This window comes from Brevibacterium moorei (genome assembly GCF_024580735.1).
Lineage (GTDB): Bacteria > Actinomycetota > Actinomycetes > Actinomycetales > Brevibacteriaceae > Brevibacterium > Brevibacterium moorei.
Window position 1 is genome coordinate 113,086 of record NZ_JANIJX010000006.1, and the last position, 42,779, is coordinate 155,864.

At 66.3% G+C, this 42,779-nt stretch carries 40 protein-coding genes and 1 pseudogene (1 of these 41 running past the window's edge); 25 read left to right on the forward strand and 16 right to left on the reverse strand.

The window, feature by feature from the left end; genetic code table 11:
• Both NQ034_RS06325 and NQ034_RS06330 read left to right on the forward strand, forming a co-directional pair.
• Positions 1–988 carry the final stretch of a DUF4011 domain-containing protein gene (locus NQ034_RS06325; RefSeq protein WP_257047725.1) on the forward strand. 4,067 nt of this gene lie to the left of the window's left edge, so only the last 988 of its 5,055 coding nucleotides appear in the window; its start codon lies off the left edge, out of view; it ends in the stop codon at positions 986–988.
• The gene (locus NQ034_RS06330; RefSeq protein WP_257047726.1) at positions 975–1,184 is read left to right on the forward strand and encodes a hypothetical protein; all 210 of its coding nucleotides are present in this window, start codon (positions 975–977) and stop codon (positions 1,182–1,184) included. The genes NQ034_RS06325 and NQ034_RS06330 overlap by 14 nt, the downstream gene beginning before the upstream one ends.
• 145 nt (positions 1,185–1,329) lie before the next feature.
• Here the strand turns inward: NQ034_RS06330 and mscL are convergent, their stop codons facing one another.
• The 4 genes from mscL to NQ034_RS06350 all read right to left on the reverse strand — a co-directional run bounded on the left by mscL (position 1,330) and on the right by NQ034_RS06350 (position 3,626).
• A complete protein-coding gene (gene mscL / locus NQ034_RS06335; RefSeq protein WP_257047727.1) occupies positions 1,330–1,746 on the reverse strand; it encodes a large-conductance mechanosensitive channel protein MscL in 417 nt (138 codons plus the stop codon).
• A gap of 212 nt (positions 1,747–1,958) precedes the next feature.
• On the reverse strand, positions 1,959–2,615 hold the full coding sequence (locus tag NQ034_RS06340; protein ID WP_257047728.1) for an SAF domain-containing protein: 657 nt from the start codon (positions 2,613–2,615) through the stop codon (positions 1,959–1,961).
• A 112-nt stretch (positions 2,616–2,727) separates the two neighbouring features.
• A complete protein-coding gene (locus NQ034_RS06345) occupies positions 2,728–2,940 on the reverse strand; it encodes an FmdB family zinc ribbon protein (RefSeq protein ID WP_257047729.1) in 213 nt (70 codons plus the stop codon).
• Positions 2,941–2,978: 38 nt separating this feature from the next.
• Positions 2,979–3,626: a 5-formyltetrahydrofolate cyclo-ligase gene (locus NQ034_RS06350; protein ID WP_257047731.1), complete on the reverse strand. Its 648-nt coding sequence runs from the start codon at positions 3,624–3,626 to the stop codon at positions 2,979–2,981.
• A gap of 11 nt (positions 3,627–3,637) precedes the next feature.
• On the opposite strand from NQ034_RS06350, the gene galU reads away from it, so the two are divergent.
• The 4 genes from galU (at position 3,638) to NQ034_RS06370 (ending at position 7,787) form a co-directional block, all read left to right on the forward strand.
• Positions 3,638–4,543 carry a UTP--glucose-1-phosphate uridylyltransferase GalU gene (gene galU / locus NQ034_RS06355; protein ID WP_257047733.1) on the forward strand — a complete coding sequence of 302 codons (906 nt, stop codon included), beginning with the start codon at positions 3,638–3,640 and terminating at the stop codon, positions 4,541–4,543.
• A gap of 39 nt (positions 4,544–4,582) precedes the next feature.
• Positions 4,583–5,218, forward strand: coding sequence for a molybdopterin-binding domain-containing protein (locus NQ034_RS06360; protein ID WP_257047735.1), 636 nt, complete (start codon positions 4,583–4,585; stop codon positions 5,216–5,218).
• Positions 5,218–5,817 carry a GNAT family N-acetyltransferase gene (locus tag NQ034_RS06365; protein ID WP_257047736.1) on the forward strand — a complete coding sequence of 200 codons (600 nt, stop codon included), beginning with the start codon at positions 5,218–5,220 and terminating at the stop codon, positions 5,815–5,817. The genes NQ034_RS06360 and NQ034_RS06365 overlap by 1 nt, the downstream gene beginning before the upstream one ends.
• A 206-nt stretch (positions 5,818–6,023) precedes the next feature.
• A complete protein-coding gene (locus NQ034_RS06370) occupies positions 6,024–7,787 on the forward strand; it encodes a hypothetical protein (RefSeq protein WP_257047737.1) in 1,764 nt (587 codons plus the stop codon).
• 246 nt (positions 7,788–8,033) lie between these two features.
• Here NQ034_RS06370 and NQ034_RS06375 read toward each other — a convergent pair whose 3' ends face one another.
• Positions 8,034–9,494 carry an NAD-dependent succinate-semialdehyde dehydrogenase gene (locus NQ034_RS06375; protein WP_257047738.1) on the reverse strand — a complete coding sequence of 487 codons (1,461 nt, stop codon included), beginning with the start codon at positions 9,492–9,494 and terminating at the stop codon, positions 8,034–8,036.
• Between the two features lie 287 nt (positions 9,495–9,781).
• Here NQ034_RS06375 and NQ034_RS06380 point away from each other — a divergent pair, with 287 nt between their 5' ends.
• Positions 9,782–11,086 carry a cation:dicarboxylate symporter family transporter gene (locus NQ034_RS06380; RefSeq protein ID WP_257047739.1) on the forward strand — a complete coding sequence of 435 codons (1,305 nt, stop codon included), beginning with the start codon at positions 9,782–9,784 and terminating at the stop codon, positions 11,084–11,086.
• Between the two features lie 271 nt (positions 11,087–11,357).
• Positions 11,358–12,362 (forward strand): hypothetical protein, encoded by a 1,005-nt coding sequence (locus tag NQ034_RS06385; protein WP_257047740.1) that lies wholly within the window; start codon positions 11,358–11,360, stop codon positions 12,360–12,362.
• 140 nt (positions 12,363–12,502) lie between these two features.
• On the opposite strand, the gene NQ034_RS06390 is transcribed toward NQ034_RS06385, so the two are convergent.
• The gene (locus tag NQ034_RS06390) at positions 12,503–12,883 is read right to left on the reverse strand and encodes a GNAT family N-acetyltransferase (protein ID WP_257047741.1); all 381 of its coding nucleotides are present in this window, start codon (positions 12,881–12,883) and stop codon (positions 12,503–12,505) included.
• 114 nt (positions 12,884–12,997) lie between these two features.
• On the opposite strand from NQ034_RS06390, the gene NQ034_RS06395 reads away from it, so the two are divergent.
• Positions 12,998–14,608 carry a GNAT family N-acetyltransferase gene (locus tag NQ034_RS06395; protein WP_257047742.1) on the forward strand — a complete coding sequence of 537 codons (1,611 nt, stop codon included), beginning with the start codon at positions 12,998–13,000 and terminating at the stop codon, positions 14,606–14,608.
• Positions 14,609–14,791: 183 nt separating this feature from the next.
• On the opposite strand, the gene NQ034_RS06400 is transcribed toward NQ034_RS06395, so the two are convergent.
• Positions 14,792–16,213 (reverse strand): SLC13 family permease, encoded by a 1,422-nt coding sequence (locus NQ034_RS06400; RefSeq protein ID WP_257047743.1) that lies wholly within the window; start codon positions 16,211–16,213, stop codon positions 14,792–14,794.
• 233 nt (positions 16,214–16,446) lie between these two features.
• Here NQ034_RS06400 and NQ034_RS06405 point away from each other — a divergent pair, with 233 nt between their 5' ends.
• Complete coding sequence (locus tag NQ034_RS06405) at positions 16,447–17,676, forward strand: trans-sulfuration enzyme family protein (protein ID WP_257047777.1); 1,230 nt, start codon at positions 16,447–16,449, stop codon at positions 17,674–17,676.
• 5 nt (positions 17,677–17,681) lie between these two features.
• Here NQ034_RS06405 and NQ034_RS06410 read toward each other — a convergent pair whose 3' ends face one another.
• The 3 genes from NQ034_RS06410 to NQ034_RS06420 form a co-directional block, all read right to left on the reverse strand.
• Complete coding sequence (locus NQ034_RS06410; RefSeq protein ID WP_257047744.1) at positions 17,682–19,328, reverse strand: AMP-binding protein; 1,647 nt, start codon at positions 19,326–19,328, stop codon at positions 17,682–17,684.
• Between the two features lie 187 nt (positions 19,329–19,515).
• Positions 19,516–20,691 carry an acyl-CoA dehydrogenase family protein gene (locus tag NQ034_RS06415; protein WP_257047745.1) on the reverse strand — a complete coding sequence of 392 codons (1,176 nt, stop codon included), beginning with the start codon at positions 20,689–20,691 and terminating at the stop codon, positions 19,516–19,518.
• Positions 20,692–20,701: 10 nt separating this feature from the next.
• Complete coding sequence (locus tag NQ034_RS06420; RefSeq protein WP_257047746.1) at positions 20,702–21,844, reverse strand: thiolase family protein; 1,143 nt, start codon at positions 21,842–21,844, stop codon at positions 20,702–20,704.
• 158 nt (positions 21,845–22,002) lie between these two features.
• On the opposite strand from NQ034_RS06420, the gene NQ034_RS06425 reads away from it, so the two are divergent.
• The 6 genes from NQ034_RS06425 (at position 22,003) to NQ034_RS06450 (ending at position 28,698) form a co-directional block, all read left to right on the forward strand.
• Positions 22,003–22,776 carry a 3-hydroxyacyl-CoA dehydrogenase gene (locus NQ034_RS06425; RefSeq protein ID WP_257047747.1) on the forward strand — a complete coding sequence of 258 codons (774 nt, stop codon included), beginning with the start codon at positions 22,003–22,005 and terminating at the stop codon, positions 22,774–22,776.
• Positions 22,777–22,836: 60 nt separating this feature from the next.
• Positions 22,837–23,457 (forward strand): TetR/AcrR family transcriptional regulator, encoded by a 621-nt coding sequence (locus NQ034_RS06430; protein ID WP_257047748.1) that lies wholly within the window; start codon positions 22,837–22,839, stop codon positions 23,455–23,457.
• 35 nt (positions 23,458–23,492) lie between these two features.
• Positions 23,493–25,118, forward strand: a complete 1,626-nt coding sequence (locus NQ034_RS06435; RefSeq protein ID WP_257047749.1) for an AMP-binding protein — start codon at positions 23,493–23,495, stop codon at positions 25,116–25,118.
• Positions 25,119–25,210: 92 nt separating this feature from the next.
• Entirely contained in the window at positions 25,211–26,176 is a 966-nt protein-coding gene (locus NQ034_RS06440; protein ID WP_257047750.1) for an NADPH:quinone oxidoreductase family protein, read from the forward strand.
• Between the two features lie 46 nt (positions 26,177–26,222).
• Positions 26,223–27,005: an enoyl-CoA hydratase-related protein gene (locus tag NQ034_RS06445; protein ID WP_257047751.1), complete on the forward strand. Its 783-nt coding sequence runs from the start codon at positions 26,223–26,225 to the stop codon at positions 27,003–27,005.
• Positions 27,006–27,066: 61 nt separating this feature from the next.
• Complete coding sequence (locus tag NQ034_RS06450) at positions 27,067–28,698, forward strand: long-chain-fatty-acid--CoA ligase (RefSeq protein ID WP_257047752.1); 1,632 nt, start codon at positions 27,067–27,069, stop codon at positions 28,696–28,698.
• Between the two features lie 102 nt (positions 28,699–28,800).
• On the opposite strand, the gene NQ034_RS06455 is transcribed toward NQ034_RS06450, so the two are convergent.
• Positions 28,801–29,778: a hypothetical protein gene (locus NQ034_RS06455; RefSeq protein WP_257047754.1), complete on the reverse strand. Its 978-nt coding sequence runs from the start codon at positions 29,776–29,778 to the stop codon at positions 28,801–28,803.
• A gap of 72 nt (positions 29,779–29,850) precedes the next feature.
• On the opposite strand from NQ034_RS06455, the gene NQ034_RS06460 reads away from it, so the two are divergent.
• Positions 29,851–30,423 carry a 3-hydroxyacyl-CoA dehydrogenase NAD-binding domain-containing protein gene (locus NQ034_RS06460; RefSeq protein ID WP_257047755.1) on the forward strand — a complete coding sequence of 191 codons (573 nt, stop codon included), beginning with the start codon at positions 29,851–29,853 and terminating at the stop codon, positions 30,421–30,423.
• Here the strand turns inward: NQ034_RS06460 and NQ034_RS06465 are convergent.
• Entirely contained in the window at positions 30,405–30,758 is a 354-nt protein-coding gene (locus tag NQ034_RS06465) for a nuclear transport factor 2 family protein (protein WP_257047756.1), read from the reverse strand. The genes NQ034_RS06460 and NQ034_RS06465 overlap by 19 nt on opposite strands.
• A gap of 226 nt (positions 30,759–30,984) precedes the next feature.
• Between NQ034_RS06465 and NQ034_RS06470 the strand changes: the two genes are divergently transcribed.
• The 5 genes from NQ034_RS06470 (at position 30,985) to NQ034_RS06490 (ending at position 35,200) form a co-directional block, all read left to right on the forward strand.
• Positions 30,985–32,361 carry an NAD-dependent succinate-semialdehyde dehydrogenase gene (locus tag NQ034_RS06470; RefSeq protein ID WP_257047761.1) on the forward strand — a complete coding sequence of 459 codons (1,377 nt, stop codon included), beginning with the start codon at positions 30,985–30,987 and terminating at the stop codon, positions 32,359–32,361.
• 153 nt (positions 32,362–32,514) lie between these two features.
• Complete coding sequence (locus NQ034_RS06475; RefSeq protein WP_257047762.1) at positions 32,515–33,144, forward strand: helix-turn-helix domain-containing protein; 630 nt, start codon at positions 32,515–32,517, stop codon at positions 33,142–33,144.
• Entirely contained in the window at positions 33,141–33,923 is a 783-nt protein-coding gene (locus NQ034_RS06480) for a LysE family translocator (protein ID WP_257047763.1), read from the forward strand. Before NQ034_RS06475 ends, NQ034_RS06480 begins: the two co-directional genes overlap by 4 nt.
• Before the next feature lie 59 nt (positions 33,924–33,982).
• Positions 33,983–34,687, forward strand: a complete 705-nt coding sequence (locus NQ034_RS06485) for an antibiotic biosynthesis monooxygenase (protein ID WP_257047764.1) — start codon at positions 33,983–33,985, stop codon at positions 34,685–34,687.
• 9 nt (positions 34,688–34,696) lie between these two features.
• Positions 34,697–35,200, forward strand: a complete 504-nt coding sequence (locus NQ034_RS06490; protein WP_257047765.1) for an NUDIX hydrolase — start codon at positions 34,697–34,699, stop codon at positions 35,198–35,200.
• 27 nt (positions 35,201–35,227) lie between these two features.
• Here NQ034_RS06490 and NQ034_RS06495 read toward each other — a convergent pair whose 3' ends face one another.
• On the reverse strand, positions 35,228–36,025 hold the full coding sequence (locus NQ034_RS06495; RefSeq protein WP_257047767.1) for a DUF981 family protein: 798 nt from the start codon (positions 36,023–36,025) through the stop codon (positions 35,228–35,230).
• Positions 36,026–36,176: 151 nt separating this feature from the next.
• On the opposite strand from NQ034_RS06495, the gene NQ034_RS06500 reads away from it, so the two are divergent.
• Positions 36,177–37,292, forward strand: a complete 1,116-nt coding sequence (locus NQ034_RS06500; protein WP_257047769.1) for an acyltransferase family protein — start codon at positions 36,177–36,179, stop codon at positions 37,290–37,292.
• 2 nt (positions 37,293–37,294) lie between these two features.
• Here the strand turns inward: NQ034_RS06500 and NQ034_RS06505 are convergent, their stop codons facing one another.
• The 3 genes from NQ034_RS06505 to NQ034_RS06515 all read right to left on the reverse strand — a co-directional run bounded on the left by NQ034_RS06505 (position 37,295) and on the right by NQ034_RS06515 (position 39,348).
• Positions 37,295–37,627 (reverse strand): type II toxin-antitoxin system death-on-curing family toxin, encoded by a 333-nt coding sequence (locus NQ034_RS06505; RefSeq protein ID WP_373567197.1) that lies wholly within the window; start codon positions 37,625–37,627, stop codon positions 37,295–37,297.
• Positions 37,628–37,637: 10 nt separating this feature from the next.
• Complete coding sequence (locus NQ034_RS06510; RefSeq protein ID WP_257047770.1) at positions 37,638–38,174, reverse strand: Panacea domain-containing protein; 537 nt, start codon at positions 38,172–38,174, stop codon at positions 37,638–37,640.
• Positions 38,175–38,337: 163 nt separating this feature from the next.
• A complete protein-coding gene (locus tag NQ034_RS06515; protein WP_257047779.1) occupies positions 38,338–39,348 on the reverse strand; it encodes an aldo/keto reductase family protein in 1,011 nt (336 codons plus the stop codon).
• Positions 39,349–39,788: 440 nt separating this feature from the next.
• Between NQ034_RS06515 and NQ034_RS06520 the strand changes: the two genes are divergently transcribed.
• Positions 39,789–41,516: a glycosyltransferase gene (locus NQ034_RS06520; protein ID WP_257047771.1), complete on the forward strand. Its 1,728-nt coding sequence runs from the start codon at positions 39,789–39,791 to the stop codon at positions 41,514–41,516.
• Between the two features lie 249 nt (positions 41,517–41,765).
• Positions 41,766–42,194 (forward strand): annotated as a pseudogene (locus NQ034_RS06525) (glycosyltransferase family 2 protein); the annotation flags it as partial.
• Positions 42,195–42,779: the final 585 nt, after the last annotated feature.

Genomic DNA, 42,779 nt, shown 5'->3' on the forward strand with positions numbered 1-42,779 from the left:
ACCGACCAGGCTCAAGGGCGGTGCCGCCCTGTTGCCGGACTTCCTGCGCGGTGTGTCCATGGGCTCGCGCCTGGAGGCCAGGGCCAGGGCCGCCGCGGCCGGAGTGGGCGACGACCCGCTGGTGGCCGATATCGCCTGGCGGCTGCGCAAACGGGGCCTGGCCCCGGTGGAGCGCTTCGCCGGGATCGACCTGGCCCTGCCACTGGGCAATGCGCAACAGCCCGCCCCCGCGGAGACCGGAATGGTCATGGCGATCGAATCGGACGGCCCCCGCTACGCTCTGACCGGCAGTATCAGGGAACGCGAGAGGCTGCGCGCCGAGGCTCTGGAGGCCCGGGGCTGGACCTATCGCCGCCTGTGGTCGGCGGCGGCCTTCGTCGATCCGCAGGAACAGGCCAATGGGCTGCTGCGCCTTTGGCAGCAGCAGGTCGAGGAGCTTTCGCCCCAGTCGGTGCTCGACGCCGCGCGTGCGGCGGCGGTCGTGGTCTCACGGCAGGGTTCACGGCCCAAGGTTTCACCGGGGCTGCCCGTGCACGCGTATTCGGTGGCGGCACTCGACGCGATGGTCGACTGGATCCAGTCCGATGGCGTGTACCGGACGGATGCCGAACTCATCGAACAGCTGCGCCAGGCCCTGGCCCTCAAGCCCCGCGCGGTGGAACTCAGCGATTCCCTGACCGAGGCCGTGGGCCGCTACCGCCGCCGGGTCTCCGACCGGAGGGAAGAGGGCTTCGCCCCGGTCGCCGCCCCGCGGCCGGACGCCGGGACCGATGAGTCGGAGGGATCCGTGGCCCGGACCCCCGCCGGGGACTCGGACCGGCAGCCGGGTCGCCCGGCGGACAACCCGGATCCAAAGGACGAGGGGGCCGCAGCGCCGAGCCAGGCGGCCGTGATGCCCAGCTACGACACCTCGCTGTTGCGCGAGGAGCACCTGATCGACGCGGGGCTGCGCCCGGAGGAACGAGACGAGGGCGATGACAGGGCCTGAGCACTCCGGGGAATCACCCGAGTCCGAGGAGGAGGCCGTGCGCAGGGCCGCCGCCCTGCAGGCGGCGAAGGAGGCCTATCGGCGCACACTGCGCAACGAGGCGCCCGGCGAGCACGATTCGGCCGGGGCCGAGGCCTCGGACTGGCAGCGGAAGGCCGCCTGGCTGCGGGCTCAGCGGCCCCCACACTGGGGGTGAGGTACCCGGTACGCGGGCGACGTTTGAGTGTGAAGACGACGGTGGGCCGTGTGGACTATCCCGATAACGGGAAGTCCACACGGCCCACTGTCAGTGCCGGGGGCTTCGGGCCCTGCGCCCGTCCTGTGCCCGGCCCGGTGCCGGATCAGTGCTGCGGATCGTTGTTCGACTTGGCGTTGGCCGCCAGCAGGTCGCGGATCTCGGCCAGCAGTTCCTCGCTGGTCGGCGGGACCTCTTCCTCGTCCACAGTGCCGCGCTTGCGCATATTGGCCAGCTTGTTCATCGGCATGACGATGACGAAGTAGACCACGGCGGCGATGATGAGGAAGTTCAGGGCCGCGGTGATCACGGCGCCGAAGTCCAGGAAGGTGGCGTCGACTCCGGGCCTGACGTGGAAGCCCAGGCCGCCCATGTCGGGGCTGCCGATCGCGGCGATCAGCGGGTTGATGATCTTGTCCGTGATGGCGGTGACGATCGCGGTGAACGCACCGCCGATGATGACACCGACGGCCAGTTCGATGACATTGCCGCGGAGGATGAACTCCTTGAATCCCTTGAACATACGGGTTCCCTTCGATTGACGGTGCGCTTGGCTGATCTGCCAGCCGGTACCTCACCCAATGTAGTGGAGAAAGCCGCCACCCTGGGGTAATTGGGGCGGTCGATTTCACGGCGGAGTAGTGATGTATGGCACCGTGCACGCAGCACAGACCGGTTCGCCCCTGTGCGCTGTCGGAGCAGGCTGTGCTCCGGTGGCAATACCGGGACGCCGCTTCAGTTCAACAGAGCGAAGCCGATGCCGGCACCGGACAGTGCCGCCAGCCCGCCGGCCCGATCCTGCGGGACGGACAGGGTGATGACCGTGGTCGTCCCACCGAGTGCCCCATTGCCGCGCTTTTGCACCGCGGTGACCAGGGCCTCGGGGACAAGGGTGGAATCGCGCGATTCGCCCGTGTCCGCCGTGGCGTACACGCGGACCCGGTGGCCCGGCTGCAGGACGGAGGCGTAGGCCTCGTCCGCGATCCCCACGGGGACCAGGACATGGTCCTTCTGCGGGTGTCCGCTGCCAGGGGCCGCGACCGCCCCCGGCGTCAGCACCAATGCCCCTGGCAGGTTCTGTGCGGCCACCCTGCCCTCCAGCTGGGTCGGATCGGTGAAGTGCTCGTGGGGGAGGGCCTCGTCCGGCAGTCGGGCCAGCCGCAGGTCCGCTGCGGACAGTGTCGCGCCGGCAGCGATGTCCCTGGCTGCGACAACGACGGGTGCGCCGGTGGTGTCACGGGGCACCAGGGCCCAGGCCAGCAGGGTGACCGCCAGGCCGATGGCCACGCCGGCTGCGAGCCTGCGGTGATCGCGGATCGCCTGGAGCAGGCCTGCGTGGATGGGCACCCGAGCCGAGCGGGCGGATGACTGGACGGGGCCGAAGAGTCTCATATCGGCAGTCTGCGGGCACTGTGGTGCCCGAAAACAGCCCTACGGGTGAACCTGTGGATAAACCGCGACGATAGACGGCCCCTGTGACCTTCGGTCGGCCGCAGGCCTACCGTCAGTCGTTCGAGGAGGAGCCCGCGGCGGAAGGGCTCGAAGCGGAATCGGTCCGGTAGAAGCCGGAGCCCTTGAACGTCACACCCACCGTGCCGAAGTTCTTCCGGAGCCGGCCGCCGCACTCGGGGCATTCGGTCAGAGTCGCATCCGAGAATTCCTGGTGGATGTCGAATGCGTGTCCGCAGTTCTTGCAGCTATAGGAGTACGTGGGCATGGCGACCTTTCTTAAGACCTTAGGAATTATAGTCGTCGTCAGGAGTCGGTGTTGTGCTGACCCGACTCCGTGAGCACCGCCGGCACCCGCAGGTCCCAGGGCCGGGCGTCCACGGGAACCCCCAACTCGGCGGCGAAGCACACGCCCACCACCTGGGTGCCCTCCGTCCCGGTCAGCGGGCGCAGCCCCTGCGGGCCGAAAGTGCGGTCGTAGAACCCCGCACCCTGCCCCAGTCTGGCGCCTGTCCGGTCGAAGCCCAGACCGGGCACCAGGACCAGGGCTTCGCGCCCCGTGCCGTCGCCGCCCAGCCGCAGCTCGGGAGCACCGACCCGCGGGCCGGCGGGTTCGCGGATACCCCACGGCCCGGTGGCGGGGATTTCGGCCAGGGGCCCCGTGACCCGGGCGAAGGCCAGGGGGCGATGAGGTGTGGTGACCGGCAGCCAGACCTCGGCTCCGGCGTCGTGCATCTGCTGCAGCAGGCCATCGACATCCGGTTCGCCCGGCAGTGCCGCATACCCCAACACGGTGTGGAACCGGGCCGGATCCCAGCCGGCCGGCGGGGTGAGCACGGGGTCCTGCGAGCGCTTACGGCGGGTGGCCCTGGCCGCGCGGACGGCGGCGCGCAATTCCGGCTTTCTAAGCCGGGGCTCATCTGCGGATTGGGTGGGGGACATGAACACCAGCATAGAATGATCCTATGAGTGAACAGAAAGTCAAGCGTGTGAAGAAGGCCGTCATCCCCGTGGCCGGCCTGGGCACCCGCTTCCTGCCCGCAACGAAGGCCACACCGAAGGAAATGCTGCCGGTGGTCGACAAGCCGGCCATCCAGTACGTCGTGGAAGAGGCCGTGCACGCCGGGCTCGAGGACGTCCTGATGATCACCGGGCGCAATAAGCGGCCGCTGGAGGACCACTTCGACCACGTCGACGGGCTCGAGGCGGCGCTGAAGGCCAAGGGCGATGAGAAGAAGCTGGAGCTGGTCGAGTACTCCTCGGAACTGGCCGACATCCACTATGTGCGCCAGGGTGAGCCGTTGGGCCTGGGCCACGCGGTCCTCAAGGGCGAACTGCACGTGGGTGACAATCCCTTCGCCGTGCTGCTCGGTGACGACCTGATCGACGAGCGCAATCCCATCCTGCCCGAGATGATCCGGGTCCAGGAGGCCACCGGCGGTTGCGTCGTGGCGCTCATGGAGGTCCCCGCCGACCAGATCCACCTGTACGGCTGCGCAGCGGTCGAACCCTGCGAGGACGTCGACGGGGCGGTGCGCATCACCGGTCTGGTGGAGAAGCCCGACGCCGCCGAGGCACCCTCGAACTATGCGATCATCGGCCGGTACGTGCTGGCCCCGGAGATCTTCGACGTCCTCAAGGAGACCCAGCCCGGCCGCGGCAATGAAATCCAGCTGACCGATGCGCTGCAGACCCTGGCCCAGGACGATGCCTCGGGTGGCGTCTACGGCGTCGTGTTCGATGGCCTGCGCTACGATACGGGGGACAAGCTCAGCTATCTCAAGGCCGTCGTCACAATTGCCGGCAGCCGCGATGACCTGGGCGAGGAGCTCAATGCCTGGTTGCGGGACTACGTCGCGGGCCTCGACTGAGACCCCACCACACCCGATGAGCACCACCGAAGGCGGACGATGACCAGCCATGACCGGCTCTACAGCGCCCTGTTGGTGGTCGCGGACACAACGACGCCGCCCCAGGTGATGAGTGTGGCAGGCGATGTGCTGGCCGGCCACGACTTCACGGTCCGCCGTGCTGCGGCGCCGGTGTCGGAACTGGCCGGATTGTGCACGGGCAATGCGGGTGGTGTCGATGTGGTGGTGGTCGTGGCCCGGCTCAGCCCGGGTCGCGGCAACGACGCGTCGGCCCGGATCCGGCGGGTGCTCGAGCACCCGCTGCCGGGACTGAGCGAATTGGTCCGTTCCATCCAGTACGCCTCCGGCTATGGGCGGGCGATGTTCGAGGACTGCGCAGCCGGTTGGATCGGGACGACCCTGGTGCTGGTCCTGCCCGCTGACACCGGGGCGATCTTCGATTCGCTCCACGAAGTCCTGCCACTGCTGATCGAGGTGTCCTATGGCGTCCAGCCCACCGACTCCGATTTCTTCCTGCCCGATTCGCCGGGCCTGGCCGAGGACCCCATCCCCCTGCGCGGCGCTCAGCGCGAGGCCAAGATCCTGCACCTGCCGACGCGCCCGCGGCCCGATTCCAGCCGGGCCCCCGGCGCGGGTCCGGACGATGACCCCGACACACCCCTGGGGAGCGCCTGATGGGACAGTGGCCGGTGCGGCTGAGCGATGGCGAACTCGAGCTGCGTCCCCTGGCCCGCTCCGATGCCCGTGCCTACGCCGAGGTCAGAGCGCACAACCGTGACTGGTTGCGCCCCTGGGAGGCGAGCTATCCGAACGGGCAGAAGGTGGAGACCGACTTCAAGCGGGTGCGCAGCGGACTGACCCGCGCGGCCCGGTCCGGTGATTTCCTGCCATTCGCCCTGAGCGTCGACGGGCACTTCCGCGGTCAGCTGACGGTGTCGGGTCTGCAGTGGGGTTCGATCTGCGGAGCGAGCCTGGGCTATTGGATCGACCGCCGGGTCGCGGGCCGGGGTCTGACCCCGCGGGCCGTGGCACTGGCCTGTGACTACTGCTTCCTCACACTGGGGCTGCACCGGATGGAGATCAACATCCGACCGGAGAACGCGGCGAGTCTGCGAGTCGTGGAGAAACTGGGATTCGTCTACGAGGGCCTGCGCCGCGGCTATATGCACATCGACGGGCAGTGGGCCGATCACCTGAGTTTCGCGCTCTTGGCCACGGATGTGCCCGAGGGGCTGCTGACCGCCTACCGGCGTGCGGGGCGCGCGGGCGGCTAGCAGTCGGCGCGGTGCTCAGGTCCACAGAGGGTCGGGGCCCGGGTGGGCCTCGGATTTCCGGTGGCGTGCACCCGGTGTGATTCCGATTACCGGTATGCCTGCGAATGTGGGCCTACACATGTGAGAGTCCTAGGAATTCTTGCGTGTTCGCGGACACGCCAGGTTTTATCCTCTCCCCGGACGGTTACTCACCCTAGGGTGAGTATGTGGATACCAGCATCGCGATCGCAGTCATCGTCACCGTGTTGTTCGTGTTCGCCCTGCCCCTTCTGGCTCGCCGTGGGGATACTGCGGCCCAGGAGTCCCAGCGCGACACGCTGCCGGAGACCGCCCTTCCCGTGACAGCGGACGTGGACGTGCGCGCCGACTGCGGTGCGGCAGGCTCCCTGCCGGGGATACTCACCCCGACGGCCCGACCGTCGCTGCCCCTGTCAGGGACGGCGGAGTCCGCCCCGGCGGCCCATCTCATCCTGGGCCCGCAGACGCCCCGTCTGCGCGTGGTCGAGGGCGACCTGGCGCGCGGCGCCGGTGTGTCCGGCGGACTCGAACAGGACGGCGCCGAACAGGGCGTCGAACAGCCGGAGGAACAGGTGCTGCCGATGGCGGTGGGGCAGGGGGCTCCCATCGTACTGGAAACCCAGTCCGGACCCGGCGAGTCGGCCGGGGCACCCACCGGATTGCACATCGTGGGGTCGTCAGATATCAGAGTTCATGACAGGATGGATGATCACGGCTCCATCGGCAGCACCCTCGGACCCACATCGTCGACCACTGCAGGTTTGGATATGACTATGCACAATGCGCAGCACCGTCCCGGTACGCACGTGACCCATGGTCCGGCCCACCGGCCCACCGCCCGGACGTCCACCCCCCGGGTGGACTCGAGCGCCGCTCCGGCCCGATCGACCGCCACCCCACGGGCGGCGGGACTCAAGCGCATGTTCGGGTTGTCCTTCGCCGTATTCGGCCTGGTCGCCCTGGTCACGGCGGTGCTGAGCATCTTCACCTCGCTGCTGCTGGCCGTGCCAGTGCTCTCGGCGGCTCTGAGCCTGAGCAGCCTGTTGGTCGTCGTCTTCCTGAATTTCACCGCCGACGAGGCCCCCGCCATGAGCGAGCGGCCCGCCGAGCGGCCCGTGGTTGAGCGTCCTGCCGCGCAGCGGAACGCAGCAGGCCGGTCCACCGGATCGCAGCGCCCGGCCCCGGCAGACGAAAACGCTCGCTCGGCTGGGCAGGAGAAGGTACGTCCCAGGGCCCAGGACCGGCCTGCCGCCGCCACCGAATCGAAGCCGCGCTCCCGGGCCGCCGCCGGAGTTCGCACCCCGGCGCAGGCCTCGCAGGCGGCAGCGGTCCGTCAGGCGCGTCTCGCCAGGGCCGCTCAGACCGCCGCAGCACAGGCCCCGCGCCCGGAGGAGACGTCCAGCGCTGCCGGCCCCGCCCCGACCGTTCCGCAGCGGCCGGACCGGGTGCCGGCGCCGGTGGTCATCGGCCACGATGAAGAGGACACGAACGTCATCATGCGCCGTGGGTCCGCAGCCCCCGGAAAGGCGAGCCCCGCTGCTGCGCAGGGCTCCAAGCCGGCCGCGCCCGCGGCGCCGGACGAGCCGGAGGCGGCTCCCGCCCCTGCCGCGCCCGAACTGCACCTGGGCTCGGCGTGGAAGCCGGCCGGCGTGCCCGTTCCCACCTATGTCAACGCCCCCGAGGTGCCGCGTGTGGCCTCGGCCGCCCGCCAGGCTGATGCCGCTTCCTACGCCGGCGGTCATCGTGATGCCGCGGCGGAGTCCTTCGTCGCCGAAGTCGGTGAGCGTGCAGAACTGACTGATGCGAGCCGCGAGGACGGGCCCCTGGCCCATGGCCGCGCGGCCATCCGCGGTGGGGAGTCGAAGCGCTCCAGTGCCGCCGTCGAGCTGCCGGCGACCGGGACTTCCGGTCTGGGCTCGCTGGACGACGTGCTGGCCCGCCGTCGCGCCTGAGCGGGCGGCTGCCCGGTAGCTGGTGCCCGGCGTGAGTTCGAGCGGGCCCAGCGGCTTCGAACGGCAGTGGCTTCGAACGGCGGAGCATAGGGCAGAACCCATGACGAGGCCCCGATCCTGATCAGGATCGGGGCCCTCGTCTATTCGGCGCCGGTGGGCGGGCCTTGGGCCACTCGAGGGGTCCTGCCCGGCACCCGGGGGTGAGCAGGGCCGCCGGGCGGCGGTGCGCCGCCCGGCGGCATCGGCTCAGGCGAAGCGGGGGACCGCAGTGTACTTGGTCTCGAGGAACTCGTCGATGCCGACCGAACCGCCCTCACGGCCCAGACCGGACTGCTTGACGCCACCGAAGGGCGCAGCCGGGTTCGACACCAGACCGGTGTTCAGGCCGATCATGCCGCATTCCAGCCGCTCCGAGAGGTCCAGGCCGCGCTGCAGATTCTCCGTGAACAGGTAACCCGCCAGGCCGAAATCGGTCTCATTGGCCTTCTCGATGGCCTCGTCGTCGGTGTCGAAGACGATGATCGGGGCGACCGGGCCGAAGATCTCCTCGCTGCGCAGGGCAACGTGCTCCGGGATATCGGTGACGACGGTCGGCGCGTAGAAGAAGCCGGCGCCCTCAACCTTCGCCCCACCGGTGACCACCGTCGCGCCGGCGGCCACGGCCTCGTCGACCAGGCCGGCGACCTTGTCGCGCGCGGCCTCCTCGACCAGCGGACCGACCTCGATGCCGTCTTCCAGACCGTTGCCCACGGTCATCGCCGACATCCGCGCGGCCAGCTTCTGGGTGAACTCCTCGGCCACCGCACGGTGGACGAAGAAGCGGTTGGCAGCCGTGCAGGCCTCGCCGATATTGCGCATCTTGGCCAGCATTGCGCCCTCGACGGCCTTGTCGACGTCGGCATCCTCGCAGACGACGAACGGGGCGTTGCCACCCAGTTCCATGGACGTCTTCATAACGCCCTTGGCGGCCTGTTCGAGCAGGCCCACACCCACCTCGGTCGAACCGGTGAAGGTGATCTTGCGGGCGATGCCCGACTCCATCCAGGGGGTGACCACGCGGCGCGCGGAGTTGGAGGTGACGACGTTGAGCACACCGGCGGGCAGACCGGCTTCCTCCAGGATCTCCGTGAGGAAGAAGGAGGTCAGCGGCGTCAGCTTGGCGGGCTTGAGCACCATGGTGCAGCCGGCGGCGATCGCCGGGCCGATCTTGCGAGTGCCCATGGCCAGGGGGAAGTTCCAGGGGGTGACGAGGATGGCGGGACCCACCGGTTCCTTCGAGACCATGATGCGGGTGTTGCCATCGGTGGAGTTCATGAACTCGCCCTTGACACGGACGGCCTCTTCGGAGAACCAGCGGAAGAACTCGCCGCCGTAGCTCACCTCGCCCAGGGCCTCGGAGAAGGGCTTGCCCATCTCCGCGGTCATCACCGCTGCGATCTCGTTCTTGCGCTCGCCCAGCAGTTCGAAGGCGCGGCGCAGGATCTCACCGCGTTCGCGGGCGGGGACCCGGGCCCAGGACTTCTGCGTCTCGCCTGCGACCCTGATCGCCTCGAGCGCATCGGCCTCGGATGCATCGGCGATCTGGGTGAGGACCTCACCGGTGGCGGGGTTGACGACGTCGATGGTCTTGCCGCCCTCGGCATCGCGCCACTGGCCGTTGATGTAAACCCCGGTGTGGAGCTTGTCGATGATGGCTTGCACGTCCATGTTGCTGTGCCTTTCGTTAAGGGATAAGCGGGTGCTCGCGAGGGTTACACCCTTGGGGCCAAGTGTAGTAGGAAACCCCCGACCACCCCAGGGACACGGTTCACCTGGTGGGACGGGGCGCGGGTGTATGCGATGTGCAAATGGTTTGACCTGGAAGGGAACTGGATGTTCAATGGGAAAGGTGTGGGCCTTCCCCGGCCCAGCACGCACATCCCTACCCCACACAATCCCCGATATGCGTCCCGCCGCCGTGCGCGGACCCGCTTATTGCCCAAAGGAGCATCCCCATGACATCGTCGCCGACCCCGGCTGCGCCCACTTCTCCCGCACCCCCTGCGGCCGTGAAACACAGGGACCGGACCCACTGGCTCTACATCGGCGTGATCTTCGCCGTGGTTCTGGGCGTCATCGTCGGCCTCATGACCGGCCCCGCCGCCGGCGGACTGCAGGTTCTGGCCGATATCTTCATCGCGCTGATCAAGATGATCATCGCCCCGGTCATCTTCTGCACCATCGTCACCGGCGTGGGCGCGATCGCGAAGGCCAGCACCGTCGGCAAAGTCGGCATCATGGCGATCGTGTACTTCCTCATCATGTCGACCCTGGCCCTGATCATCGGGTTGTTCGTCGGCAATGTCATCCATCCCGGTGACGGACTGCACCTGAGCGCGTACGAGGCGGGCAAGTCCGGTGGCGGGCACGGCGCCTGGGATATGGTCTTCGAGATCATCCCCGGCGATGTGCCCGTGCTGCCGACCCTGTTCACCGCGCTGCTGGTGGGCTTCGCCCTGCAGGGAATGGGGGAGAAGGGGCAGCCGCTGTTGGAGCTGGTCCAGGTCATTCAGAAGGTCGTTCTGAAGATCATGTCATGGATCATGTGGACGGCCCCGTTCGGCGCCTTCGGGGCGATCGCTGCGGTGGTCGGCAAGACGGGGTGGGCCGCCATCGGTTCGCTGGCGATCCTGATGGGTGCCTTCTACCTGACGTGCATCCTGTTCATCGCCGTGATCCTGGGGCTGGTGCTCAAGTTGTTCACCGGCTTCAACATCTTCAAACTCATGAAGTACCTGGGCAAGGAATACCTGTTGATCTTCTCGACCTCCTCGTCCGAATCCGCACTGCCCCGGCTGATCGCCAAGATGGAGCACATCGGCGTGTCCAAGCCCGTGGTGGGCATCGTCGTGCCCACCGGATACTCCTTCAACCTCGACGGCACCGCGATCTACCTGACCATGTCGGCGCTGTTCGTCGCCAATGCGATGGGTGATCCGATGAATCTGGGCCAGCAGATCTCCCTGCTGGTCGTCATGATCATCGCGGCCAAGGGAGCCGCCGGGGTCTCCGGTGCGGGACTGTCCACCCTGGCCGCCGGCCTGTCCGCCCACAAGCCGGAGATGCTGGGCGGAATGGGCGTGATCGTGGGCATCGACAAGTTCATGTCAGAAGCCCGCGCCCTGACCAACTTCACCGGCAACGCCGTCGCCACCCTGCTGGTCGGCACCTGGACGAAGGAAGTCGACAAGGAGCAGGTCCAACGCGTCCTCAACGGCAGCGATCCCTTCGACGAGGTGAACTTCGTCGACGAACACTGAGCGCCGGGCATCCGGTTAGCGCGTAGACACCAAGCCGGCGCATAGACACCATCCTGGCGCGGGATCTACCTGCTATAGCACGTAAATCCCGCGCCAGGATGGTGTCTACGAATGATCTGGTGTTCCGGGACGCCGAGCTCCCCACCCAGGGACCAGCGCCTGTGGACACATGTGCGACCCTGCGTCGTTCCGGGCTGTGGACCGATCGGGTTGTCCACAGACGGGAATCGGCCCCTGGACCCGGGCGGTCATCCGCGCCAAAGTTGCCGGCATGAGAAACGTCTTCACAGCCGAACAGGCTACCGCCGTGGGAATCCGGCACGAGGCCCTGCGCCGCGGGCTGCGCTGCTGCTTGTCCCATGTGGCCCGCGGAGCGTACATCGTTCTCGCCGAATGTACGGGGCATCCGGAGTTCCACCGTTTCATCGACGACTCCGCGATGCTGGAAATCGTACGCAAACTGTCGGCGAACCGCTCGGATACCGGGCTGCGCGCCAGATTCTGGGCCGGCGTGCATGTGGGTCTGGTCCAGGTGGTATCCGGTATCAGGGACAGTGACGTGGTCAGCCATGAGTCGGCGGCACTGGTGCACGGCATTCCGATCCTGCAAGCACGACCCGGCCACGTGACGGTCAGCAGTCCTGACCGATCGCGGACCCAGGCCGTGCTCCGACGCCGCCAGCGCGATATCCCATCCGCGCAGGTGTTGGGATGGGGCCAGCTCAAAGTCACCGACCCCGTCCGGACGGCTGTGGACCTGGCCGCTGACATATCGCTGGAGGCCGGGGTGATCGCGCTGGACCATCTGCTGCGGGGCGCCCCGGACGCCGGTGGAGTGCGCGGGCAGCTGGCGCTGATCGTCGAATCCGATTGGCGTTTGAGTCACAGCAGACGGGTAAGGACCTGTCTGTCCCTGGCCACCGGGCTGGCAGAGAGCCCGGGGGAGAGCCTGTGTCTGGTCCGCTTCTACGAATGTGGAATGGTACCCGTGGTCGAACAGCAGGTGCCGATCTACGATCGGCACGGGGCCCTCATCGCCAGGGTGGACTTCCGGGTCAACGGGACGACCATCATCGAGGTCGACGGGGCGGCGAAGTACAAGACCGTTGAACAGGGCGGCTACCGGCGGGCAGGTGAGGATCCCCTGCTCGCGGAGAAGCGCCGTCAACACCGCCTCGAAGCCGAGGGGTATCGGGTGGAGCGCCCGATGTGGGCCGAGGTCGTCGATCCGAGCACATTCAAGCGCCGGATGCGGGACCTGGGCCTGCTGCCATGAAGCCAGGCACCGCCTCAGCGCGCAGACACCATACCCGCGCCGAGACACCATCCTGGCGCAAACACCAAGCCGGCGCACAGACACCAAGTCGGCGCGGGATCTACCTGCTATAGCACGTAAATCCCGCGCCAGGATGGTGTCTATGGAAGGGCGGGGGCCAGGTGGGCGTCCCAATCGTGGTGTTCGCTGAGGAAGTGCGTCACATAGGAGCACTCCGATCTGATGCGCAGGCCCCGGGCAACCGCATCGTCGAGCGCAGCGCGGACCACTTGGGCGGCATAGCCCCGGCCGCCGAACTCGGGGACGGTCACGGTGTGGTTGAACACGCGGGTCGTGGGTGCAGGGGCCGCAGGCGCCGTGGTCTGCACGGCGTCCCCGGCGGCCGATCCCGCCTCCGGGGACACACCCGTTCCCGACTCATCGTAGAAGGCGGCGAAGGCCACCGGGACGTCCGGGCGTTCGGGCAATACGCCCACGTATCTGTTGGCGCCCGCGGGAATATCCACCTGCAAATTGCTCATGTCCGCATCGTACGCATAACCTGAAACACAGGGTAATGAGGTGAGTCACAAGCCCTCCGTACCATCGAGCCAGACAATCCGCGCCAGCCAATCACAGAACCGCAAGGGAGCTTCATGCTCGACATCTCCGCAGACAGCCTGTACTCCGCGCTCACCCCGGCGCGCGCCATCCGCACCATCATGGAGGCCGTGACCCGGGTCGATCCGGAATCGGTTCCCGAACGCCTTTCGAGCTCCCTGCCGCACGGCACCCTGCTCTATATGCCCGGTTCCTACGGCACCTATGATGCGCTCAAAGTCCTGACCCTGACCCCGGACAACCCCGCCCGCGGACTGCCGTACATCCAGGGCACCTGCACCCTGTACGACGGCACCACACATGCCGAGTTGGCCCGCGTCGAGGGTGCCGCACTGACAGCACTGCGCACCCCGGCGGTGTCTCTGGCCGGTGTCTTCCATGCGCTGCGCCGTCGGTTCCCCACGGGGGTGCGGGTCGCGCTGTTCGGCAATGGCGTCCAGGCGCTGCCGCATCTGCGGGCCGCAGCGGCGGTCGTGCCGCTCGACCATGTCGACGTGTTCGTGCGGACCGCCGGCCGTGCCGCCGAGGTCCTGGCCGGCCTGGCGCGCACCCCCGGCCGGCCGCAGACCGCAGCTGAGCAGACCGCAGCCGAGCCGACGGGCGCGGCGGAGAAGACGACCGGGTTGAGCTGTGCCGAGGTCCTCCAAAACACTCCGGAGGCCGCGGAGGCACTGCGCGCAGCCGATCTCGTCATCACCGTCACCTCGTCCGGCGAGCCCCTGTTCGCCGCGGCCGACGTCAAAGACGATGCCGTGGTCGTCGCAGCCGGCTCCCACGCCCCCGAACGCCGTGAATTGCCAGCGGAGCTGATGGGCCGGGCCACCGTGATCGTCGAAAGCCGGGCCGCGGTCCTGTCCGAATGCGGTGACGCCCTGCTGGCCCAGCGGGAGGGCCTGTTCGATCCCGCAGACGCGGTGACCTTCCGTGACACCGTCGTGGCGGAGGGCCGGAATCTGCCGGACACCGGTCCTATTGTGTTCAAAACAGCCGGCATGGGCTGGGAGGACGCGGCGCTCGCGGCCTGGACATACGAAGCCCTGCGTGACTCGACCGAGTCCGGGGCGGGGACCAGCGGCACCACGGTTACAGCCGGCCACGTCGAGTCGCGGCTGGGGGAGGGGCTACGGCTGGCCGCTGCGACCTCGGCCGATATCGGGGAACTGGTGGCACTGGTCGAATCGGCCTACCGCGGCGATTCCAGCCGCGCAGGCTGGACGACCGAGGCGGATCTGTTGGGCGGTCAGCGACTGGACGCCGAGATGGCCGCCGCGGCCCTGGCCGATCCGGACTCCGTGACCCTGGTGGTGCGCGATGGGGACTCCGGCGCGCTGGCAGGCACTGTGCTGCTCAAACGCGAGGATGCGCGCACCGCCTACTACGGCACCTTCGCGGTGGCCCCCACCCGGCAGGGATCGGGACTGGGCAGCGCGCTCATGGCGGTGGCACAGGACTGGGCGCGGGAGCACTGGGCGGCGAGCCGGATGCGGATGACGGTGATCAACAAGCGCTCCGACCTCATCGCCTATTATGAGCGCAAGCGGTGGGCGCGCACGGGCGCCACGGAGCCCTTCCCGTACGGCCAGCCGCGCTTCGGCATTCCGAAGGTCGACGATCTGGAGTTCGTCGAACTGGCCCTGGACCTGTAGCCGAGTGACCCGAACGGCTCGAACCCGAGTACCGAGGACCCGGACGGCTCAAACAAGAGCAGGCACTTCGGTCCGATTTCCCTGCCGGGAATCAGACCGAAGTGCCTGCGAATGTGAGGCCTGGGGCGCCTGGCCCGGAACGTTTAGACCGGGACGCCAGGACTAGGGGGCGGGGGAGGGTGCCTAGAACAGGCTGGCGGGCCAGACCAGGCCGCCCACCAGCAGGACCGGGCCGACGACGACCATCGACATGCCGAACCACGTGAAGATCCGCACCAGCTTGGGCTTCTCGGACTCGGGCGCGGTGGCCACGGCGGTGGCGCCGTTGGTGGAGAAGGGGCTGACGTCGACCACTGCCGAGCAGATGCCCAGCGCTGCGATGAGCGCCCAGCCGGGCAGCGCGCCGTCGGCGACCATCGGCAGGGCCAGCGGGATGAGTGCTGCCAGGATGCCGGTGGTCGAGGCGAAGGCGGAGACCAGACCGCCGACCAGGCACAGGACGAAGGCGGCGATGAGCGGGGAGCCGATGGACTTGGCCCCCTGGCCCAGCAGTTCGACGGCGCCCATTTCCTCGAGTACGCCCACATAGGTGATGATGCCGCCGACCAACAACACGGTCGACCAGTCGATCTTCGTGATCGCGCCCTTGGAAGCGCTGGGGTCCAACAGCAGCAGAATCGCCGAGAGGCCGAAGCAGATCAGGCCGATGTCGGGCTTCTGACCGAAGGCGGCCAGCACGACGACACTGGCCAGCAGTACGACGATGGCCACACAGGTGACGATCTGCATCCAGGTCAGGCCCTTGACTGCGGTCGCCTCTGCGCCGGTGTGGGCGTCATCGGCGGTGAACATCGCCTGGTCCTCGTCGTCCTCGCCGAACTGCACGGTGGACGTCGAGGCCTTGCCGCGGCTGATCGCCGAGGCGCCGGACTTGGGCTGGTAGACGGGATTGTCGTTGTGTTCCATATCCGGTCCGGTCACCGCCAGGCGCTTCGCCGCGCGGTGGGCGCGGAAGGAGTCCCGGCCCAGCACCAGATAAGCGGCGATGAGCATGAGCGCATAGGTCGCCAGCGCGATTCCGAACAACTGGAAGCCGCCCAGGTCGATGCCCGCATTGTTCGCGGTGCCATAGGTGACGATGCCGTAGAGGCTGGTCGGGGCGAAACCGCCGGCGCCGATGGCAAAGCAGATCGACATGCCCATGAGGGCGAAGTTGACGTTGTAGCGCCGTGCCACCTGCATGCCGATGGGCATCATCACCAGACCGGCCAGGGGCGCGCCCATGGCGGAGATGCAGCCGGTGAGCACGAAGAACACGAAGGGCAACACCAGTGGATTGGCGCCGACCTTGGACAGGGCCATGTCGATCAACCGGTCAACGGTGCCGTTGGTCTGCGCGATCGCGAAGAACAGGGTCACTCCGACCAGCAGCACCATGATGTCCAGGGGGAAGCCCGCGACGATGTCCGCAGCCTTCATATGTGCGATCGTCAGGCCGACGCCCGCAGCGCCGGCGAGCATCAGCACGCCGATGTGGACACCGCGGATGGCACCGACGGCGAAGATGGCGATGAATATCAGGATCGCGACTAACTGGGCGGTCAAAAGCAGGGCTCCTTCTGGGAGACGGTGGATGGGCCGGCGCACCTGGTGGGGTGCCGCCGGCGGTGAACGAAGCGCGCACTCCAGTGTGCCGCCGCGTGGACAGGATTTGTCATCCAAACGTACGGCAATCACTCAGCTTTGGCGCATATCTACAAGGGCGTGTCGGAACCGGCCGGGTCTAGGGTGGGACCATGACGACTGATTCAGCGCAGCCATCGCACGCGCAGCCCGCCATGGGCACCTCCGCCGACCGCCCGCTCGCCCCGGAAACACTGGTAGTCGATCTGGGCCGGCCCGACCGAGCCCACGATGCGCCCTTGAACCCTCCGGTGGTCTTCACCTCGACCTTCATCGGGACCGAGGACATCACGGCCGATGACTACGGCTACGCCCGCTTCGGCAATCCCACCTGGGATCCGTTCGAATCCGCCCTGGCCACGCTGGAGGGTGCGAAGCTGCCCGGACTGGTGTTCGCCTCGGGCCTGGCGGCGATATCCGCTGCCCTGGAGACGGTGGCCCCCGGCGGCACCGTCATCATGCCCGAGCACTGCTATATGGGCGCGCTGTCGGGTGCGGGGGCGACGGCGGCCTCGGGCCGCTTCGACCTGGTCACCGTCGATATCGCCGACACCGAGGCCGTGCTCGCCGCGGTGCGCACGGCCACTGCCGCGCACGCCACCGCCACATCCGGGGCCGACTCCCAGACCGGTGGTGCGCAGGACGCGGCGGGCACCGAACGCGCGGTGCTGCTGTGGATCGAAAGCCCCACGAACCCCATGCTCGAGGTCGCCGATATGCCCGCGCTGATCACCGGCGCGCACGCGGCCGGGGCCTATGTCTGCGTGGACAACACGTTCGCGACCCCACTGGTCCAGAAGCCGTTGGAAATGGACGCGGATCTGGTCGTGCACTCGGCCACGAAGTACATCGCGGGGCACTCGGACGTGGTGCTCGGCGCCGTCCTGACCTCGCGCGAGGACCTGCGCGAGGCGGTCCTGACCCGCCGCTCGATCCACGGCGGGATCGCGGGCCCCATGGAGGTGTGGCTGGGTCTGCGGGGCCTGCGGACCATGGCGCTGCGCGTCGAGCGCTCGATGTCGAACGCGCAGCTGCTGGCCGAACGCCTGGCGGATCTGGCGGAGGTCGTGCCCGGAATGAGCGTGCGCTATCCCGGCCTGCCCACCGACCCCGGCCATGCGCGCGCCGCGGCCCAGATGTCAGGCGGCTTCGGTTCCATCATCTGCGTGGACATGGGTAGTGCCGAGGCGGCGGTGCGCGTGGCGGAGGCGGTGCGGCTGTTCACCCCGGCGACCTCCCTGGGCGGGGTGGAGAGCCTGATCGAGCGGCGGCGCAGGCACGCCGCAGAACCGGAGTCCGTCCCCGCCGGCCTGTTGCGCCTGAGCATCGGCATCGAGCACGTCGAGGATCTGTGGGACGACCTCCGGTCGGCCATTCAGGACTGAATCATTCAGCCCTGTGCCTGCCGCAGGTCGACTTTGCGGACCTTGCCGGAGGCGTTGCGGGGCAGGGTGTCGACGAAGACGAGGTCCTTGGGTTGTTTGAAGCGGGCCAGTCGGTCGTCGAGCCAGGTGCGCAGTTCGTCCAGGGTCAGCTGGGCTCCTTCGCGCAGCGCAACGGCGGCGATGGGGACTTCGCCCCAGCGTTCGTCGGGGCGGCGGTAGACGGCTGCTTCTAGGACGGCTGGGTGGTCGAAGAGGACGTTTTCGACTTCGGTGCAGTAGATGTTCTCGCCGCCGGAGATGATCATGTCCTTGGCGCGGTCGACGATGTAGAGGAAGCCCTCGTCGTCGGCGCGGACGAGGTCTCCGGAGTGGAACCAGCCGCCGGTGAAGGCTTTGGCGGTTTCTTCTGGTTTGCGCCAGTAGCCCTGCATGAGGTTGGGGCCCTGGTAGACGAGTTCGCCGACTTCGCCTGGGGTGACATCGTTCATCGCCGGATCGACGATGCGCGTCTGCAGCGTGGGCAGGGGCTTGCCGATCGAACCGATCTTGCGCAGGGAGTCCGGCCCGGACAGGCTGCAGGTCACCGGCGACATCTCCGTTTGCCCGAGGGCCGCCACGATGTTCGTGCCGGGGAAGCTGCGCGCCATGTGCCGCAGCAGATTCTCACTGGCCGGGGCCGCGCCCCAGCAGATCACGCGCAGGGCCAGGTCCCAGTCGCCACCGCCGGGCCTGCCCGCGTCCCTGGCATCGCACAGCTGCTGCCACTGCTGGGGGACGTTGAAGGTGAAGTTCGCGCCCTCGGCCTCATAGGCGTCGAGCACCTCGACGGGGTTGAAGGCACCCAGCGGGTGGATGACGGAGGTGGCCCCCATCGTGATATTGCCCGCCATATTGCCCCAGGACGCGGTGTGGAAGAACGGCGCGGTGACGAAGCAGACGTCGTCGGTGCGGACCTCGTTGACGCGGATGATGGTGTTCGCCTGCGAGACCATGTTCATATAGTCCAACATTGCGCCCTTGGGCCGGCCGGTGGTCCCGGAGGTGTACATGATCATGCAGGTCGTGTACTCGGCGACATCGGGTGCGATGAAATCGGCGGGGTCCTCCGCGGCCAGCGCGGCATGGCGTTCGAGGACGGGCGGGCAGGCGGGCGCGGCGGCGATGGCGGCCTCGGCCAGGCCCGTTTCACCCGGGACCTCCGAATCGAAGACGAGGATCCGCGACAGCGCGGCGGCCCGGCCCGCGGCCTGCGCATAATCGGTGATCCGGGGCAACAGGGCGGGATCGACGAAGACGGTATTGGCGTCCGCGTCGTCGAGGATGTAGGCGATCTCCGGGGTTGTCAGGCGGGTGTTGATGGGCACGAAGATCGCGCCCAGCCGGTTGGCGGCCATGGCGGCGACGATGTGGCCGATGTGGTTGAGCGCCAGGGTGGCTATCCGGTCGCCGTGCCCGACTCCGCGGCGGTCCAGCGCGGCGGCGGTGTGCTCGATCAGCTGGTTGATCCGTCCCCAGGTGTACGGCACACCGCGGTGTTTGAAGGCGATGACATCGGGGCGGACCCTGGCATGTCCGAGGATCTGCTGGTTCCAGTGGTTGCGGCGGACCGCGGTGGGGATTCCGGTGGAGGTGTCCGGGGCGGGCTGGGTCAAGGTGTACTCCTTTGTACTGCTTTGTACTGCGCATTTTCGTGCTGCGCATTGTGCTTTGTGATCGGGTCCGGACCGGGGGCCTGGTGCGGGATAGACGGGAAGGGCCGTGCGATTCACATCACGCCGCCGCCGCAGTGCATCCTTCGCGGGATGGGCTGCGACGACGGCGTGATGGGTGGAAGGGACCTCAGTTCAGCGTGTAGCGCTTCTGCAGTTCCTTGCCGATGATGTACTTCATGACCTCGGTGGTGCCACCGTAGATCGGCTGGATCCGGCTGTCGCGGAACGCCCGGGCGATCGGGTACTCGTTCATGAAGCCGTAGCCGCCGAACAGCTGTAGGCAGCGGGTGACCAGCTCGACCTGCAGGTCGGAGGTCAGCCACTTGGCCTTTGCGGCCTCGGTCGCGGTGAGCTCACCGGCATTCAGGGCCAGGGCGCAGCGGTCCAGATAGGCCTCGGCGGCGTCCACCCTGGTCTCCAGCTCGGCCAGCGTGAACTGGGTGTTCTGGAAGTCCCCGATGGTCCCGCCGAAGGCCTTGCGGTTGAACACGTACTCCCCGGTCCAGTCCAGGGCCGCGCGGCAGGCCGCGACGGCACCGGAGGCGATCGACAGGCGCTCGAAGGGCAGATTGGCCATCAGGTGTTTGAAGCCCTGGCCCTCCTGGCCCAGCAGATTGCCCGCCGGGACCCTGACGTCGGTGAAGAACAGCTCGGAGGTGTCCTGGGCCGCCAGGCCCACCTTGTCGAGGTTGCGGCCGCGCTCGAAGCCGGGGGTGCCGGCGTCGACGATGATGAGCGAGGTCCCGCGGGAGGGCTTGACGTCCATGTCGGTGCGGGCCACGACGACGACGAAATCGGCGTTCTGGCCGTTGGTGATGAACGTCTTCGAACCATTGATGATCCAGTCGCCCGAACCGTCGTCCGCGCGCACCGCGCGGGTCGTGATGCCCTGCAGGTCCGAGCCGGCGCCCGGTTCTGTCATGGCGATCGCTGCGATCAGCTCGCCTGCGACCAGGCCGGGCAGGTACTTCTGCTTCTGTTCCTCGTTTCCGAAGCTCAGCAGATAGCCGGGCACGATCCCGTCGGAGACGCCCCAGCCACCGGTGCATCCGCCCAGGCCGCGCTTGGCGACCTCCTCGCTGATGACCATGTGGAAGCGGAAGTCGTCGACTCCTGCACCGCCGTACTCCTCGGGCTGGGAGAACCCGATCAGGCCGGCCTCGGCGGCCTTCTTCCAGATCTCGCGCCCGGTGTTCTTGGCCTGTTCCCACTCCTCGCGGTGGGGCGCCATTTCCTTCTCGAGGAAAGCGGCGACGGTGCCGCGGAAGGCCTCGTGGTCCTCTTCATAGAGATTGCGCTTCATCGCATCCTCCTCAGACCAGTTCCAGGATGGTGGCGTTGGCCTGGCCGCCGCCCTCGCACATGGTCTGCAGTCCGTAACGGATATTCTGGTTGACCATCCGGTAGATCATGGTCGTCATCAGACGCGCCCCGGAGCCGCCCAGCGGGTGGCCCAGGGCGATTGCGCCGCCCTGCGGATTGAGGCGCTCGATGTCCGCGCCGGTCTCCTTGAGCCAGGCCAGCGGGACGGGGGCGAAGGCCTCGTTGACCTCGAAGGTGCCGATGTCGTTAACCGACAGGCCCGAACGCTTCAGAGCCTTGGCGGTGGCGGGGATGGGCGCGGTGAGCATAATGCGCGGATCGTCGCCGGCGAGCACGGCGGTGTGCACGCGCACCAGCGGGGTCAGGCCCAGTTCCTTGGCCTTGGCCGAGGTCATGACGAGCATCGCGGCCGAGCCGTCGGAGATCTGCGAGGCATTGCCTGCGGTGATCCGGCCATCCTCGCGGAACACGGTGTTCAGCTTGCCCAGCGATTCCAGGGTGCCGCCGCGGCGGATCCCCTCATCGACGGTGACGGCGCCCGATTCGGTCTGCACGGGCACGATCTGGTCGGTGAATTCGCCCTTGTCGGTCGCCTCGGCGGCCAGGGCGTGGGAGCGCAGGGAGAATTCGTCGAGCTGGGTGCGGTCGAAGCCCCAGCGATCGCAGATCATCTCGGCGCCGATGCCCTGGTTGGGGTTGTCGCCGGGGTAGCGGGACTTGAAGGCCTGGCCGTAGGGGGACTTGCCCTGGGAGGTCGAGCCCATGGGCACGCGCGACATGGACTCCACACCGCCGGCGATGACGACATCGGCCTGGCCGGAGGCCACGGTGGCCGCGGCGAAATGCAGGGCCTGCTGGCTGGAGCCGCACTGGCGGTCGATGGTCACACCGGTGACGTCCTCGGGGAAGCCGGCGCCCAGGGCGGCGGTGCGGGCGATGTCACCGGTCTGTTCGAAGGCCTGGCTGACGCAGCCGAAGACCACGTCGTCGATGACGGCCGGGTCGATGCCGGTGGTGGCGACCAGATCGGCCAACACCGTCGAGGCCAGGTCTGCCGGGTGGATGCCGGAAAGGGCGCCGTTGCGCTTGCCGGTGGCGCTGCGGCGGGCTGCGACGATCACTGCGTCTGTCATGTGGGTTCCTCCGAGGCGATGTCCGAATCCGCTCCGCTTTGAGGGGATCGGGAGATTGTTTGGATGTGACCAGCTTTACACCTGGGACAAAAACAGTCAAGATGGACTGTATTCGGATGTCCCTCCGAAATCAGTCGATGCTTCGAGGAGGAAGCAGTATGAACATCGCAGGACACGTGGCCTTCATCACCGGAGGCGCATCCGGTCTGGGCAAGGCGACAGCAGACGAACTGGTGCGCGCCGGCGCGAAGGTCGTCCTCTTCGACCTGCCGCGCTCGGTCGGCGCGCAGATCGCCGAGGACTACAACGCCCAGGCACCGGGCACCGCCCTGTTCGCCCCCGGCGACGTCACCAGCGAGGAAGACGTCACCGCGGCGATCGAGAAGGCCAAGGAGTTCGGCGACATCCGCGCCGTCGTCAACTGCGCCGGGATCGGCTCGGCCCACCGGATCGTGGGCAAGGACGGGGTATTCCCACTGGAGACCTTCCGCAAGGTCCTCGAGGTCAACCTGGTCGGCACCTTCAACGTGCTGCGCCTGGGTGCGGCCGCCATGCGCGCACAGGAACCCATCGACGGTGAGCGCGGCGTGATCATCAACACCGCCTCCGCCGCGGCATTCGACGGCCAGATCGGCCAGTCCGCGTACTCCGCCTCCAAGGGTGGCGTCGTCAGCCTGACGCTGACCGCGGCACGCGACCTGGCCTCCGGTCTGATCCGTGTCAACACGATCGCCCCCGGCATCTTCAAGACCCCGCTGATGCTCGGTGCCCCCGACAACGTTCTGGAGTCCCTGGGCCGTCAGGTGCCCAACCCCTCGCGCCTGGGCGAACCGCCGGAATACGCGCTGCTGGCCCGCCAGATCGTCGAGAATCCCTACCTCAACGGGGAGACGATCCGACTGGACGGCGCCATCCGGATGCAGCCCAAATAGAGCAGCACGACTCGAGCAGGCCGGACAGCCGGCCGGAATCCCGGGGAGACCATGACGCAAATGCGCGCAGCTCAGTCGCGCGAGCAGATCCTGGACGCGACGATCGAGTGCCTGCTGGAGTTCGGATACTCCGGCACCACCACACAGAAGGTGCAGGAGCGTGCGGAGGTCTCCCGGGGCCGGCTGCTCTACCACTTCCCGAATAAACGGGAGCTCATCATGGCCGCCGTCACCAGCGCCACCGACACCAGATTGGCGCAGGCGGCGGCGCGCCGGGCCGCACACGCCGACGCCGAGGCGACCGGCACCTCGGAGCCGGCGGCGCGGATCGCCCGGTTGGTCGAGGGCCTGTGGTCGAGCTTCGCCGAACCCATCTTCTGGGTCGCCTTCGAAGCCTGGACGGCGGCCCGCACGGACAGGGAGTTGGCAGCGCTGACCGCGACCCACGAGCGCACGGTGCTGCGCCGGGTGAGGCAATCGGCGATGGCCGATCTGGGCCCAGAACTGGCGGCTCACCCCAGGGCCGGCGACGTCTTCGGCCTGCTGTTCTCCGCCATGCGCGGGCAGGCGATGACCTATGCGTTCTCCGGACGCGATATGAGCACCGAGCCCATGGTGCCACTGTGGGAGGCGCTGGCGGCCGAATGGCTGGGCGTCGCCTCGGCACCCACTACCGAATAATCCATCAGTCAGGACCGTCACAAGGGCGTGAAACGATGACCGAAACACAGACGAACCCAACGACAAGCCCGGCGATGTATCCCGGATACTATGCTGAGCGCTTCCCCGACAAGCCCGCCGTCATCATGAGCGACACGGGGCGGGTGCTGACCTATGCGCAGCTCGAGGACCGTTCGCAGCGGCTGGCCAACCACTACCGCAGCAGCGGGCTCGAACGCGGAGACCATGTGGCGATCATCGCCGAGAACCGCTTCGAGATCATCGAGGAGTACTGGGCGGCACAGCGCGCCGGCCTCCTGGTCACCGTGGTCAACAGCCACCTGACCGTGGGCGAGGCCGAATACATCGTGCGCAACTGCGGCGCGAAGTCCATGACGATCTCCACCGGCCTGCCGCTGGCCGAGGAGCTGGCCAGGGCCCTTGTGGTGGACGGTCCGGACGGCCCCGCGGTCGCCGAACTCCTGTCCGTCGGCGGTGACCTGCCGGCGGCCACGCCCTATGAGGACGTGCTGGCGGCGTTGACGAACGAGCGGCCGGAATACGAGCCGCGCGGCGGTGACATGCTCTATTCCTCCGGGACCACCGGCCGGCCCAAGGGCATCCAGCCGGCCCTGCCGGATCAATCGGTCGAGGTGTTCGAGGGGATCTTCCCCGTGTCGACCTTCGGCCCCCTGTTCAAATGGAGCGAGGACACCGTCTACCTGTCGCCGGCGCCGCTGTATCACGCCGCGCCGATCCGGTTCGTGCACATGACGCACTGCTACGGCGGCACCGTGGTCGTCATGCCGAAGTTCGACGCCGAGGAGTGCCTGCGGCTGATCGAGAAGTACCGGGTGACGCATTCGCAGTGGGTGCCGACCATGTTCGTGCGCCTGCTCAAGCTACCGGAGGAGGTCCGTGCCCGCTACGACGTCTCCAGCATGCGGGTGATGGTCCACGCCGCGGCATCGTGCCCGGTGGACGTCAAGCAGAAGATCATCGACTGGTTCGGCCCAATCGTCTGGGAATACTACGCATCGACCGAATCCAACGGTTCGACGATCATCGACTCCGAGGCCTGGCTGCGCAAGCCCGGCTCGGTGGGCCAGGGCGCCGGCGGCACAACGGTGCACATCCTCGACGCCGAACTCAACGAGCTGCCGGCCGGCGAGGTCGGCAATATCTGGATGGAGTTCGCCGGGAAGAAGCCGTTCAGCTACTGGGGCGAGCCGGAGAAGACCGCGGGGACGCGCCACCCGGATCCGCAGAAGTGGGACTGGACGACGATCGGCGATATGGGGCGGATCGACGAGGACGGTTACCTCTACATGGCCGAACGTCAGGCCTACCTCATCATCACCGGTGGCGTGAACATCTATCCGCAGGAGGTGGAGAACGCCCTGGCGCTGCACCCGGACATCGCCGATGTGGCGATCGACGGCCAGCCCGATGACGAACTGGGCCAGATCGTCGTGGCCTATATCGACCTGGCCGCAGGAGTGCCCGCGACCAAGGAGACCGCCGCTGCGATCATCGGCTGGCTGGGGGAACGGGTCGCGAAGTACAAGCTGCCGCGCATCGTGTACTTCACCCATCAGATGCCGCGTACACCCACGGGCAAGCTGCAGAAGCGCAAGCTCGATCCCGCCGCCGCCGATCAAGCATTCGTGATGCACTCCTGAGAGCGCGCGCTTTGCGGTAAGCTACTGATCGAATGTTCGGATAGTTTAGGTCCGGGGCCACCGGGCCCGATAACTCAATGAAGAGGGAAGACATGAAAGCAGTCCAGGTCAACGAACTCACCGGTCCCACCAACATCGTGCTGGCGGAGATCCCCAAGCCGGAGGCCGGCCCCGGCCAGATCCTCATCAAGGTCGAGGCAGCGGGTGTGACGTTCCCCGAACTCCTGCAGACCCGCGGCGAGTACCAGGTCAAGCACCCGATCCCGTTCACCCTGGGCTCCGAGGGCTCCGGCGTGGTCGAGGCCGTGGGCGCGGGCGTGGACAAGTTCGTCCCCGGTGACCGGGTGGTGTTCATCGCGGGCAAGGACTCCTGGGGCGAATACGCCACGGTGCCCGCGGATATGGTCCTGCCCCTACCCGAATCGGTGGACTTCGAATCCGGCGCTGGAATCCCGATGAACGTCCTGACGGCGGACTTCGCCCTGCGCGTGCGGGGGAACCTGCAGCCTGGCCAGACCCTGCTGGTCCACGGCGCGGCCGGCGGACTGGGATCCGCCCTGGTGCAGCTGGGCCTGGCGATGGGCGTGACCGTCATCGGCGTGGTCTCAAGCGAGCCCAAGGCCCAGGTGGTGCGCGAACTCGGCGCCCAGCACGTGGTCTTCGCCGATGGTTTCAAGGATGCGGTCAAGGAACTCTACCCGCACGGCGTCGACCTGGTGGCCGATGTGGTCGGCGGCGATCGTTTCACCGACTCGCTGCGCAGCCTGGCGACCTTCGGCACCCTGCTGGTATTGGGCTTCACCGCCGGCTCCATTCCCCAGGTCAAGGTCAACCGGCTGCTGTTGAACAACATCTCGGTAGCCGGGGTGGGCTGGGGCGCCGCGGCGATGGTCCGCCCCGGCTACCTCGACGGTCAGTGGAAGGTCCTCATGCCCTTCATCGAAGCCGGACAGCTCAACCCCCACATCCATGCGACGTATCCGCTGGAGCAGGCGGGCCAAGCACTGACGGACATCGACGACCGCAGCGTGCGCGGCAAGATCATCCTCAAGCCCTGACCCCGGCCCCACCACTGCCGATCCCACGATACGAAGGAACCCCCTGATGACAGACGAACTCCTAGTCGACCTGGACGCCGACGGCATCATGACTGTGACGTTCAACCGGCCGAAATCCATGAACGCACTCAACCGGGCCACCACGGAGAGGCTGTTGGCGACGATCGAGCGCGCCGAGGCCGAGGCCAGGGTCCTGGTGCTGCGCGGTAACGACCGCGCCTTCTCCTCCGGCGCCGACCTGGGCGCGGTCAACGACGCCGGGGACGATTCGGCCAAGCAGACCGGCGGGATCCTCGACGTCATCAACGTCATCGTCGAACGCCTGAAGAACCTCGCGATCCCCTCGGTGGCCGGAGTCTCCGGCGCGGCCGCCGGGGTCGGCTGCTCCCTGGCGCTGGCGTGCGACTACATCGTGATGAGCGAGAAGTCCTACTTCATGTTGGCCTTCACCAAGATCGGCCTGATGCCCGACGGCGGCGCCACCGCGCTGGTCGCGGCCTCGGCGGGGCGCCACCGCGCCATGCGGATGGCCCTGACCGCCGAGAAGGTCCAGGCGGCCACCGCCCTGGACTGGGGCCTGGCCAGCGAGGTCGCGGCCCCGGCCGACTGGCAGGCCCGCACCGCCGAGGTCGCCGCCACCCTGGCGGCCGGTGCGCCCCTGGCCTACCGGGAGACCCGGCGCGCGATCAACGCGGCGAGCCTGGACGGCCTGACGGCGGCACTGGACCGCGAGGCAGAAGGCCAGGCCCGGCTGCTGAGCAGTGCCGACAACAAGGAGGGCGTGGCCGCGTTCTTGGAGAAGCGGCAGGCCACCTTCACCGGAAACTGAACCGGGGCCTCGGCCCGGGTCCGGACGCACCACGCACCATCGAGAACCGCAAGGAGTCACAATGCTCAAGGGAATCCCCTCCACCCAGGGGGACAGCTACCAGCTCAACACCACCCAGATGCTCAAGTACGCCTCGGGCACCTTCTCCGAACACGAAGTCGTCTACCACCGCGTCGACGGGACCTGGGGGCGGACGAACTACGGCGAATTCGGCAAGCGCGTGAACCGCCTGGCCAATGCGCTGACCGGTCTGGGGATCGGCCCGGGTTCGATGGTGGGCGTGCTCGACTGGAACTCGCTGCGCCACCTGGAGCTCTACTACGGCGTGCCGGGGATCGGCGCGACCTTCCTGCAGCTGAACCTGCGCCTGCCGCAGAACGACCTGGAATACGTCATCGACCACTCCCAGGCCAAGTGGGTGTTCGTCGACGAATCCCTGCTGCCCATCGCCGAGGCCATGGCCCAGAACACCTATGTCACCGGCTGGGTGGTGATGGGCGACAAGCCCTCCGACCAGTACTCGCCCAAGCTGGAGAACGTGTACTACTACGAGGACCTGCTGGCCGCGGCCTCCGAGGAGTACGACTGGCCCGTCATCGAGGAGACGACCGCCGCCTTCGCCGGGTACACCACCGGCACCACCGGCCGGCCCAAGGGCATCTACTACTCGCACCGCTCCGTAGTCCTGCACGCCATGGGCTGCGTGGCCGCGCTGAGCGTGCACTACCGCGACGTCATCATGCCGTGGACGCCCATGTTCCACGTCATGTCGTGGGGTTACCCGCTGTTCGCCCTGGCCGCCGGCGCCAAGCTGGTGCTGCCGGGCAAGTTCTCCACCGACAACATCGGCGAGGTAGCCCAGGCGATGATCGACGAGGGCGTCACCCTGGCCAACGGGGCGCCGGCCATCTTCACCCCGCTGCTGGAGCACTTCAAGGCGGCCAAGGAGCCGGTCGATCTCTCGCGCGCCCGCCTGGTCGCAGGGTCATCGGAACCTCCGGTGGCCCTGATGAAGGGCTTCAAGGAGATCACCGGGGCCGATGTCGTCCACGGTTACGGGGCCTCGGAGACGACCCCCGTGGTATCGGTGAACTACCGCCTCAAGCCGGCCCTGGACGGGATGAGCGAGGACGAGCAGTGGGATATGAAGCGGATGCAGGGTGTTCCGCTGTTCGGGGTGGAGATGAAGATCGTCGACCCCGCCGGCCAGGAGCTGCCCCACGATGGCAAGTCCATGGGCGAACTGCTGATGCGCGGGCCGTGGATCACGGAGAGCTACTACAAGCTCGACGACAACGCGGACCGCTTCGCAGACGGCTGGTGGCGTTCCGGGGACGTGGCCGTGATCAATGAGTTGGGCTACGTCAAGCTGACCGACCGGATCAAGGACGTCATCAAGTCCGGCGGCGAGTGGATCTCCTCGATCGACATGGAGAATGCGATCCTGGACAATCCGGCGGTGGCCGAGGCCTGTGTGATCGGCGTGCCCGACGCCAAGTTCGACGAGCGCCCGGTGGCCTATGTGGTGGCCCGACCCGGTGAAACGGTGACGAAGGAGATCGTCTGGGAGACCCTGTCGAGCCGCTTCGCCAAGTGGCAGCTGCCCGATCAGGTCATCGTGGTCGATGAACTGCCGCGGACCTCGGTGGGCAAGCTGGACAAGAAGCTGCTGCGCTCCAACTGGGAGGGCTGAGGCTCTTCCCCTTTTTAGAGTTCCACTACTTGACGAAATGGTGAAAATCCGGCGAATCAGCCCGGAAAACGACATTTCGTCAAGTAGTGGAACTCTTTTGTATTAGCGGGTCAGCAGGTAGACGCCGGAGCGGGTGACGCCGGTGATCGTCCAGCCGGTCTCCAACAGGCCGGTCAGTGCCGCGCGCAGGGCCCGGCGCCAGCGGGCGGACAGTTCCGGGTTCGCCGCGCGCAGGGCCTCGATGTCCAAGGGGATCTGCACACCGACGGTGGTCGCAGCGGTGTTGCCGGCCGAGGCCGCACCGGGTTCCGTCGCGGCCGCAGCGCCTGCCGTAGCGGCACCGGCCGCCGCAGCGCCTGCCGCTGCGTCCCCCAGGGGCGTCTCCACCGGTTCCTGCGTGTCCTCGGCCAGGCGCAGCACCCAGGCGAAGGCCGGGTCCTCGGCGGGGACCTCCACGGTCTCCCGCGCCGCCGGCTTGTCCAGGCGCCAGGAGACCATCATGCGGTCGGAGCCCTGGCCGGCGTTGACCCCGTCGGTCATCTCGCCGTAGAAGTTGACCAGGTATTCGGCGCAGTCGGCGCCCAGGCGCTGGAAATTGAAATACGCGTTCCGGGCGATCAGCGGATCGAAGGTCCAGTGCATCTCCGTGATCCCGCGCTCCAGGCACCAGACGCGCTGGTCGAGCTTGAGCGCCGCGCCCACCCCGGAGCCCAGGCCGTCGCGGCGCACCCCCGCCACATGGGAGTGCAGGGTCTGGCCCAGCGGTTCGGCGAAGAAACCCAGTGCCATTCCGCGGATCGCATCCGCGTGGACGTCGTCGGCCACTGTGCCGCGGGGGAAGGCACCGCCCACGTAATTGCCCGCATGGGACAGGGCGACCAACATACCGGTGTCGGCGACCGCATTGGTTCCGGGGGACACTCCCCAGACATCGTCGAGCAGGTCGGCGGCGGCCTGGCACTGGGCCGAGCTGTGCAGCAGGCGGATGTCGACGCCCGCCCGGCTCGCGGCGGCCGAGGCCTCCTGTTTCGCCTGATGGAGTGTCTGCGGGGGAACTACTGTTTGAGGAACGGGTGTCATGGAGCCAATTCTGCCACTGCCCGGGCTGCGGGGCCGGGCTGTTTCACCCAGCGATCCGGATACCCTGGGTCCATGACTTCACAGCGGGCGGTCGCCGTCATCGGCGTGGATGGGATCGGGCGGGAATGGGCGCGGATCTGCGCCGCGGCCGGACTGCACGTGCGGCTGTTCGATCCGACACCGGACATCGAAGGGGTCGCACAGGGTATCCGGGAGGCCGCGGCGGTCATCGACGCCGGGCGGGTGCAACCCACCGCAGGACTCGACGATGCGGTGATCGGCGCCGATGTGGTCTTCGAGTGCGGGCCGGACCGGGCGGGGGCCAAACAACAGGCACTGGTCGATATCGCGCTGGCGGCCCCCGCCGGGTCCCTGCTGGTCACCGCTGCTCCGGAACCGGTGGCGGACTCATCCGGCGGGGCCGAGGTCGCGGCCCTGGCCCGCGGTCTCGACGATATCGCCGCGGCCCGGCTGGTGGCGGTGTGGCTGGCACCGGATGCCACCGCCGCCGAGGTGATCGCCGGGCGGGGGAGCAGCTCGGAGAGCGTGGAGCGGGCCCTGGCGCTGTGCCGCGCGGTGGGGCTGCGCGTGAGGCCGGCGGATCGGGATCCGGAGGCCGAGCGGACTCAGACCGCGGCGCGGTAGAAGTACGTGGTGCGCTTGGCGATGAGGCCGGCGGCGTCGAACTCGAAGAAGTCGGCGAAACCCTCGTGGGCGTCCGAACCGTCCTTGAGTTTGCCGTTGAACTCGCCGCGGGTGGCGGCACGGTTGCCGTCGACGACGACCTCGGTCACGGTGTGGGCGCCGGAGACGATGATCCGGTCGCCGCGGTAGAACTCGCCGATGGCGGGGCCCGCGAAGGTGTCGTAGCCGGGGCGGTCGTAGGTGGCGTCGGCGGCGAACAGGGCGGTGGTGGCCTCGGGATCGCCGGCGTCGACGGTCGCATAGTACTTCAGCGCCAGGGCGCGGATATCTGACATGGGAATCTCCTCGGATCGTGTTCGGGTGGCGGCCCGCGGCGGTTACCGTGGGCGCTGGCTTAGAACTCTAACAATCTCCGCCGGGTGGGCACTCATCCGTCTTGTATCCGGGAACGGGTTCCCATACGGTTGGAGTAGCACGCAATGTATCGCGCGCCACACGACACATGTCGCACATATACGTGCCCGTCGCAGCATCGCGGGGCATGGAAAAGGAAGGTATGGGATGTCGCAGTACCAGGTAGTAAACCCTGCAACGGGCGAACTCGTCGAAGAGTTCCCCACCGCCACCGATGACCAGATCAAGGACGCTCTGGACCGGTCGCACAACGCCTATCTGTCCTGGCGCGACACTCCGATCGCAGAACGCACCGCGGCGCTGGCGAAGGTATCGGAGATCTACTTCGCCAGGGCGGAGGAACTGGCCGGCTACATCAACATCGAAATGGGCAAGCCCGTTCCCGAAGGCGTGGGCGAAGCCCAGCTGTGCGGTCTGATCTACAAGTACTTCGCGGAAAACGCCGAGGACTTCATCAAGCACGAGCAGCTGCGCGGGCCCAAGGACGCGGAGGCCTACCTGCGCCGCCGCCCGGTCGGCTCGATCCTGGGCATCATGCCCTGGAACTTCCCGTACTACCAGGTGGCCCGGTTCGCAGCCCCCAACCTGGCACTGGGCAACACCGTGATCCTCAAGCACGCCCCGCAGGACCCGCGTTCGGCCGCCGTGATGGAGGAGATCTTCCACGAGGCCGGCATTCCCAAGGACGCCTACATCAACGTGTACGCGACCAATGAGCAGGTCTCCGACATCATCCTGCCCGACCCCCGCAACCAGGGTGTGTCCGTGACGGGTTCGGAGCGTGCGGGCAAGGCCGTGGCCGCGGCAGCCGGTGCGAACCTGAAGAAGGTCGTGCTGGAACTGGGCGGGTCCGACCCCTACATCGTGCTGGGCGCCGATGACCTGGATCAGACCGTCGACACGCTCTTCGCCACCCGCATGGGCAACAACGGCCAGGCCTGCAACAGCCCCAAGCGCATGATCGTCATGGAGGACATCTACGACGACTTCGCGGCGAAGATCACCGCGAAGGCCAAGGAGATGACCCCGGCGGATCCGACCGCCGAGGGCTCCGCGCTGGCCCCGCTGTCCAGCCAGGCCGCGCGCGAGCGCTTCATGGAGCAGGTCGAGGCGACGATCGCCGACGGCGCGACCGTGCTGACCGGTGGCAAGTCCTATGACACGCCCGGTGCCTACGTCGAACCGGTCATCTTCACCGATGTGAAGCCCGGCAAGCGCGGTTTCCACGAGGAGCTCTTCGGTCCCGCGTTCATGCTGTTCAAGGTCGCCAGCGAAGAGGAAGCTGTGGCCCTGGCCAATGACACGCCGTTCGGCCTGGGGTCGGCCGTCTTCGGCCCGGATCTGGAGGCTGCGGAGCGCGTGGCCAAGCAGATCGACGCAGGCATGGTCTACATCAACGCTCCGGAAGGCACACGCGAATACCTGCCCTTCGGCGGTGTGAAGCGTTCGGGCATCGGCCGCGAACTGGGCCCGCTGGCCATGGACGAGTTCTGTAATAAGCAGCTGTACTACAAGCAGAACTGAGCCCGGTAGTCACCTGGGAACTCGGTCGGCTGCGCGCCGGGCGAGATCCGGGTGGCGGGTCTGAGATCCGGGTGCGGGGGTTGCTGCTCCCGCATGATGAAACAAACGCCTTGTTCAGTGTACTGAACAAGGCGTTTGTTTTATTGTGCACACATGAGTGATTGGCAGGAACAGGTGAGCGCCCGGGTGGCGGCGATCCGCAGACACCGGGGCATGTCCTTGTCCGCTTTGGCCGCTCGTGCCGGAGTGTCCAAGGCGACCCTGTCGGGGATCGAATCCGGCAGGGGCAATCCGACCCTGGACACGATCGAACGCCTGGCCGTGGCCCTGGCCATCCCGGTGGGCGACCTCCTGTCGCGGGAGGACCCGGGGACCACCGTGCGGCGGGCACCGCAGACAGCGCTCGACGAGCTGAGCCGCATCGAAGGCGATTCGATCGTCGAGGATCTGCTGGTGCGCATCCCCGGTGGCAGGTCCTTCGAATTCTGGCGCCTGCGGATGGCCCCGGGTGAGCACTTCGCAGGAGTCCACCACACCCCGGGGACCGTGGAGATCATCGTGGTCATCACCGGGACGATGACGGCGGGGCCGGATCTCGGCGCCGAGGCCGGCGGCGGCCAGGAAGCCGACGCCGGGCAGGCGGACCTTGGCCCCGGGGACCTCATCGAGTTCGACGGGGACCAACCCCACACCTATACGGCGGGCCCCACCGGCTGTCAGGCCCTGGTGGCGCTGGGGTCGACCTCGGGCGCGGCCCACGACAGGGCGGGGACACTGCGATGAGTATCAGTGCCTGGATCGTCCTGCTGGGCACCTTCACAGTGGCCGTCGCATCGCCGGGACCGGACTTCCTGGCGGTGTTGCGCCGGACCCTGGAACGGGGCCTGCACTCCGGAATGCGTACAGCCGCCGGGGTCGCGGCGGGTATCGCGACCTGGTTGTGCCTGGCACTGTTCGGGATCGTGGGGCTCATCGCCCGGCACCACGTGCTGTTCTTCGCCGTGCGAATCGCGGGCGCCGTATTCCTGGTGTTCTACGGCCTGTCCATCCTGCGAGCCCTGTGGCGCGCCCACCGGGAACGGTCCCGGGATCAGGTCCGGGAAAGGGACATCGTGTCGCGCGACTCGGACACGCCGGCCCCTGAGGATTCGCCGTGCGGCTCCACTGTGCCGGAGTCTGCGGCTGAACCGCCGGCAGAGCCGACGGCGAGCAGCCATTCGCCGAACGCCGTTGGGATGAAAACTGGCACCGGGGCGCGGCAGCGCTTCGCCGATGTGCGGCTGGGCTATCTGACGAACACAGTCGGCAATCCCAAGGCGGTGGTGTTCTTCGGGGCGCTTTTCGTCAGCGTCCTGCCGCAGGCGATCACGCTGGGGGAGTCCCTGCTGGCGGGGGCCGTGATGACGGGTATCGCTCTGGCGTTCTTCACCCTGGTCGCTCTGCTGAGCTCCCGGCCCCTGGTGATTCGCGCCTATGAGCGTGCCCAGACGGCAATCGACACGTTCCTGGGAGCCCTGTTCGTGGTCCTGGGCCTGGTCCTCATCCCCTGGGCGGGGCTGTAAGCACAGGAGTCGGCACCCCGCGTAACCAGTCCGTAATCTGAGATGAGGATAATGGGTGCATGAGCGATCCTCAGACCACGACCCCCGTGCAGCCGCGGAATCAGACCATCGACCGGATGCGGTCCGAACCCCGGAAACAAGCGGGCTCCCAGGCCGGTCGGAAACAGCCGATCACAGTGCAGATCACCCGTGAAGTCGACCCTGAAGCATCCGGCGAGGTCGAACAGTGGGTCTCCCGTGGTCAGGCGATGCTGCGGTATTGGCCCGGGTATCTGGGTTCGGGGTGGGTGCGCAATGACTCCGAATCGCACACCTGGCATATGCTCTACCGCTTTTCCGATGCGAAGACGCTGAAATCCTGGGAGGCGTCGCCGCAACGGCGGGCCTGGGCCAGCGAATTGGCCGACCATGTGCAGTCTGAGCGCTCCGAGCGCCGCACCGGGATCGAGGGCTGGTTCGACACCAAGCCCTTCCACGAACAGGCGGCGGACGATTCCGCCCCGCCGCGCTGGAAGCAGATGATCGTGATCTTCTTGGGCTTCTTCCCGATGAGTCTGCTGGGCAATGTCGTCATCGGCCTGCTCCTGCCCGCAGCCACGCCCCTGGTCCTGCGGGTCCTGGCGACCACCGTGCTGGTCATGCCGATCATGGTCTACTTCGTGCTGCCGCTGTTCACGACCAAGCTGTTCGCCGGCTGGCTGAACAAGCCACGCCGTCCCAGGAGCCGGCGGCAGCGCCCGCGCCGAGCGCGGCGGCGCGCGTAGGATGGCCCGGTGAATGATTCTTCAGCCGAGGCGACCGTGACCGCGCCCGCGACTCCTGACTCGAGTATGGCCCGCGCCAAGAACATCGTCGTATCGGCTCTTGCCCTGCGCCACCCGCAGCGGGCCGAACTGCTCATGGTCCGCAAGCGCGGAACCACCAGCTTCATGCTGCCCGGCGGCAAGCCGGAAGCCGGCGAGTCCGCCCGTGATGCGGTGGTCCGGGAGATCTCCGAGGAACTGCGGCTGGACATCGACGTGCCGGGGCTGGCCGAACTGGGCACCTGGACGACGGTCGCCGCGAACGAGGCAGGGCATTCGGTCACGGGGACCGTGTTCACCTTCGAGGGGGTGCCGGCGGGGCTCGACGTGGCCGAGCCCCATGTGCATGAGGAGATAGAAGAGGCCGGCTGGTTCTCCATCGAGAACCTGCCGGCCGATACCGCGGAACGCCAATTCGCCCCGCTGACCCGGGACTTCGTGATCCCCAACCTGCCGCAGCGCTACCGCGGATAGATCGGGCGATCACGCGCCCGCCCGCACTCACATCGTGTTGACGATCAGACCGATGTGCGTGTAGAAGTTCAGGGCGCCGAACAGCACCCAGACGATCCCCGGGATGATCCACAGGACGCCGTTCCACTTCAACAGCGCGCCCGATGCTGCAGCCGCGTCCTCGGCCCTGGCGACCTTGGTGACGGAGAAGGGGAACAGGATCGCCCCGATGCCGATCAGTGCGTAGACCAGCGAGATGAAGCTCGCCTCCAGCCACGGCCAGGCGGCGAAGTTACCGCTGATCGGCTCCTGCGGGGGAGCGGCGAACAGCTGGAACGTCACTCCGGCGAAGGCGATCGCAATCAGTGCCAGCCCGATCGCCGCGATGAACAGGGATACGGGCCGGGCCGTCTGCGCGGCGTAGCGCAGCGGGTTCGCAACGGTGTTCAGACGTGCACCGCGACGGAACAGGAACACGGCAGCGGCGATCAACAGTGCGCCGAAGGCGATGCTGGGCTCGCCGAAGATCACATTGTCGAACGGGAACCCGCCTGCGGCCAGCGGCCAGGTCAATGCCATGTGCAGGCCCATGATGAACAGGATCGCCCCGGGGATCAGGAACGCCAGGGCCCAGCCCGTGGTGTTCAGATGCCGGGTCTCGGATCCCAGGGTCGGGTCAGCGTCGGGTTGGGCGCCGGGCTGCTTGGACGCCCGGCGCAATTCGATAAAGAACCATACCGTCAGCAGCAGTCCAACGCCGGCTGCGGTCGACATGATGGTGTTGTACGTGGGCATCGTGGCCCAGTCGATCATTCCCGGTGACTTCTCACCGGTGAAGAACCCCATGATGGTTGCTTCTTTCCAGATAGTTAAAACTTACAGTAGTTGCAACGTGTGAGGCCGCTGAATATTCCCTCCACCGGTGGAGCTAAGGCGACCTGCTAGCGTGAGGAATGGTTCCGTATGCGAATCACCCCGATCAGCACAGGAAGGCAGCTTGTCCTCACCAGCCGCAGCACCGCCGCGCTTCTACCTGCTCGACCTGCTGCGCCTGTGCGCCGCGGCATCCGTTCTGGCCTATCACTACACCGGCCGCAACCACAAGAACTGGCAGGCCAGCACAGAACAGACATTCGGCGCCCTGTCCCATGTGACGGCCTACGGCGCGCTGGGCGTGCAGCTGTTCTTCATCATCTCCGGCTTCGTCATCCTGATGTCGGCCCAGGGCCGCAGCGTCCAGAGCTTCATCGCCGGGCGGATCTCCCGGCTCTATCCCGCCTACTGGGTGTCGGTGCTCCTGGGGTCGTTGCTGGGGCCGCTGCTGGCTCCCGAAGTCTTCAAGAACCCCTCGGCAGTCAAGACCCTGGCGAACCTGACGATGATGCAGAACGCTCTGGGGCAGAAGGACGTCGACGGTGTCTACTGGACCCTGTGGATCGAGCTGCTGTTCTATGTGATGATCGCGATCTTCTTGGTCGTGGGGATGACGCAGACGCGGATTATGGCATTCATCATCGTCTGGCCGCTTGTGGGGGCCATGGCCCAGCAGGGGGACGCGGGATTGGTCGTCGAACTGCTGCAGCCGGGTTACGCCGGACTGTTCACCGGTGGGATGGCGCTGTTCCTCATCCACCAGTACGGGCATTCGCTGCTGCGCTGGCTACTGGTGGTCTACTCCGTGTGCTTCGCCGTGCCACAGACGATCGCGGTGAACTTCCACCCGATGGTGCAGAAGTACGTGGGCCGGGACATGTCGGATACCGTCTGTGCCGCCCTTGTCATCCTGTGCTTCGCCCTGGTCGCATTGGTCACGGTGACGCCCCTGCGGCACAAGGGGTGGGGCTGGATGACCTATGCGGGTGCGCTGACCTATCCGCTCTACCTGTTCCATCAGTACTGGGGTTGGACCGTGATCAGGACGCTGAGCCCGACGCTGAACAAATGGCTGGTCGTAGCCGTGGCCACGGCCGTGTGTGTGGCGCTGGCCATCATCGTGGAACGGTGGGTCGAGCGGCCGCTGCGGCGCCGGCTGCGCAGTACCCTCAAACGCGGATTCGCCGAGGTCACCGCAGCCTCCCACTCCCGCGGCGAGCCGGGTGCCCCGCGGCACTGAGGCTATGTTCTAACGCAATATGCAAGCAGCCAATCGACGATTTCGCCGACCGAGGCGTTGCCCTGCACAACCGTCAGATCAACGAAATCTGCGACCTGAGTGTCCGTCGGGCCCATGACCAAGATTCCGTTCAGCTGAAGAAAGATCACGGTAGCGACCCAAGCTGTGCGCTTGTTACCGTCGACGAAGGCATGGGCATTGGCCACGCCGCGTAGCAGTACGGCTGCTTTTTCCAACGTGCTTGGGTAGAACTCTGTCTCCCCGAATCCGGCTTGCGGCTGAGCGACTGCTGACTCCAGAGCGTATCGTGCAGGCCGATGACCTGGGCCACCGATAAGTAACTCGTCATCGTTGGGCGAGGAGGTCCAGGGCTCCTGCCCACTTCTGTATGGCTGCTCTGGCTATGTCATCGACAGCAGTCTGGTCAGCCGGTTCGCCTGGTAGAGCGGGCTTTGTCGGGCCTACGCCGCGCACCGACTGGCTTGAGTACTCTCGAATCATCGCTCCTGCGTCGATCGTCTTGCCATTCTCATGACCACCATCCCGAGAGTAGAAGGCTGAACGCCAGGGCGTCTCAGAGTGGCTGAGATCGACTAGATCCTGGCGTGACTTCGACCCGTAATATGCCAAGACGGCATCGACGATAGAAGCCTGCTCCGGGGTCAAGCCATCGAGATTAGGCGGTGTGGTATCGAACGCCTGATAAGAGGAGCGTTCGACTGGGCCGAACTGCCACGCTTCGATGGGTTCATCGAAAAGCGGCCGGCCTGTCCACGTCAAGTTCCAAGCCTCCGCATAGTACAAGAGCTTGAATGCCTTGGTTTTCTGCACCGCAGGCAGGCGTGCCTTGATGTATGCGAGAACAGAGGTTGCACGTGTCATTGTCGTCACCGCCTTTCGAATGCGGGTCGAGGGTATCTCTGCCCAATTCTATGCGAGCCCCACGAGGAGTATATGGGAACATCCCATCTGCCTGACTAACGCTGAGGGCAGATGAGATGTTCCCGGGTGTTATTTCCTGTGCCTGACCAAATGCTCGATGGACTCAGGCCGGACGGGTCTTGGGGCTGGACTTGAAGGTCAGCAGGGGATCCGTCTTCGCCAGGTGGCCCACGGCCTTGTCGATTTCAGCCAGAACGTCGGCGCTGAGCTTCACGCCCGAGGCCTCGGCATTGGCCTGGATCTGCTCGGGTCGCGAGGCGCCCACTAGGGCGGCGGCGACATTGTCGTTGCTGAGCACCCAGGCGATCGCCAGTTGTGCCATGGTCAGGCCCAGGTCCTTCGCGATGGGTTCCAGCTTGGCGACGCCGGCCAGCGTCTCCTCGTCCAGATAGCGTTTGATCGCGTTGTTGCCGCCGTGTTCGTCGGTGGCGCGGGTGCCGGCCGGCAGCGGCTGACCCGGCTTGTACTTGCCGGTGAGCACGCCCTGGGCGATGGGCGACCAGACGATCTGGCTGATCCCCAGTTCCTTGCAGGTCGGGACGACTTCGCCCTCGATGACCCGCCACAGCATGTTGTACTGCGGCTGGGATGAGATCAGCTGGATGCCCAGTTCCTTGGCCAGGGCGTGGCCGCGGCGGATCTGGTCGGCCGTCCATTCGCTGACCCCGATGTAGAGGGCCTTGCCGGAGTGCACGATGTCGGCGAAGGCCTGCATCGTCTCTTCCAACGGAGTTTCGTAATCGTAGCGGTGGGCCTGGTAGAGATCGACGTAGTCGGTCTGCAGGCGGGTCAGGGAGGCGTTGATCGACTCCATCATGTGCTTGCGGGACAGGCCGCAGTCGTTGTGGCCCTTGGGTCCGGTCGGGTTGTAGACCTTGGTGAAGATCTCCAAGGATTCGCGGCGCTGGTCCTTCAGCGCCTCGCCCAGCACGGATTCGGCCTTGGTGTTGGCGTAGACATCGGCCGTGTCGAAGGTCGTGATGCCGGCGTCCAGAGCGGCGTGGATGGTGCGTGCTGCGGTTTCGTTCTCCACCTGCGAACCATGGGTGAGCCAGTTGCCGTAGGTGATCTCCGAGATCTTCAAACCGGAATTGCCCAGATAGCGGAACTCCACTGTGTCTCCTTCGTCGTCGTGTTGCGTCTGCCACATCCCATTGTGCCAGGTCAGCGCGGTGGGTGGGGCGGCTCTGCGGCATTCAACCGTTGTGCGGTGAGCTGCTGGGGCCGGTCAACTCCTCGATAACGAGTTGCAAGTCACAGGTGTATTCAGAGGGCTGTGAGGATTCTTTCGTAAAACGGTGCAGCGAGGACTGTAATGTGACCATGGTACGTACATCACATAGTTCCCTTACCCTCAAGGCGGCCTTCACATATGGGATTCATGAAACGCATCGCGCGCAAGGTTGAGCGCGGCGTTAGGAAGACCTTGTCCGTCTCAGCACGGCAGGGACGGACAAACGACCCGGCGCCCCTGCCGGTCCGGCGGGAAACGGGCTGCTGCCGCCGGGCGACCACTACAGTCTGATCTGGAGTATCGGGAAGACGTACGGCGGAATGACGACAGTCGTCCTCCAGCGCAGCACATCCTTTTCTGCGCTGGACGACCGCCTGGTCACGATCCTCACACTGTCGCCGGACCTGGACGTCCAGGCCAAAGAAGCCGAACTGAGAGACTCCGGCAGACTTGGTGCCGATGCCCACTTGAGGAACCTGTGGCAGGACCTGCGGACGTGGTCCGACGAACAGCTCCGTGGCCTACGCTCAGGCAATCCGGGTGCGCTGATCGACCCGGACGAACTCTTGGAACGTCCTGCGGGCAGGCAGCGGGTCCGCGCGAAGGCAGAAGGCGGTTGGCAGGTCGACCATTACCGGCCGGAAGGCGGGCTGCTGGTCACCGAACGTCCGGTGCCGGGGGCCAAACGCAAGGACGCCAGGCGGATCACCCTCTACGACAGCCGGGGCGCGCCTATCGGGCGGTGGAAATCGATACACTCCTTCTACCAGGCCTGGCTCGACGCGGTGATCGCCGGCCGACAGGCATATCTCATCTCCGATTCGAAGTTCGCGGGCTCGTTCGTCTATGACTACCGCAGGGACAATGTGGTCACCTGTCAGGTCATGCACACGCCGTACTTTACCGATCCCGCCGGAAGCATATTCGGGCGGCTCAACAAGGGGAAGCTCGAGATCGTCAGCCACCTGGACTTCTTCGATTTCGCCGTAACCCTGACCGACCGACAACGAACCGACATGCTGGAATCGCAGGTCAGCGCCGGTGCCATTCGCACGGTTCCCAACTTCGCCCACGACACCCATGGAGATCCGGATACTCCACGGGATCCCAGCCACGGGGCAATTATCGCCAGGCTTTCACCGGAGAAGCGCGTCGACCACGTAGTTCGAGCTTTGGCACAGTGCCCGTCTGATTCTTCCGTGCATCTCGACGTATACGGTGAGGGACCGGAGCGGAACGGGATCATGGGATTGATCGATGATCTGGGCGTGCGTGATCGTGTCACCTTGCACGGGCACGTGGACCACGCGAAGAGGTTCCTGCAGGACGCGAGCTTCCTGGTCCTGGCCAGCAGGTTTGAGGGGCAGGGCCTGGTCGTGTCGGAGGCGATGTCCGCCGGCTGCATCCCGATAGCCTACGACTTCAAATACGGTCCGGCCGACATCATCACGGACGGGCGCGATGGGTTCCTGGTTCCGGCCGGTGACATCGACGCTCTAGCCGCTGCGATCCGCCGAGTCTCCGAGCTGAGCACGGAAGAGCTACGTGCTATGCGCCGGGCAGCCCGCACACGTGTCGCGGAATTCTACGAACGGCCCAACGTCGAACTGTGGGGTCGGACCATGCGGGAGTTCGGACCGAAAAAACCGCGTGGAAAGCGTCAAGCGGTGACCGCCAAACTGACCGGTTTATTCCTGGCCGAGAATGCTCTCGAGTTCAGGGTGCATCTAGACACCGCTGCCGGTTATGTCGGCGACGCACTGCTGGTCTGGCAGCACAGGGGTAAGCCAACGATATTCGGTCGCCAGCGAGGACTGGTGCTGGGCTCTCAGCTCGTCTGCCGGGTGCAGTTGGAACGCCTAGCCGGTATCCGGCCCGGGGTGCTCGACCTGTTCGTTGACCTGTTCGGCGGGGGAGAAGTGAACAGGGTCAGGGTGGGCGGCCTCGACCGAGACGATGACCTCGAAATCGGTCGATACGAGTTGTACAGGACCCAGAACGGAAATGCGAGCTTGAAACATGGTATAATGAACGGGTTCACAAGGTGAGTCGACGAAACTTTCTCGTATGATTGTCGACAATTCTTCAGCTCCGCGGCTGAAGGAGAGATACAGTATCGGGTCGAATCGTGTGAACCACCTTGCAACACCCGGAAATCTGGTAACGTACAGAACCGGAAACAGCTAGTCTGACAGTTTGTCTGATTGCTGAAGCGGTGAAATATTTCGTATTGACGCTGTAATAATCAAATATCACTTATAAGTGTAGGGATAAAATTCTTGGCTAAAGAATCTCAAGTGGACGTTTCTGTAATAGTTCCATGCTACAACTGTGCAGAATGGATTGAACGATTTTCGGAGACTGTTGTAAGTCAGGTTGGATGCAGCTGGGAATTGATTTTGGTCGATGATGGGTCTACCGACCAGACCCCGGAATTCGTCGACAGCATGGCTGCTCGTATGGAAAATGTAAAAGCCTATCATCAAGAAAACTCTGGTTGGGCAGGGAAGCCACGCAACCTTGGTCTTAGCCATGCAGTGGGACGATATGTATTCTTTGCGGATCCTGACGATGAATTAGGAGACCATAATTCTCTGAGTAGATTGGTTGATTTTGCTGACAACCACGGATCTGAAGTTGTAATTCCCAAGATGGTTGCATCTGCAGGGCGCGCCTATGCGCAGTGGCGTTATAAAACGACGCAGGTTGATGCCAACCTTGTCACCGCGTTCACGACACTTACTCCACAAAAGCTATTTAATAGAGACTTCTTAAGCAGGAATAATATAAGATTCCCAGAGGGTAAGGTTCGGCTGGAGGACGGTATTTTTCTTTCCCGGGCTTACCTGCTCGCATCGAGGGTCTCAATTGTAGCTGATCAAATATATTATCGTCTCATTCATCATGAGTCGGGTGATCATCTTTCCCGCAGAAGGATTGTGCCCAGTGAGTATATCAATTCTGTTTGGGAAATCTGTGAAAATGTCGAATCGCTATGTGCTGACTCGGGACTGGTTGATCTAATAATTGCAGAACTTACGAAACGAAAGGTTCTTTCAGGAACTCAGCCCCAAAAGGTTCGCAAGTCTACCCAGGAATACTTGGATGAATGGATGGTTGCCCAGCGCGGATTCATTCATAGATTTCTGTCCGCCCCAGAGAGGTTGGGTGCGCTAGATAAAACGGCTCATCCGATTTGGGAGTGTAGTTGGGGTCTGAATCCCCCTGCTTCCAGGAGGCTGCGTGCAACGTAGTTGGTCAGGTTCCGGAAGCCGAGGGCGGAGCCTCGGAGGTGCTCGAGTCTTCCGTTG

What these genes read in the sequence shown, in the direction of transcription:
- NQ034_RS06385 (WP_257047740.1), top strand. Translation starts at nt 11,358, where the DNA reads ATGAGAAACGTCTTCACAGCCGAACAGGCTACCGCCGTGGGAATCCGG.
- NQ034_RS06415 (WP_257047745.1), bottom strand. Translation starts at nt 20,691, where the DNA reads ATGAAGCGCAATCTCTATGAAGAGGACCACGAGGCCTTCCGCGGCACC.
- NQ034_RS06365 (WP_257047736.1), top strand. Translation starts at nt 5,218, where the DNA reads ATGGGACAGTGGCCGGTGCGGCTGAGCGATGGCGAACTCGAGCTGCGT.
- NQ034_RS06380 (WP_257047739.1), top strand. Translation starts at nt 9,782, where the DNA reads ATGACATCGTCGCCGACCCCGGCTGCGCCCACTTCTCCCGCACCCCCT.
- NQ034_RS06510 (WP_257047770.1), bottom strand. Translation starts at nt 38,174, where the DNA reads ATGACACGTGCAACCTCTGTTCTCGCATACATCAAGGCACGCCTGCCT.
- NQ034_RS06430 (WP_257047748.1), top strand. Translation starts at nt 22,837, where the DNA reads ATGCGCGCAGCTCAGTCGCGCGAGCAGATCCTGGACGCGACGATCGAG.
- NQ034_RS06475 (WP_257047762.1), top strand. Translation starts at nt 32,515, where the DNA reads ATGAGTGATTGGCAGGAACAGGTGAGCGCCCGGGTGGCGGCGATCCGC.
- NQ034_RS06350 (WP_257047731.1), bottom strand. Translation starts at nt 3,626, where the DNA reads ATGCTGGTGTTCATGTCCCCCACCCAATCCGCAGATGAGCCCCGGCTT.
- NQ034_RS06405 (WP_257047777.1), top strand. Translation starts at nt 16,447, where the DNA reads ATGGGCACCTCCGCCGACCGCCCGCTCGCCCCGGAAACACTGGTAGTC.
- NQ034_RS06470 (WP_257047761.1), top strand. Translation starts at nt 30,985, where the DNA reads ATGTCGCAGTACCAGGTAGTAAACCCTGCAACGGGCGAACTCGTCGAA.
- NQ034_RS06455 (WP_257047754.1), bottom strand. Translation starts at nt 29,778, where the DNA reads ATGACACCCGTTCCTCAAACAGTAGTTCCCCCGCAGACACTCCATCAG.
- NQ034_RS06465 (WP_257047756.1), bottom strand. Translation starts at nt 30,758, where the DNA reads ATGTCAGATATCCGCGCCCTGGCGCTGAAGTACTATGCGACCGTCGAC.
- NQ034_RS06450 (WP_257047752.1), top strand. Translation starts at nt 27,067, where the DNA reads ATGCTCAAGGGAATCCCCTCCACCCAGGGGGACAGCTACCAGCTCAAC.
- NQ034_RS06420 (WP_257047746.1), bottom strand. Translation starts at nt 21,844, where the DNA reads ATGACAGACGCAGTGATCGTCGCAGCCCGCCGCAGCGCCACCGGCAAG.
- NQ034_RS06480 (WP_257047763.1), top strand. Translation starts at nt 33,141, where the DNA reads ATGAGTATCAGTGCCTGGATCGTCCTGCTGGGCACCTTCACAGTGGCC.
- NQ034_RS06330 (WP_257047726.1), top strand. Translation starts at nt 975, where the DNA reads ATGACAGGGCCTGAGCACTCCGGGGAATCACCCGAGTCCGAGGAGGAG.
- NQ034_RS06460 (WP_257047755.1), top strand. Translation starts at nt 29,851, where the DNA reads ATGACTTCACAGCGGGCGGTCGCCGTCATCGGCGTGGATGGGATCGGG.
- NQ034_RS06495 (WP_257047767.1), bottom strand. Translation starts at nt 36,025, where the DNA reads ATGGGGTTCTTCACCGGTGAGAAGTCACCGGGAATGATCGACTGGGCC.
- NQ034_RS06440 (WP_257047750.1), top strand. Translation starts at nt 25,211, where the DNA reads ATGAAAGCAGTCCAGGTCAACGAACTCACCGGTCCCACCAACATCGTG.
- NQ034_RS06485 (WP_257047764.1), top strand. Translation starts at nt 33,983, where the DNA reads ATGAGCGATCCTCAGACCACGACCCCCGTGCAGCCGCGGAATCAGACC.
- NQ034_RS06390 (WP_257047741.1), bottom strand. Translation starts at nt 12,883, where the DNA reads ATGAGCAATTTGCAGGTGGATATTCCCGCGGGCGCCAACAGATACGTG.
- NQ034_RS06520 (WP_257047771.1), top strand. Translation starts at nt 39,789, where the DNA reads ATGACGACAGTCGTCCTCCAGCGCAGCACATCCTTTTCTGCGCTGGAC.
- NQ034_RS06345 (WP_257047729.1), bottom strand. Translation starts at nt 2,940, where the DNA reads ATGCCCACGTACTCCTATAGCTGCAAGAACTGCGGACACGCATTCGAC.
- mscL (WP_257047727.1), bottom strand. Translation starts at nt 1,746, where the DNA reads ATGTTCAAGGGATTCAAGGAGTTCATCCTCCGCGGCAATGTCATCGAA.
- NQ034_RS06340 (WP_257047728.1), bottom strand. Translation starts at nt 2,615, where the DNA reads ATGAGACTCTTCGGCCCCGTCCAGTCATCCGCCCGCTCGGCTCGGGTG.
- galU (WP_257047733.1), top strand. Translation starts at nt 3,638, where the DNA reads ATGAGTGAACAGAAAGTCAAGCGTGTGAAGAAGGCCGTCATCCCCGTG.
- NQ034_RS06425 (WP_257047747.1), top strand. Translation starts at nt 22,003, where the DNA reads ATGAACATCGCAGGACACGTGGCCTTCATCACCGGAGGCGCATCCGGT.
- NQ034_RS06360 (WP_257047735.1), top strand. Translation starts at nt 4,583, where the DNA reads ATGACCAGCCATGACCGGCTCTACAGCGCCCTGTTGGTGGTCGCGGAC.
- NQ034_RS06445 (WP_257047751.1), top strand. Translation starts at nt 26,223, where the DNA reads ATGACAGACGAACTCCTAGTCGACCTGGACGCCGACGGCATCATGACT.
- NQ034_RS06435 (WP_257047749.1), top strand. Translation starts at nt 23,493, where the DNA reads ATGACCGAAACACAGACGAACCCAACGACAAGCCCGGCGATGTATCCC.
- NQ034_RS06375 (WP_257047738.1), bottom strand. Translation starts at nt 9,494, where the DNA reads ATGGACGTGCAAGCCATCATCGACAAGCTCCACACCGGGGTTTACATC.
- NQ034_RS06395 (WP_257047742.1), top strand. Translation starts at nt 12,998, where the DNA reads ATGCTCGACATCTCCGCAGACAGCCTGTACTCCGCGCTCACCCCGGCG.